The organism is Lacisediminihabitans sp., from assembly GCF_043726815.1.
Taxonomy (GTDB): Bacteria; Actinomycetota; Actinomycetes; order Actinomycetales; family Microbacteriaceae; genus Lacisediminihabitans.
In genome coordinates this window covers 1-55,648 of sequence record NZ_JAYSJZ010000060.1, presented here as the reverse complement: position 1 = coordinate 55,648, position 55,648 = coordinate 1, and the positions used below count along the sequence as shown (strand labels likewise).

The 55,648-nt window shown below is 68.7% G+C and carries 58 protein-coding genes (1 of these 58 cut by a window edge); 27 read left to right on the top strand and 31 right to left on the bottom strand.

The window, feature by feature from the left end:
* Positions 1–1,057, top strand: the 3' portion of a protein-coding gene (gene rmuC / locus ACHZD8_RS08570) for a DNA recombination protein RmuC (RefSeq protein ID WP_394769824.1). The gene continues 278 nt to the left of window position 1, outside the view; 1,057 of the gene's 1,335 nt are visible here — the last part of the coding sequence; the start codon falls outside the window, past its left edge; it ends in the stop codon at positions 1,055–1,057.
* A 394-nt stretch (positions 1,058–1,451) separates the two neighbouring features.
* Here rmuC and glpX read toward each other — a convergent pair whose 3' ends face one another.
* On the bottom strand, positions 1,452–2,384 hold the full coding sequence (glpX, locus tag ACHZD8_RS08565) for a class II fructose-bisphosphatase (RefSeq protein WP_394769874.1): 933 nt from the start codon (positions 2,382–2,384) through the stop codon (positions 1,452–1,454).
* 203 nt (positions 2,385–2,587) lie between these two features.
* Here glpX and fbaA point away from each other — a divergent pair, with 203 nt between their 5' ends.
* On the top strand, positions 2,588–3,613 hold the full coding sequence (gene fbaA / locus ACHZD8_RS08560; RefSeq protein WP_331898610.1) for a class II fructose-bisphosphate aldolase: 1,026 nt from the start codon (positions 2,588–2,590) through the stop codon (positions 3,611–3,613).
* Positions 3,614–3,641: 28 nt separating this feature from the next.
* Here the strand turns inward: fbaA and ACHZD8_RS08555 are convergent, their stop codons facing one another.
* From ACHZD8_RS08555 to ACHZD8_RS08545, 3 genes are read right to left on the bottom strand one after another with little or no spacing between them, the layout of a single operon-like run.
* Positions 3,642–4,502, bottom strand: coding sequence for a type II CAAX prenyl endopeptidase Rce1 family protein (locus tag ACHZD8_RS08555; protein WP_394769823.1), 861 nt, complete (start codon positions 4,500–4,502; stop codon positions 3,642–3,644).
* Entirely contained in the window at positions 4,489–5,019 is a 531-nt protein-coding gene (locus tag ACHZD8_RS08550) for a DUF6264 family protein (protein WP_394769822.1), read from the bottom strand. The genes ACHZD8_RS08555 and ACHZD8_RS08550 overlap by 14 nt, the downstream gene beginning before the upstream one ends.
* Entirely contained in the window at positions 5,016–6,068 is a 1,053-nt protein-coding gene (locus tag ACHZD8_RS08545) for a 4-hydroxy-3-methylbut-2-enyl diphosphate reductase (protein WP_394769873.1), read from the bottom strand. The genes ACHZD8_RS08550 and ACHZD8_RS08545 overlap by 4 nt, the downstream gene beginning before the upstream one ends.
* An 87-nt stretch (positions 6,069–6,155) precedes the next feature.
* On the opposite strand from ACHZD8_RS08545, the gene ACHZD8_RS08540 reads away from it, so the two are divergent.
* From ACHZD8_RS08540 to ACHZD8_RS08515, 6 genes are all read left to right on the top strand, one after another.
* Complete coding sequence (locus ACHZD8_RS08540; protein ID WP_394769821.1) at positions 6,156–6,473, top strand: hypothetical protein; 318 nt, start codon at positions 6,156–6,158, stop codon at positions 6,471–6,473.
* A gap of 19 nt (positions 6,474–6,492) precedes the next feature.
* Positions 6,493–7,731: an exodeoxyribonuclease VII large subunit gene (gene xseA / locus ACHZD8_RS08535; protein WP_394769820.1), complete on the top strand. Its 1,239-nt coding sequence runs from the start codon at positions 6,493–6,495 to the stop codon at positions 7,729–7,731.
* Between the two features lie 18 nt (positions 7,732–7,749).
* Entirely contained in the window at positions 7,750–7,965 is a 216-nt protein-coding gene (locus ACHZD8_RS08530; RefSeq protein ID WP_147783193.1) for an exodeoxyribonuclease VII small subunit, read from the top strand.
* A gap of 5 nt (positions 7,966–7,970) precedes the next feature.
* Positions 7,971–8,624 (top strand): DUF4245 domain-containing protein, encoded by a 654-nt coding sequence (locus ACHZD8_RS08525; protein WP_394769819.1) that lies wholly within the window; start codon positions 7,971–7,973, stop codon positions 8,622–8,624.
* 38 nt (positions 8,625–8,662) lie between these two features.
* Positions 8,663–9,247, top strand: coding sequence for a carbonic anhydrase (locus ACHZD8_RS08520; protein ID WP_394769872.1), 585 nt, complete (start codon positions 8,663–8,665; stop codon positions 9,245–9,247).
* A 64-nt stretch (positions 9,248–9,311) separates the two neighbouring features.
* Positions 9,312–10,736, top strand: a complete 1,425-nt coding sequence (locus ACHZD8_RS08515) for a class II fumarate hydratase (protein ID WP_394769818.1) — start codon at positions 9,312–9,314, stop codon at positions 10,734–10,736.
* A 5-nt stretch (positions 10,737–10,741) separates the two neighbouring features.
* Here ACHZD8_RS08515 and ACHZD8_RS08510 read toward each other — a convergent pair whose 3' ends face one another.
* The 4 genes from ACHZD8_RS08510 to ACHZD8_RS08495 form a co-directional block, all read right to left on the bottom strand.
* Positions 10,742–11,527 (bottom strand): hypothetical protein, encoded by a 786-nt coding sequence (locus ACHZD8_RS08510; protein ID WP_394769816.1) that lies wholly within the window; start codon positions 11,525–11,527, stop codon positions 10,742–10,744.
* A 62-nt stretch (positions 11,528–11,589) separates the two neighbouring features.
* Complete coding sequence (locus ACHZD8_RS08505) at positions 11,590–12,927, bottom strand: PhoH family protein (protein ID WP_394769871.1); 1,338 nt, start codon at positions 12,925–12,927, stop codon at positions 11,590–11,592.
* A gap of 388 nt (positions 12,928–13,315) precedes the next feature.
* Positions 13,316–14,440, bottom strand: coding sequence for an aminotransferase class V-fold PLP-dependent enzyme (locus ACHZD8_RS08500; RefSeq protein WP_394769815.1), 1,125 nt, complete (start codon positions 14,438–14,440; stop codon positions 13,316–13,318).
* A gap of 3 nt (positions 14,441–14,443) precedes the next feature.
* The gene (locus ACHZD8_RS08495; protein WP_394769813.1) at positions 14,444–15,229 is read right to left on the bottom strand and encodes an isoprenyl transferase; all 786 of its coding nucleotides are present in this window, start codon (positions 15,227–15,229) and stop codon (positions 14,444–14,446) included.
* Between the two features lie 71 nt (positions 15,230–15,300).
* Between ACHZD8_RS08495 and ACHZD8_RS08490 the strand changes: the two genes are divergently transcribed.
* Positions 15,301–16,047, top strand: a complete 747-nt coding sequence (locus ACHZD8_RS08490) for a hemolysin III family protein (RefSeq protein WP_394769812.1) — start codon at positions 15,301–15,303, stop codon at positions 16,045–16,047.
* A gap of 10 nt (positions 16,048–16,057) precedes the next feature.
* Here ACHZD8_RS08490 and ACHZD8_RS08485 read toward each other — a convergent pair whose 3' ends face one another.
* Together ACHZD8_RS08485 and mca are read right to left on the bottom strand one after the other, a co-directional pair.
* On the bottom strand, positions 16,058–16,297 hold the full coding sequence (locus tag ACHZD8_RS08485) for a hypothetical protein (protein ID WP_394769810.1): 240 nt from the start codon (positions 16,295–16,297) through the stop codon (positions 16,058–16,060).
* Positions 16,294–17,187: a mycothiol conjugate amidase Mca gene (gene mca, locus ACHZD8_RS08480; RefSeq protein WP_394769809.1), complete on the bottom strand. Its 894-nt coding sequence runs from the start codon at positions 17,185–17,187 to the stop codon at positions 16,294–16,296. The genes ACHZD8_RS08485 and mca overlap by 4 nt, the downstream gene beginning before the upstream one ends.
* 61 nt (positions 17,188–17,248) lie before the next feature.
* On the opposite strand from mca, the gene ACHZD8_RS08475 reads away from it, so the two are divergent.
* A complete protein-coding gene (locus ACHZD8_RS08475; protein WP_394769807.1) occupies positions 17,249–17,674 on the top strand; it encodes a DUF4307 domain-containing protein in 426 nt (141 codons plus the stop codon).
* Positions 17,675–17,791: 117 nt separating this feature from the next.
* Positions 17,792–18,283, top strand: a complete 492-nt coding sequence (gene greA, locus ACHZD8_RS08470; RefSeq protein WP_394769806.1) for a transcription elongation factor GreA — start codon at positions 17,792–17,794, stop codon at positions 18,281–18,283.
* A 19-nt stretch (positions 18,284–18,302) separates the two neighbouring features.
* On the opposite strand, the gene ilvA is transcribed toward greA, so the two are convergent.
* The 7 genes from ilvA to ACHZD8_RS08435 all read right to left on the bottom strand — a co-directional run bounded on the left by ilvA (position 18,303) and on the right by ACHZD8_RS08435 (position 26,137).
* Entirely contained in the window at positions 18,303–19,541 is a 1,239-nt protein-coding gene (gene ilvA / locus ACHZD8_RS08465) for a threonine ammonia-lyase (protein WP_394769805.1), read from the bottom strand.
* Positions 19,534–20,670 (bottom strand): AI-2E family transporter, encoded by a 1,137-nt coding sequence (locus ACHZD8_RS08460; protein WP_394769803.1) that lies wholly within the window; start codon positions 20,668–20,670, stop codon positions 19,534–19,536. Before ACHZD8_RS08460 ends, ilvA begins: the two co-directional genes overlap by 8 nt.
* A 56-nt stretch (positions 20,671–20,726) precedes the next feature.
* The gene (locus ACHZD8_RS08455) at positions 20,727–21,839 is read right to left on the bottom strand and encodes an ABC transporter ATP-binding protein (RefSeq protein WP_394769801.1); all 1,113 of its coding nucleotides are present in this window, start codon (positions 21,837–21,839) and stop codon (positions 20,727–20,729) included.
* The gene (locus ACHZD8_RS08450) at positions 21,836–22,753 is read right to left on the bottom strand and encodes an ABC transporter permease (RefSeq protein ID WP_394769800.1); all 918 of its coding nucleotides are present in this window, start codon (positions 22,751–22,753) and stop codon (positions 21,836–21,838) included. Before ACHZD8_RS08450 ends, ACHZD8_RS08455 begins: the two co-directional genes overlap by 4 nt.
* Positions 22,750–23,673 (bottom strand): ABC transporter permease, encoded by a 924-nt coding sequence (locus ACHZD8_RS08445; RefSeq protein WP_394769799.1) that lies wholly within the window; start codon positions 23,671–23,673, stop codon positions 22,750–22,752. The genes ACHZD8_RS08450 and ACHZD8_RS08445 overlap by 4 nt, the downstream gene beginning before the upstream one ends.
* 10 nt (positions 23,674–23,683) lie before the next feature.
* On the bottom strand, positions 23,684–24,835 hold the full coding sequence (locus ACHZD8_RS08440) for an ABC transporter substrate-binding protein (RefSeq protein WP_394769797.1): 1,152 nt from the start codon (positions 24,833–24,835) through the stop codon (positions 23,684–23,686).
* 156 nt (positions 24,836–24,991) lie between these two features.
* Complete coding sequence (locus ACHZD8_RS08435) at positions 24,992–26,137, bottom strand: TIGR03364 family FAD-dependent oxidoreductase (RefSeq protein ID WP_394769794.1); 1,146 nt, start codon at positions 26,135–26,137, stop codon at positions 24,992–24,994.
* Positions 26,138–26,275: 138 nt separating this feature from the next.
* Between ACHZD8_RS08435 and ACHZD8_RS08430 the strand changes: the two genes are divergently transcribed.
* Positions 26,276–26,977 carry a phosphonatase-like hydrolase gene (locus ACHZD8_RS08430; RefSeq protein WP_394769793.1) on the top strand — a complete coding sequence of 234 codons (702 nt, stop codon included), beginning with the start codon at positions 26,276–26,278 and terminating at the stop codon, positions 26,975–26,977.
* Between the two features lie 37 nt (positions 26,978–27,014).
* Positions 27,015–28,238, top strand: a complete 1,224-nt coding sequence (locus ACHZD8_RS08425; protein WP_394769792.1) for a winged helix-turn-helix domain-containing protein — start codon at positions 27,015–27,017, stop codon at positions 28,236–28,238.
* A gap of 112 nt (positions 28,239–28,350) precedes the next feature.
* On the opposite strand, the gene ACHZD8_RS08420 is transcribed toward ACHZD8_RS08425, so the two are convergent.
* Together ACHZD8_RS08420 and ACHZD8_RS08415 are read right to left on the bottom strand one after the other, a co-directional pair.
* On the bottom strand, positions 28,351–29,241 hold the full coding sequence (locus ACHZD8_RS08420) for a M48 family metallopeptidase (RefSeq protein ID WP_394769790.1): 891 nt from the start codon (positions 29,239–29,241) through the stop codon (positions 28,351–28,353).
* A 75-nt stretch (positions 29,242–29,316) separates the two neighbouring features.
* Positions 29,317–29,883: a LemA family protein gene (locus ACHZD8_RS08415; protein ID WP_394769789.1), complete on the bottom strand. Its 567-nt coding sequence runs from the start codon at positions 29,881–29,883 to the stop codon at positions 29,317–29,319.
* A 200-nt stretch (positions 29,884–30,083) separates the two neighbouring features.
* Between ACHZD8_RS08415 and ACHZD8_RS08410 the strand changes: the two genes are divergently transcribed.
* From ACHZD8_RS08410 to ACHZD8_RS08395, 4 genes are all read left to right on the top strand, one after another.
* Complete coding sequence (locus tag ACHZD8_RS08410) at positions 30,084–30,830, top strand: ABC transporter ATP-binding protein (RefSeq protein ID WP_394769787.1); 747 nt, start codon at positions 30,084–30,086, stop codon at positions 30,828–30,830.
* Positions 30,827–31,561 (top strand): ABC transporter permease, encoded by a 735-nt coding sequence (locus ACHZD8_RS08405; RefSeq protein WP_394769785.1) that lies wholly within the window; start codon positions 30,827–30,829, stop codon positions 31,559–31,561. Before ACHZD8_RS08410 ends, ACHZD8_RS08405 begins: the two co-directional genes overlap by 4 nt.
* A 71-nt stretch (positions 31,562–31,632) precedes the next feature.
* Positions 31,633–32,163: an adenine phosphoribosyltransferase gene (locus ACHZD8_RS08400; protein ID WP_394769784.1), complete on the top strand. Its 531-nt coding sequence runs from the start codon at positions 31,633–31,635 to the stop codon at positions 32,161–32,163.
* Between the two features lie 43 nt (positions 32,164–32,206).
* Positions 32,207–34,138 (top strand): amino acid transporter, encoded by a 1,932-nt coding sequence (locus ACHZD8_RS08395; protein ID WP_394769783.1) that lies wholly within the window; start codon positions 32,207–32,209, stop codon positions 34,136–34,138.
* A gap of 27 nt (positions 34,139–34,165) precedes the next feature.
* On the opposite strand, the gene ACHZD8_RS08390 is transcribed toward ACHZD8_RS08395, so the two are convergent.
* From ACHZD8_RS08390 to ACHZD8_RS08375, 4 genes are read right to left on the bottom strand one after another with little or no spacing between them, the layout of a single operon-like run.
* Positions 34,166–35,503 carry a D-arabinono-1,4-lactone oxidase gene (locus ACHZD8_RS08390; RefSeq protein WP_394769782.1) on the bottom strand — a complete coding sequence of 446 codons (1,338 nt, stop codon included), beginning with the start codon at positions 35,501–35,503 and terminating at the stop codon, positions 34,166–34,168.
* On the bottom strand, positions 35,500–36,762 hold the full coding sequence (locus ACHZD8_RS08385; protein WP_394769780.1) for an amino acid deaminase/aldolase: 1,263 nt from the start codon (positions 36,760–36,762) through the stop codon (positions 35,500–35,502). The genes ACHZD8_RS08390 and ACHZD8_RS08385 overlap by 4 nt, the downstream gene beginning before the upstream one ends.
* Positions 36,762–38,030 carry an MFS transporter gene (locus ACHZD8_RS08380; RefSeq protein ID WP_394769779.1) on the bottom strand — a complete coding sequence of 423 codons (1,269 nt, stop codon included), beginning with the start codon at positions 38,028–38,030 and terminating at the stop codon, positions 36,762–36,764. Before ACHZD8_RS08380 ends, ACHZD8_RS08385 begins: the two co-directional genes overlap by 1 nt.
* Positions 38,027–38,668, bottom strand: a complete 642-nt coding sequence (locus ACHZD8_RS08375) for a TetR/AcrR family transcriptional regulator (RefSeq protein WP_394769777.1) — start codon at positions 38,666–38,668, stop codon at positions 38,027–38,029. Before ACHZD8_RS08375 ends, ACHZD8_RS08380 begins: the two co-directional genes overlap by 4 nt.
* Positions 38,669–38,840: 172 nt before the next feature.
* Between ACHZD8_RS08375 and ACHZD8_RS08370 the strand changes: the two genes are divergently transcribed.
* From ACHZD8_RS08370 to ACHZD8_RS08360, 3 genes are all read left to right on the top strand, one after another.
* Entirely contained in the window at positions 38,841–40,925 is a 2,085-nt protein-coding gene (locus tag ACHZD8_RS08370; RefSeq protein ID WP_394769776.1) for a hypothetical protein, read from the top strand.
* Positions 40,926–41,048: 123 nt separating this feature from the next.
* A complete protein-coding gene (locus ACHZD8_RS08365; protein WP_394769775.1) occupies positions 41,049–41,219 on the top strand; it encodes a hypothetical protein in 171 nt (56 codons plus the stop codon).
* A 170-nt stretch (positions 41,220–41,389) separates the two neighbouring features.
* Complete coding sequence (locus ACHZD8_RS08360; protein ID WP_394769773.1) at positions 41,390–42,334, top strand: undecaprenyl-diphosphate phosphatase; 945 nt, start codon at positions 41,390–41,392, stop codon at positions 42,332–42,334.
* Between the two features lies 1 nt (position 42,335).
* On the opposite strand, the gene ACHZD8_RS08355 is transcribed toward ACHZD8_RS08360, so the two are convergent.
* A complete protein-coding gene (locus ACHZD8_RS08355; RefSeq protein WP_394769770.1) occupies positions 42,336–43,025 on the bottom strand; it encodes a GAP family protein in 690 nt (229 codons plus the stop codon).
* A 207-nt stretch (positions 43,026–43,232) separates the two neighbouring features.
* On the opposite strand from ACHZD8_RS08355, the gene ACHZD8_RS08350 reads away from it, so the two are divergent.
* Positions 43,233–44,024, top strand: coding sequence for an aminoglycoside phosphotransferase family protein (locus ACHZD8_RS08350; protein ID WP_394769768.1), 792 nt, complete (start codon positions 43,233–43,235; stop codon positions 44,022–44,024).
* A gap of 52 nt (positions 44,025–44,076) precedes the next feature.
* A complete protein-coding gene (locus tag ACHZD8_RS08345; RefSeq protein ID WP_394769766.1) occupies positions 44,077–44,778 on the top strand; it encodes an alpha/beta fold hydrolase in 702 nt (233 codons plus the stop codon).
* Between the two features lie 22 nt (positions 44,779–44,800).
* Here the strand turns inward: ACHZD8_RS08345 and ACHZD8_RS08340 are convergent, their stop codons facing one another.
* Genes ACHZD8_RS08340 through ACHZD8_RS08325 form a run of 4 tightly spaced genes read right to left on the bottom strand, consistent with a single transcriptional unit; the run spans position 44,801 to position 48,561 of the window.
* On the bottom strand, positions 44,801–45,892 hold the full coding sequence (locus ACHZD8_RS08340; protein WP_394769765.1) for a PP2C family protein-serine/threonine phosphatase: 1,092 nt from the start codon (positions 45,890–45,892) through the stop codon (positions 44,801–44,803).
* Positions 45,889–46,305, bottom strand: coding sequence for an ATP-binding protein (locus ACHZD8_RS08335; RefSeq protein ID WP_394769764.1), 417 nt, complete (start codon positions 46,303–46,305; stop codon positions 45,889–45,891). The genes ACHZD8_RS08340 and ACHZD8_RS08335 overlap by 4 nt, the downstream gene beginning before the upstream one ends.
* A complete protein-coding gene (locus ACHZD8_RS08330) occupies positions 46,298–46,633 on the bottom strand; it encodes an STAS domain-containing protein (RefSeq protein ID WP_394769763.1) in 336 nt (111 codons plus the stop codon). The genes ACHZD8_RS08335 and ACHZD8_RS08330 overlap by 8 nt, the downstream gene beginning before the upstream one ends.
* Positions 46,633–48,561 (bottom strand): glycosyltransferase family 2 protein, encoded by a 1,929-nt coding sequence (locus ACHZD8_RS08325; RefSeq protein WP_394769761.1) that lies wholly within the window; start codon positions 48,559–48,561, stop codon positions 46,633–46,635. Before ACHZD8_RS08325 ends, ACHZD8_RS08330 begins: the two co-directional genes overlap by 1 nt.
* A 264-nt stretch (positions 48,562–48,825) precedes the next feature.
* On the opposite strand from ACHZD8_RS08325, the gene ACHZD8_RS08320 reads away from it, so the two are divergent.
* From ACHZD8_RS08320 to ACHZD8_RS08305, 4 genes are all read left to right on the top strand, one after another.
* Positions 48,826–49,335: a protein tyrosine phosphatase gene (locus ACHZD8_RS08320; protein WP_394769760.1), complete on the top strand. Its 510-nt coding sequence runs from the start codon at positions 48,826–48,828 to the stop codon at positions 49,333–49,335.
* A gap of 88 nt (positions 49,336–49,423) precedes the next feature.
* Positions 49,424–49,975 (top strand): RNA polymerase sigma factor, encoded by a 552-nt coding sequence (locus ACHZD8_RS08315; protein WP_394769758.1) that lies wholly within the window; start codon positions 49,424–49,426, stop codon positions 49,973–49,975.
* On the top strand, positions 49,972–50,547 hold the full coding sequence (locus ACHZD8_RS08310; protein WP_394769757.1) for a hypothetical protein: 576 nt from the start codon (positions 49,972–49,974) through the stop codon (positions 50,545–50,547). The genes ACHZD8_RS08315 and ACHZD8_RS08310 overlap by 4 nt, the downstream gene beginning before the upstream one ends.
* A 403-nt stretch (positions 50,548–50,950) precedes the next feature.
* Positions 50,951–52,123, top strand: a complete 1,173-nt coding sequence (locus ACHZD8_RS08305) for a glycoside hydrolase family 26 protein (RefSeq protein WP_394769756.1) — start codon at positions 50,951–50,953, stop codon at positions 52,121–52,123.
* Between the two features lie 37 nt (positions 52,124–52,160).
* On the opposite strand, the gene ACHZD8_RS08300 is transcribed toward ACHZD8_RS08305, so the two are convergent.
* The 3 genes from ACHZD8_RS08300 to ACHZD8_RS08290 are packed head-to-tail and all read right to left on the bottom strand — an operon-like array spanning position 52,161 to position 54,815.
* Positions 52,161–52,805, bottom strand: a complete 645-nt coding sequence (locus ACHZD8_RS08300) for a DedA family protein (protein WP_394769754.1) — start codon at positions 52,803–52,805, stop codon at positions 52,161–52,163.
* Positions 52,798–53,670 carry an SGNH/GDSL hydrolase family protein gene (locus ACHZD8_RS08295; protein WP_394769753.1) on the bottom strand — a complete coding sequence of 291 codons (873 nt, stop codon included), beginning with the start codon at positions 53,668–53,670 and terminating at the stop codon, positions 52,798–52,800. The genes ACHZD8_RS08300 and ACHZD8_RS08295 overlap by 8 nt, the downstream gene beginning before the upstream one ends.
* Positions 53,671–53,681: 11 nt before the next feature.
* Complete coding sequence (locus tag ACHZD8_RS08290; RefSeq protein WP_394769751.1) at positions 53,682–54,815, bottom strand: glycosyltransferase family 4 protein; 1,134 nt, start codon at positions 54,813–54,815, stop codon at positions 53,682–53,684.
* Positions 54,816–55,081: 266 nt separating this feature from the next.
* Between ACHZD8_RS08290 and ACHZD8_RS08285 the strand changes: the two genes are divergently transcribed.
* Positions 55,082–55,384 (top strand): hypothetical protein, encoded by a 303-nt coding sequence (locus ACHZD8_RS08285; RefSeq protein ID WP_394769749.1) that lies wholly within the window; start codon positions 55,082–55,084, stop codon positions 55,382–55,384.
* The last annotated feature ends 264 nt before the right edge of the window (positions 55,385–55,648 follow it).

The window sequence follows — 55,648 nt, the reverse complement described above, 5'->3', positions numbered from 1 at the left end:
GGAGCGCCACCGCCTCGAGCAGGTCGCCGAGGCGGAGCGCCAGCAGAAGGAGAGCCGCGTGCTGCAGGCCCTCAGCCCCGTGCAGGAGTCGCTGCGCACCATGCAGCTCAAGGTGACCGAGCTCGAGGCCCAGCGCAGCCAACAGCACGGCGAGTTGAGCCAGCAGTTGCGCACCGCCACCGAGTCGGAGGAGCGCCTCCGCAGCACGGCGGAGTCGCTCGCCTCCGCGCTGCGCAACAACGCCACCCGCGGGGTGTGGGGCGAGACGCAGCTGCGCAACGTCGTGCAGGCCGCCGGACTGATCGAACGCGTCGACTTCGATGTGCAGTCGAGCATCTCCTCGGACGCCGGGGCCGGTCGACCGGACATGGTCATCCACCTCCCGGGCGGCAAGAACATCGCCGTGGACGCCAAGGTACCGTTCAACGCCTACCTCGAGGCGAGCCAGATCGCCGTCACCGCCACCGGCGAGGAGGGCGCGCGACGCGAGCAGTTCATCCGCCAGCACGTCAAGGCCGTGCGGGCGCACATCGACACCCTCGGCAGCAAGGCCTACTGGGCCGGACTCGACGCCTCCCCCGAACTCGTGATCGCCTTCATCCCGAGCGAGTCGCTCGTCTCGAGCGCCCTCGAGGCCGACCCGGGCATCATGGACTACGCGTTCTCCAAGCGCGTCGCCCTCTCGTCCCCGGTCACCCTCTGGTCGGTGCTCAAGACCGTCGCCTTCAGCTGGCAGCAGGATGTCGTGACCCAGGAGGCGAAGATGCTCTTCGACCTCAGCCGCGAGCTCTACGGCCGCCTCTCCACCCTCGCGAGCCACGTCGACAAGCTCGGCCGGTCGATCGAGAGCACGGTGAAGAACTACAACGGATTCGTGGGGTCACTCGAGCGCCAGGTGCTTCCCTCGGCGCGCAAGCTCAACGTGCTCGACGAGTCGAAGGTGCTCGGCAGCCACGACGAACTCGAGGACTTCCCCCGCGACCTGAGCGCTTACGAGCTCGTGGCGGAACTCGAGGCCGTCGCCGCCCTCGAGGTGGAACCGGACCGCACGGCCTAGGTGTACTGCCCAGGCAGGTTGGTATCTCCTGGGTTGTCGACCTGGCCCCCCTCGCGGCCGCCCCGGACGCCCTCTGGCGGTGCCGCCCGCGTCGGTCGGGCCGTGTTCTGCAGGACGGCCCGCGGAGGCGCGGGCGCCTGCCCCACAGACTCTGGTTCTGCACGACTGCGTGTGCAGGACACGGTAGGGGTGTGGCGACGCGAACGGTCCCGGTCTGCAGGACGCTCCCGTCGGTTCTGCACCTCTCGTCCTCGCTATCCGCCCAAGCCGTCCTGCACAACCCGTCCTGGCGTCCTGCACAACCCGTCCTGCACAACGGGAGTCTGCGGGGTGGGCACTCGTGGACCGGAGCCGTCCTGCACAACGTCTGCCCGGGCAGTACACCCAGCCCGCGCTACAGCCACTTCTCGGCGAGGTGGTCCGCCACGACGCGGCGGATGGTGCCGGAACGACCGCGAAGCACGATGCTCTCGGTGCGGATGATCGGGCCCTTCTTGCGCACGCCGCCCACCAGCTGGCCGTCCGTGACGCCGGTGGCGACGAAGTAGGTGTTGTCGCTCGTGACGAGGTCGTCGATCTCGAGGATGCGGTCGAGGTCGTGTCCGGCGTCGATCGCCTTCTGGCGCTCGTCGTCGTCCCGCGGGGCGAGCTTGGCCTGGATGAAGCCGCCGAGCCCCTTGAGCGCGCAGGCCGTGATGATGCCCTCCGGGGTGCCGCCGCGTCCCACACACATGTCGATTCGCGCGTCGTAGCGCGCGGCGTTGATGCCGCCGGCCACGTCGCCGTCGAGAAGCAGTCGCGTGCCGGCTCCCGCCGCCCGGATCTCGTCGATGAGCTCGACGTGCCGCGGGCGGTCGAGCACGGCCACGACGATGTCGGCGATGTCCTTCTTCATCGCCTTCGCGAGCGCGCGGATGTTCTCGCCGATCGGCTGGCGGAGGTCTACCACGCCGTGGCCCTCCGGCCCCGTGACGATCTTGTCCATGTAGAACACGGCGGACGGGTCGTACATGCTGCCCCGGTCGGCGACCGCGATCATCGAGAGCGCGTTCTGGCGACCGGCCGCGGTGAGGGAGGTGCCGTCGATGGGATCGACGGCGATGTCGCAGGCGGGGCCCAGTCCGGTGCCGACGTGCTCGCCGTTGAACAGCATCGGCGCGTGGTCCTTCTCGCCCTCCCCGATCACGACGAGGCCGTCGAAGCCCACCGTGCCCAGAAACTTGCGCATCGCGTCGACGGCCGCTCCGTCCGCGGCATTCTTGTCACCCCGCCCGATGAAGGGCACGGCTCGAATCGCCGCCGCCTCCGTCGCTCGCACGAGCTCCATCCCGAGGTTGCGGTCGGGATGCTGAAAAAGGTTCGCGGTGTCAGTGTTCACTCGTCAAGGCTAACGAGCCTGCCTCCCCGCGCGCGCGCCTCGTTCGCGAAACAATCGGCATTCTTTCGCGGGTACCGGGAGTCAATAGACTCGTACCGTAAATTCGGCGCTGGCCCGATGCGCCAGTCCGAGTAGCCTCAGAAGGAGACGCAATGCCCATCGCAACCCCCGAGCAGTACGCCGACATGCTCGACAAGGCCAAGGCGAGGGGCTTCGCCTACCCCGCGTTCAACGTGTCGTCGTCGCAGACGATCAACGCCGTGCTCCAGGGCCTCACCGAGGCGGGTTCCGACGGAATCATCCAGGTGACCACGGGCGGTGCGGACTACTTCGCCGGGCACACCGTCAAGAATCGCGCCGCCGGAGCGCTGGCGTTCGCCGCGTTCGCGCACGAGGTGGCCAAGAACTACCCGATCACGGTCGCGCTGCACACCGACCACTGCCCGAAGGATGCCCTGGACGGCTTCGTCCTGCCCCTCATCGAGGCCTCGGAGTCCGAGGTGCGCGCGGGTCGCAACCCCATCTTCCAGTCGCACATGTGGGACGGCTCGGCCGTGCCGCTCGCCGAGAACCTCGAGATCGCCCAGTCGCTCCTGCCGCGCATGAAGGCGATCAACGCGATCCTCGAGGTGGAGATCGGTGTGGTCGGCGGCGAGGAAGACGGCGTCAGCCACGACATCAACGAGCACCTCTACACGACCATCGACGACGCGGTCGCGACCGTCGAGGCGCTCGGCTTCGGCGAGAACGGCCGCTACATGGCCGCGCTCACCTTCGGCAACGTGCACGGCGTCTACAAGCCCGGAAACGTGAAGCTGCGCCCGGAACTGCTGCACGAGATCCAGGTCGGCATCGCCCAGCGCTACGGCACCGGCGACAAGCCGCTCGACCTCGTCTTCCACGGCGGATCGGGCTCCACCGACGAGGAGATCGCGACCGCCGTCGCGAACGGTGTGATCAAGATGAACATCGACACCGACACGCAGTACGCGTTCACGCGGTCGATCGCCGACACGATGTTCAAGAACTACGACGGCGTGCTCAAGGTGGACGGCGAGGTCGGTAACAAGAAGGTCTACGACCCGCGCTCCTGGGGCAAGCTCGCCGAGACCGCGATGGCGAAGCGCGTGGTGCAGGCGACCCAGCAGCTCGGATCGGCCGGCCACTCGGGCAACTAGTCCCTCGGGCCGGTCAACGGGTCGCCGCTCAGTAGAGGAAGATCCGCAGCCAGCCCGGATTGTGTGCGTGCACCAGCACCAGGAAGACCACCAGGTCGAACAGCAGGTGCACGCACACCACGTAGGTGAGCGACCGCGTGCGGGTGAAGATGTACCCCTGCAGCAGCGCGAACGGGAAGGTCATCAGCGGACCCCAGCCGCGATAGCCGAGTTCCCAGAGGAACGAGACGAAGATCACGGCCTGCAGCAGGTTGGCCTGCCAGACCACGAAGTGCCGCCTGAGCAGCGCGAACACGACGCAGATGAAGAACATCTCGTCCCAGATCCCGACGAAGTTCACGCCCACGAACAGGCGCGCGAGCTCGTCCGGCGCGTGGATGGCCGGCCAGTTGAGGTACGCCCCCGAGCCGATGAAATAGAACGGCAGGATGAAGTAGCCGAGCACCAGCACGATCGGCAGGTACGAGCGTTCGAGCCTGGTCCAGCGGTGGCCGGTGTTGATGGGGAACCGGATCGCCCGGTCGGCGCCGCGTCCGACCCCCAGGCGGGGAAGGCCCCACCGCTCGACGGCATAGGGCACAGCGATCGCGAGGCTGAGCACGGTGCCCATGAGCGCGATGTTGGCGTAGCTGATGTCGGCCGCGACCGAGATGGTGCTCACGATTCCGAGGCCGGCGCCCACGAGCGTGAGGCTGCGGAACAGGTCGCGATCGAGGGCGAACGCCGCGATCAGGCTGGCGGCGAGGGTCGCGTATCCGGCCGGCATTTCCTGCACGCCGAAGAGCAGAACGGCGGAGGCCGAGACTCCGGCCGCGGGAAGCAGGTTCCAGGAGAGCGCCGGTGGCGCGGTGCGGGGTGACTCCAGGGCGCGAGGGTCAGCGACCGACATAGGCGGTGAACGCCGGGTCGCCCAGCATGAGCGTGGCGAGGCAGACGAAGGAGACCAGATAGGCCACCGCCCCACCGATGATCGGCAGGTAGAAGGCGACGCGGCCCTTGCGAAGCGCCCTCGTCGTCACAACGACGGTGACCAGGAACAGCACGACGTTGGACACGTTGATGACGATTCCGAGAGTGCCGGCGAGGGCCGTGGGGGTGTAGGTGCCGATGTTCATCATCGTGTACACCTGCTGGATCACGGCGTTCAGGTCGGTGAACTGGAAGAAGCCGGCGATCACGGTCACCGCGCCATAGGCGAGCAGGGCGTAGCTGAGAAAGGCGTCCCAGCGGCGCGGCGCGGCCGTTCCGATGGCCGAGGGCGCGGCACCCGGCACGACGGCAGCACGCTCCGCGGCGGGCGGCACCACGGGCGGCGCGAACGACGGGGCGGGCAGCCCGGCCGCCGCGGCCTGGTCCTTCGGGCTCGCGTACTCGCCGTACTGCGGGCGCGGTCGGGGGTCGGTCATTTCTTCTGCCAATCGAGTTGTCGGGTCCGGCCGCCGAGTCCGCGGGAATCGGCCTGGCCGCTCGCGTCCTTGCGCAGCTCCTTGGGCAGCGAGAACATCAGGTCCTCCTCGGCCGTCACGACCTGGCGCACGTCGGTATAGCCGGCGTCGGCGAGGTCGTCGAGCACCTCCTGCACGAGAACCTCCGGCACCGAGGCGCCGGACGTCACCCCGACCGTGGAGACACCGTCGAGCCACTCCTGGCGGATCTCGCTCGCGTAGTCCACCCGGTAGGCGGCCCGCGCGCCGTTCTCGAGGGCGACATCCACCAGGCGCACGGTGTTCGAGCTGTTGGCCGAGCCGACGACGATAACGAGCTCGGCCTCTTCGGCGACCTTCTTGATGGCCACCTGACGGTTCTGGGTGGCGTAGCAGATGTCGTCGCTCGGCGGGTTGCGCAGGTTGGGGAATCGTTCGCGCAGCAGGCGCACCGTCTCCATGGTCTCGTCGACGCTCAGGGTGGTCTGGCTCAGCCACACGAGGTTGTCGGGATCCTTCACCTGCAACCGGGCGACATCCGCCGGGCTGTTGACGAGGGTGGTGCGCTCCGGGGCGTGCCCCATCGTGCCCTCGACCTCCTCGTGGCCGGCGTGGCCGATCAGCAGGATCTCGAAGTCGTCCCGGGCGAAGCGCACCGCCTCACGATGAACCTTGGTGACGAGCGGGCAGGTGGCGTCGATCGCCTCGAGGTTGCGGTCGGCCGCGCCCTGGACCACGGCCGGCGAGACCCCGTGGGCGGAGAACACGATGTGCGAGCCCTCCGGCACCTCGTCGACCTCATCGACGAAGATCGCGCCCTTCTTCTCGAGGGTGGACACGACGTGGATGTTGTGCACGATCTGTTTGCGCACGTAGACCGGCGAACCGAAGTGCTCCAGAGCCTTCTCGACCGCGATCACCGCCCGGTCCACTCCCGCACAATAGCCTCGGGGCGCCGCGAGCAGCACCCTCTTGGGATGGGTGACGGGGTTGTCCCTTAGCCTGTTACGTACCGCGGGAATCCGCGGCATGTTCAGGCTGGCGGCAGCGCCGTTGGTTATCGTGCTCACGAACCCGATTGTAGTTCGCGCGCACTCCGAGACGCTGGGAGGCAACAGATGGCCGGCAGAGCGGCGCGAGACGCGTACGAGACACTGGAGATCTCCCTGCGTGACGAGGACGGCGTGGAGGCCACCCCGGAGGGCCTGCTCGTACACGGAAGGCGCTTCGCGTTTCTCGAGGGCGACGACCTCGTCGTGGACGTCACTCCCGCCCGGGCGCGCGACCTGGTGCACCGTGGTGTCGCCGAGCGATTCGTGGTCGACGGACATCCCGCGCGCGAGTGGGTTCGGGTGAGCGACCTGCAGCTGTGGCCGGAGCTGGCCGGCGAGGCGCACGAATACGTGGGCGAGCCGCCCGTGGGCGGCCAGTCGTGACGGCAGGATCGATTCCCGCATGACCATAGATCCCGGGCCTTCCACCGTCGACGCCCCGTGGCCGGTCGCGCTGCTCTCCAACAAGATCAAGGGCTGGATCGATCGGCTCGGCTCGGTCTGGGTGGAGGGCGAGATCACCCAGTGGGGGCTCTCCGGCGGAAACGTCTACGGAAAGCTCAAGGACCTCGACGTCGATGCGACGGTCGGCTTCACCGTCTGGTCGTCGGTGAAGGCCAAGCTCCCCGACGACCTGAAACAGGGCGACCGGGTGATCGCCCTCGTCAAACCCAACTACTGGGTCAAGGGCGGCACCCTCACCATGCAGGTGTTCGAGATGCGCCACGTGGGCCTCGGCGACCTGCTGGAGAGGCTCGAACGCCTTCGCCAGAAGCTCAGGGCGGAGGGCCTCTTCGACCCGGCCCGCCGCAAGCCGCTCCCCTTCTTGCCCGGCTGTGTCGGACTCATCACCGGCAAGGATTCGGATGCCGAGAAGGACGTTCTGCGCAATGCCCAGTTGCGCTGGCCCGCCGTGGCATTCCGCGTCGTGCACACCGCGGTGCAGGGCGATCGTGCCTCGGGCGAGGTCACCGCGGCGCTCAAGCTCCTCGACGCGGACCCCGAGGTCGACGTGATCATCGTCGCGCGCGGAGGCGGCGACTTCCAGAACCTCCTCGTCTTCAGTGACGAGACGCTCGTGCGCACCGCCGCCGCCTGCGTCACCCCCATCGTGAGCGCCATCGGGCACGAGGCGGACCGGCCGTTGCTCGACGAGGTAGCCTCGCTGCGGGCATCCACTCCCACCGACGCGGCGAAGCGCGTGGTGCCGGACGTGGCCGAGGAACTCAGCCGGGTGCAGCAGGCGCGGTCTCGCATCCTGAGCCGGGTGACGAGCTTCGTCGTGACCGAGATCGACCGGCTCGAGCAACTGCGGTCACGCCCGGTGCTCGCGAGCTCGTCCTGGCTCGTCGACTCCCGCGCCGAGGAGCTGGGCCGTTACATCGGACGCAGCACCGAGCTCATCGACCTCATGATCGAACGCTCCCTCACCCGGGTGGGCGAGTTGCGGTCCCAGTTACGGGCGCTGTCGCCGCAACGCACCCTCGACCGCGGATACGCGATCGCCCAGATGCCGGGAGGCGCGGTGCTGCGCAGCGAGCGGGAGGCGCCGGTGGGCACTCCGCTCCTCCTCACTCTCGCCGACGGCACCGTGACCACCACCGTCACCCCGCCGCCGACCACCCCCGCCAAGGCTCGGTAGAGTTAAGACGTGGCAGAGATCTCATCCCCCGTTCCGGCGGTCGCCGACCTGAGCTACGAGCAGGCGCGCGACGAACTCGTGCGTGTCGTCAACGAGCTCGAGCAGGGTTCGACCACGCTCGAACAGTCGCTGGCCCTGTGGGAGCGCGGCGAGGCCCTCGCGAAGCGGTGCGAGGAATGGCTCATCGGCGCGAAGGCGCGACTGGACGCGGCTCGCAACGCCGTCGCGGGCTGAGAACGGTGACCCTTCCCCCCGACCGGCCGGCGCGCGTCGTCGCCGAGCTCGGCCGTCCCGAGACTCCGGAGGAGACGGCCGCACGCAAGGCGGAGGCCTCGCGCAAGCACCGCTCCAACCAGTCCCTGATCAATCTCGTGCTTGCCCTGCTCGCGTCGCTTGCCGTGGTGCTGGTGCTCGTGCTCGTCGTCGTGCGCCCCGACCAGCCGGCCCGCCAACCCGTCGACTTCGTCGGCGATGCCGCCAAGTCGCAATCGCTCGTGGGTGCGCCCCTCGCGGCGCCCCGGCTGCCGGCCGGCTGGAGCGCGAACGACGACGGTGTCACCACGTCGGCCGACGGAATCACGGCGTGGACCATCGGCTTCATCACGCCCAAGACCCAGTTCATCGGGCTCAAGCAGGGCATCGACGCCAACCGCACCTGGGTGTCGAACGCGCTCGAGCGGGCCAGGGCCACCGGCATGGAATCCTTCGGTGGCCTCGAGTGGACCGTCTACGACCGACGCGCCCAGAGCGACACCGGAAACATCGCCTACGCCCTCACCACGACGGTGGGGCGCAGCAGCATCGTGCTCTACGGCACGGCCGAGACGGCGGAGTTCCGCGTGCTCGCCACCGCCATCGCCGAGCAGCTCCAAGCGGAAGGAAAGACCAAGTGAGCGAAGAGATCCGCAGCCCGTCCGTCGCCTGGCAGGAGATGTCGCGCGGCAACCAGCGCTTTGTGAACGGCGTGCCGAGCCATCCCCGCCAGGACGTCGAGCGACGCGAGCAACTCGCCACCCGGCAGGATCCCCAGGCGGCGCTCTTCGGCTGCAGCGACTCCCGTCTCGCCGCCGAGATCATCTTCGACAAGGGGCTCGGCGACCTCTTCGTGGTGCGCAACGCCGGGCAGGTCATCTCCGACTCGGTGATCGGCTCGCTCGAGTACGCGGTAGCGGTGCTGAACGTGCCGCTCATCGTCGTGCTCGGCCACGACGAGTGCGGAGCGGTGAGGGCGGCCATCGACTCGCAGGCGCCGGACGCCGTTCCGTTGCCGCCGCACATCCACGGCCTGATCGAGAAGATCATTCCCGCGGTGAAGCGCGTCACCGCCCCGGACGGAGAGCGCCCGGACGCGACCGAGGTGGGCCGCGAACACCTGCGCGACACCGTCGCCGAACTGCTCGAAAGCTCCGAGCTCATCAGCGACGCGATCGCCGCGGGTACGCTGGCTATCGTCGGTGCGAACTACCGTTTGCTCCAGGGTGCGGCCGTGCCCGACATCATTGTCGGCGAGGTCTGAAAACACCATCCCCGTTCGCCCCATCCCGGATACCCCGGATAAACGAGAAGGACAACACAGCGCCGTGAACACTCTGCACCAGGTCGCCGACGACCAGTACCGCATCGAACACGACACGATGGGCGAGGTGCGGGTGCCGGTCGCCGCCCTCTACGGGGCGCAGACGCAGCGGGCGGTCGACAACTTCCCGATCTCCGGATCCGGGCTCGAGCCCGCCCAGATCGTGGCCCTCGCCCGCATCAAGCGTGCGGCGGCCATCGTCAACCGCGATCTCGGCATCCTCGACGCGGAGATCGCGGAGGCGATCGTGCTCGCCGCCGACGAACTGATCGCCGGACGGCATCACAACCAGTTCCCGGTCGACACGTACCAGACCGGCAGTGGCACCTCCTCCAACATGAACACCAACGAGGTTCTCGCCACGCTCGCCACCCGCTTCGCCGGCCGGCCGGTGCACCCCAACGACCATGTGAACGCCTCCCAGTCGTCGAACGACGTGTTCCCCACCTCGGTGCACGTCGCCGTGACGGGCGCGCTTCTCGGCAGCCTGGTACCCGCGCTCGACCACCTCGCCGTGGCGCTGGAGAGCAAGGCCGAGCTGTGGAAGTCGGTCGTGAAGTCCGGTCGCACGCACCTCATGGATGCGACCCCGGTCACGCTCGGACAGGAATTCGCCGGGTACGCGGCCCAGATTCGCTACGGCATCGACCGCATCCAGTCCACGATCTCGCGGGTTGCCGAGGTGCCGCTCGGGGGAACCGCCGTCGGCACCGGCATCAACACGCCGGCCGGCTTCTCCCAGCGGGTAATCGAACTCCTCGCCGCCGACTCCGGCCTGCCCCTCACCGAGGCTCGCGACCACTTCGAGGCGCAGGGTGCGCGGGATGCCCTGGTCGAGGCATCCGGAGCCCTCCGGGTGATCGCGGTCAGCCTCACGAAGATCTGCAACGACCTGCGCTGGATGGGCTCCGGCCCCAACACGGGCCTCGGCGAACTGAACATCCCCGACCTGCAGCCCGGCTCTTCGATCATGCCGGGAAAGGTGAACCCGGTGATCCCGGAGGCCGTGCTCATGGTCGCCGCCCGGGTGATCGGCAACGATTCCACGATCGCCTGGGCCGGCGCCTCCGGCTCATTCGAGCTCAACGTGGCGATCCCGGTCATGGGCACCGCCCTGCTCGAGTCGATTCGCCTCCTGGCGAACTCCACCATCGCGCTCGCCGACAAGACGGTCGACGGGCTGCAGGCCAACGTGGAACGTGCCCGCGCCCTCGCCGAGTCCTCCCCCGCGATCGTCACGCCACTCAACCGGGTGATCGGCTACGAGGCGGCGGCAAAGGTCGCCAAGAATGCGGTGGCCAAGGCGATCACCATCCGCGAGTCGGTGATCGACCTCGGATTCGTCGAGCGCGGTGAGGTGACGGTCGAGCAGCTCGACTCGGCGCTCGACGTGCTCTCGATGACCCGACCGCCTCAGGCGAAGGCGTAGGCGGGCTACTTCGTCGGCACTCCGGCGCTCTCGATGGCCGAGCCGTCGAAGTTGCGCACGGTGCGGTCGGCCACGGCGGACGCGAGGTCGACCGGAACGAGCATTGACACCGACTTCGCCCCGCTCGCACTCGTGTCGCACTGGGTGACGTTGGCGTCGTTGCCGGAGCCGGCGGCGTTCGGCTGCCCGACATAGACCCCGACGGTGACCCTGTCATCCGTCTCGACCAGCGCCACGCTGTACGGAATGCAGCGTTTGTCCACCCGCACCTGCAGCACCAGGTCTGCCGAGTCGAGCGCCGTCAGGCCCACCTGCGGCGACGAGCCGATGTAGCCATCCCCCGGCTTGGCCCCGTGCCTCGTGTAGTTCTTCAGGCCGAAGAGGTAGCTCGGCGTGCGCTGCGCGCCAACCATGGCCTGATAGCGCAGCACCGGCTGAACGACGACGCCGGCGGGCGGCGCAGAGACGGTGGCGAACACCCGGTTGACCACGACGGGCGCCGGGGAACCCCAGAGGCGCTCCACCGTGCTCATTCGCGCGGGCACGTCCACGGCGCGCGGAAGCTCCTCGCGCACCGGATTCGCCAGGGAAATGCTGCCGACCACGACCACGACGAGGGCGACGGCCGACACGATCCGGTGGATGGCCACCGCCAGCGGACCGGGTTCGCCCCCGCCGGAATCACGTCGACTCCATCCGGCGAGAGCGCGCCATTGGCCCCGCGGGGCGATGAGGCCCCACACCGTGAGGATCACGAATGCGATCATCACGGTTGTCGTCAGGCTTGTCACCCTACGAGCTTAACTCTGCCCCTCGAGAGTGGGTCACCTCACCGGTCTACCCGGGCAAGTTGTCAGGCAAGCTCATTCGACTCCAGCATCTCGGTCACGAGCGCCGCGATCGCCGAGCGCTCGGACCTGGTCAGGGTGATGTGTCCGAAGAGCGCGTGGCCCTTGAGCGTCTCGATCACCGAGGCCACCCCGTCGTGCCGGCCGACGCGCAGGTTGTCGCGCTGGGCGACGTCGTGGGTGAGCACCACCCTCGAGTTCTGGCCGATGCGGCTGAGCACCGTGAGCAGCACGTTCCGCTCGAGCGACTGGGCCTCATCCACGATCACGAACGCGTCGTGCAGGGAGCGCCCGCGGATGTGGGTGAGCGGCAGCACCTCGAGAAGTCCGCGTTCCACGACCTCGTCGAGCACGTTCTGGGAGACGACCGAGCCCAGAGTGTCGAACACGGCCTGCGCCCAGGGGTTCATCTTCTCCGAGGCGTCGCCCGGCAGGAAGCCGAGTTCCTGGCCGCCGACCGCGTAGAGCGGGCGGAAGACCATGATCTTCTTGTGCTGCTGCTTCTCGAGAACGGCCTCGAGCCCCGCACAGAGGGCGAGGGCCGACTTGCCGGTGCCGGCTCGGCCGCCGAGCGACACGATGCCGATCTCCGGGTCGAGCAGCATGTCGATGGCGAGCCGCTGCTCGGCGGATCGCCCGTGCAGGCCGAAGATGTCGCGGTCCCCACGCACGAGCCGAAGCTGCCCGGGGGCGGTGACGCGGCCGAGGGCCGAACCCCGGTCAGAGTGGATGACCAGCCCGGTGTTCACCGGGGTGTCGCCGACGACGCGGGTGTGCAGCGACTCGGTCTCGTAGAGCCTGGCCATCTGCTCGGACGGCAGGGTGACATCCTCCATGCCGGTCCAGCCGGAGTCCACCGCGAGTTCCGCCCGGTACTCCTCCGCCGCCAGCCCGATCGACGCGGCTTTCACGCGCAGGGGCAGGTCCTTGGAGACGACCGTGACATCCAGACCGTCGTTGGAGAGGTTGAGCGCCACCGCGAGGATGCGCGAATCGTTGTCGTTGAGCTGCAGGCCGGAGGGCAGCACCGACATGTTCGAATGGTTGAGTTCGACCCGCAGGGAGCCGCCGTCGCCCACCGCGATCGGAAAGTCGAGACGCTCGTGCTGGATCCTCAGTTCGTCGAGATTGCGCAGAGCCTGCCGGGCGAAGTAGCCGATCTCTGGGTCGTGGCGCTTGGCCTCGAGCTCCGAGATGATCACCACGGGCAGAACGACGGCGTGTTCCGAGAAGCGGAAGATCGCCTTCGGGTCAGACAGGAGCACAGACGTGTCGAGCACATACGTGCGCTCGGTTTGCCTGACCTTCGAGGCTGACGGCGAGGCTGGGCTGGTCTTGTCCAATGCGGCCACGTGAACTCCATCCCCGAGTGTTCGACACTCGGATCCAGTCGCGTGACGGCCGGTCAGTTCCTTTAGGCACTGTCTTTTCCCGAAACGAACTTACGTGGCCGTCTCGATCGGGTGCCATACCCGATGGATCCGACGCTACGTCGCTCGCTCGGCAACACCATCATCGACACGCCCTGTGCGGTGTTACATCGCGGTAAATTCGCGGCGTCGAACTCGTGCCTCCCCGTTCTTAGCTCCCGTTGCTCCATCTGCTCCCGTTGCTCTTCCGAAATCCATGCAATCTGTGCACCGCAGCGGCGTGTTGGCGCTGCCGGGCGGCGTGTCGCCTCCGAATGCATGGATTTCGGAAAGGGGGCGGGCGGGAGTGGCGGCGGCGGGGTCAGACGGTGATGGCGGAGGCGTAGCTGGTGAAGGCCGCGCGGAGCATGTCGAACGACTCCTCATCGGTGCTCACGTGCGGACTCAGCCGCACGGTGTTCTGGCGGGTCGTGACGCTGACGCCGTGGTTGTGGAGCGACGCGGAGAGCACCGTGAGCTGGTCGATCGCCGGCGAGAGCACGACGATTCCGGCGCGTTCGTGCTCGGCGCGCGATGACGACACCGGCACGGCGTATTCGTCCGCGAGCTCGATCACCCGCGACACCTTCTCGGCGAGCCGTTCGCCGATCACGGCGACGCCCACCCGGGCGATGTCTTCGAGCGCCGCCGCCAGGCGGGCCTGGGCGATCGGATCGGGGTTGCTGATGCTGAACGCCGCGACGCCGCGGGCAGGAGGCAGAACGGCGTCGAGCGGCAAGTCGTCCTCGTCCGTCGCGTTGAAGCCCGAGAAGACCGGGGTGAGCGACTCGGCGGCCCGATCGCTGAGCGCGAGGAAGCCGGTGCCCCACCCGGCGCGCACCCACTTCTGGCCGCCGGAGACGACGACGTCGGCGACGCGATACGGCGCATCCACGACCCCGAAGCCCTGGATCGCATCCACGATGAGAAGGCGATCACCGATCACCTGGCGGATCCCCTCCAGGTCGGCGAGATAGCCGGTGCGGAAGTCGACGAGGCTCACGGCGACGGCGGCCGTGTTCTTGGTGAGCTGGTCGCGGATGCTGCCCGGCGTCACCGGTCCCCCGGCGGTGTCGAGCCAGACCGGGTTGAGCACGCCGAGCGAGTCCGCGGCGCGCGCCGCAGCGAAGGTGACGCTCGGGAATTCGGCCGGTGACAGCAGCACTCCCCCGGTGAGCCCGAACATCACGTGCATGAGCCCCGAGCTGGTGTTGGGCTGGAAGCAGACCTGCCCGGGGGCGAACCCGGTGATGGCGGCGACGGCGGCGCGCACCCGCTCGTCCTGCCGCTCGAGGCTGCCCAGGCTCCCGAAGCGCGCGCGCCGCAACAGCTCGAGCTGGGCCTGCTCCTCCTCGATAACCGCCCGGCCGAGCGGGCCGATGCTGGCGAAGTTGAGGTAGCCGGGCTCCTCGCTGAAACCGGCGACGAAGTCGTCGATGGTGGTCACGGTTCAGCTCCCGTAGCGCCGCTGGCGCCGGGCATAGTCGCGCAGGGCGCGGAGGAAGTCCACCTCGCGCAGGTCAGGGCCGAGCGCCTCCACGAAGTAGAACTCGCTGTGTGCGCTCTGCCAGAGCATGAAGTCGCTGAGGCGCTGCTCGCCGGAGGTGCGGATGACGAGGTCGGGGTCGGGCTGGCCGCCGGTGTAGAGGTGGTCCCCGATGAGCTCCGGGGTGAGGATCTCGGCGAGCGCATCGAGAGTCCCGCCCTCGTCGCCGTGCTTCTTCACGATGCTGCGCATCGCATCCGCGATCTCCCGGCGCCCGCCGTAGCCGACGGCGAGGTTGATGTGCAGGCCGGTGTTGCGCTCGGTGCGCTTCTCGGCCGCGGCGAGCTTCGCCACGAGGTCGGCCGGCAGTCCGTCGTCGGAGCCGACGTGCTGCACCCGCCAGTTGCGGAAGTGCGAGAGGTCTTCCGCGAGATCCCCGATGATCTGGAACAGCTCGTCGAGCTCCTCCGGGTCGCGACCCGTGAGGTTGTCCGTGGAGAGCAGGTAGAGGGTGGCCACCGAGATGCCGAGGTCGTCACACCAGATGAGGAACTCGCGGAACTTGGCCGCGCCCGCCCGGTGCCCGTGGGCGGCGGTCTCGAGCAACCGCTGCTTCGCCCATCGCCGGTTGCCGTCGAGGATCATCGCCACGTGTTTCGGCAGCTCCTGATGGCTCAGCCACCGGCGGATCCGGTTCTGGTAGAGGCCATAGAGCACCCCTTCACCGAGCGGTATCTCCCTCTTTGCCACGACCTAACGCTAGTGCAATCGCCCGGATTCGCTCCCAGTCGCGGCCGCCGCCCTGCCGCTAGGCTTGGCGCATGACGCAGGATGCGGACGACGTCAGCGTCGATCAGGAGCCGGGCGCCGGGCTGCCCAACATTCCCCTTCTCGAGGATGCCATCGTGGAGGACCGGACGCCGGAGCAGAAGCCCACCTGGCGGGGCTGGATCCACGCCGGCACCTTCCCTCTCGCCATCGCGCTCGGGGTGATCCTCATCGTGCTGGCCGACGGCACGGCGGCCAAGATCTCCAGTTCGGTCTTCGTGCTGTCGTCGCTCCTGCTCTTCGGCATTTCGGCCCTGTACCACCGGTTCACCTGGAGCGAGAAGACGAGGCGTCTGCTCAAGCGGCTGGACCACGCCAACATCTTCCTGCTCATCGCCGGCTCGTACACCCCGATCACCGTTCTCGCCCTGCCGCACGACAAGGCGGTGCTGCTGCTCTGGCTGGTCTGGGGCGGGGCGGCCCTCGGCATCGGCTTCCGCGTGTTCTGGCTCGGGGCCCCGCGCTGGCTCTACGTGCCGCTCTACCTCCTGCTCGGCTACGCGGCCCTCGCCTTCATCGTCGACTTCTTCCACGCCAACGCCGTGATGATGACCCTCATTCTGGTCGGCGGTCTCTTCTACACGATCGGCGCGGTCGCCTACGGGTTTAAGCGACCCAACCCGTTCCCCGGCGTGTTCGGGTTCCACGAGATCTTCCACACGCTCACGCTGCTGGCGTTCCTCTGCCACTGGACGGCGATCTTCCTGGTGGCGACCAACCCGCCCGTGCTCGGCGCCTGACCGGCCGAGGTCAGTCGTCCTTGTTCTCGGGACCCGAGCCGGCCGCGAGGCGCTCCGCCTCGAGCTGTTCGCGGATCTCGCCGCGGTAGCGCACCCGGCGGATCCGGCGCACGAGATCGATGCACAGCAGCACGACGGCGGCCGCGATGAGGAAGGTGATCAGGAACCCGACCCAGCCTGGCGTGACGGACTCTTCGTCGAACTTGGCGGCCGGCACCTGGGCGGCGAGGGTGAGGATGCGGGAGATCATGGCGTTCCTTGGTGGTGGTTGACGATTCCGGCGAAGAGGTCGGTCTCGGGGATGTCGGTGTCGACGAGCGACACGGCCAGCTGGAAGTCCTCGAACGGCCAGGCCTGGCGCTGCATGTCGTTGGGCCAGAAGAAGAAGAAACTGTCCGGGGCCACCTGGCTGGCGTGCGAGCGCAGCGCCTCGTCCCTGGCCTCGAGGAAGTCGCCGATCCGCACCTGCGTGGTGGCGAGGTTGGGACGGTCCTTCATCCAGCCGCGCACCTCGGTGAGGCGCTCGAGCTGGGGCGAACCCGGGTCGTTGGCGAGCACGAACTGGTACATCGCCTCGATCCGCGGCGCATTGAAGATGCGGTCGTAGTAGACCTTGGAGATCTGCCACGGCTCCCCGGCGCCCGGGTATCGCGCCGGGTCGGCGGCGGCCTCGAACGCGTACATCGAGATCTCGTGGGTGCGAATGTGGTCGGGGTGCGGATAGCCGCCGGTCTCGTCGTACGTGATGAGCACCTGCGGTCGCAGTTCGCGGATGATGCGCACGAGCGGCTCGGCGGAGATCTCGAGCGGGATCACCGCGAAGCAGTTCGCGGGGAGCGGCTCGCCGGCCTCAACGGACTCGGGGTCCGGCAGCCCGGAGTCCAGGTAGCCGAGCCAGCGGTGGTCGAACCCGATCGCCTGCTGGGCGCGCGCCATCTCGATGCGGCGGAGCCCCGCCATGTCCCGGTTCGCGGCCGCGCGTTCGGCCAGACCCTCGTTCTGGATGTCGCCGCGTTCGCCTCCCGTGCAGCTCACGACCGTGACCTCGACCCCGATGCTGCGGTAATACGCGTACGTCGCAGCGCCCTTGCTCGACTCGTCGTCGGGATGGGCGTGCACGGCCAGCAGTCGCAGTGTCACCGAACTCCTCAGGGATAGCGGATAGCCTTGGAATCCAAGACTAATCGCTGAGGGATGTTGAATGACTGCCATCGGTCGCACCGGCCACGCGGACGACAACGACCTCGCCGAGCGCTACGGACGCACGCCGTCGATCAAGCGTCGCAACCGCCGGCTGTACACCGCCCTCGCCGTGCTGGTGGGCATCGTCGTGGTGGCCTGGGTGATCTGGGCCGGCCTCGACCAGGCAGGCGGCTCGATCGAGTCGCAGGACACCAGCCACCGGATCCTCGACGACAAGACGGTGAGCATCAGCTTCCTGGTGTCGATGCCGATCGGCAGCACGGCCAGTTGTGCGCTGCAGGTGCAGAACGACGCCCACGGCATCGTCGGCTGGAAGATCGTGAAGATTCCGGCCTCGAAGCTCTACACCACGGGGCACACCGAGACCGTGCGCACCGCGGAGCAGGCGGTCACCGGCTTGATCTACCGCTGTTGGCTGACCTAAACTGAGTAATTCGTTGGAGACCGGCCGTTTGGCCGGTCTCATTTGTTTATCCCGATCGCACGGCGCGCCCCCTCGGGTGGCGGCCGGGCGATCAGTCGTCCATCCGAGGAGTTCACCGTGTCCCACGAGACAACCGAAACCTGGCTCACCCAGGAAGCTTTCGACCGCCGCAGCGCGGAGCTCGAACAGCTGGCGGGAGCCGGAAGAACCGAGATTGCCAAGAAGATCGAGGCCGCCCGCGAAGAGGGAGACCTCAAGGAGAACGGGGGCTACCACGCCGCCAAGGAGGAGCAGGGCAAGATCGAGGCGCGCATCCGTGTGCTGACCGAGCTTCTGCGCCACGCCAAGGTCGGCGAGGCGCCGCAGAGCACCGGCATCGTGCAGTCGGGAACGGTCGTGACCGCCACGATCCTCGGCGACGAGAGCGTCTTCCTGCTCGGCAGCCGCGAGATCGTCGGCGAGGACAGCGACCTCGACGTCTACAGCGAGGGCAGCCCCCTCGGCACGGCGATCCTCGGCCACAAGGTCGGCGACACCACGAGCTATGTGGCGCCGAACGGCAAGGAGATCACCGTGCACATCGTGAAGGTGGAAACCTACATTCCCTGACCCGCAGTGGGCGCGTCGATCAGAAGTCGATGCGCGGCTCGTAGCCCGCCTCGATGAGGTGGCCGAGCACCCGCTGAACGTGTTCCGGTCCCCTCGTCTCCACGCTGAGCTCCAGCTCGACCTCACTGATGAGCGAATTGCGGCCGTGACGGGTGTGCAGCACCTCCACGACGTTCGCGTTCGCCTCGGAGATCAGCTCGGCGACCCGCGCGAGCTGACCCGGGCGGTCGGGAAGCATGAGCCGGATCTTGAGATAACGGTCGGATGCCGCGAGCCCGCGGGAGAGCACCCGCTCCATGACGAGCGGGTCGATGTTGCCGCCGCTGAGGATGGCCACGGTCGTGCCCGAGTTGACCACCTGGCCGGTGAGGATCGCCGCGACCGACACCGCTCCGGCCGGCTCGACAACGAGCTTCGCCCGCTCGATGAGCACGAGCATGGCCCGTGCGATGTCGTCGTCAGTGACGGTGATCACCTCGTCGACGGCGTTCTTGATGATCTCGAAGTTGAGCACTCCCGGCTTGCTCACGGCGATGCCGTCGGCGATCGTCGGGCTGATGGTGATCGCGGTGGACACGCCGTTGCGCAGCGACAGCGGGTAGGGCGCCGCGTTCGCCGCCTGCACGCCGATGATGCGCACCGTGCGGCCCTGGGTCGCGAACTTCTGCTTGAGCGCGCTGGCCACGCCTGAGATGAGGCCTCCGCCGCCGATCGGCACGATGACGGTGTCGAGGTCGGGCACCTGGTCGAGGATCTCCAGGCCCAGGGTGCCCTGGCCGGCCACGACATCCGGGTGGTCGAACGGCGGAATGAGCACCGCGCCGGTCGACGCGGCGAACTCCGCCGCGGCGCGCAGCGGCTCGTCGACGGAGTGTCCGCGAAGAACCACCTCGGCCCCGTAGTTGCGGGTCGCCTGGAGCTTGGGCAGGGCGACCCCGACGGGCATGAAGATCGTCGCCGCAATGCCGAGCTCGCGGGCCGCGAAGGCGACCCCCTGGGCATGGTTGCCGGCCGAGGCGGCCACGACTCCGCGCGCCTTCTCCTCGTCGGTGAGCTTGGCGAGCCGGTTGTACGCCCCGCGGATCTTGTACGAGCCCGTGCGCTGCAGGTTCTCGCACTTGAGGTAGACGGGTGAACCCAGCACCTCGGAGAGGAACCGCGAGCTCTCCATCGGCGTGACCTCCGCGACCCGCGCGACCACCGCTCGCGCGGCCTCGAACTCGGCGAGGGTCGGCCCGGCAAGGATGCTGTCAGGCACGGAGGGCGTCCTTCGGGGTCGGAACTTCTCCGCCGCGCCAGTCCCCGCGCGCGATGTAGTTGATCATCACGTTGAGGGTCGCCACGACCGGAACCGCGAAGAGCGCCCCGGGGATGCCGGCGAGGAAGCCCCCGGCCGCGACGGCGAACACCACGGCCACGGGGTGCACCTTCACGGCGTTTCCCATGATGAACGGCTGCAGCACGTGGCCCTCGATCTGCTGCACCGCGATCACGCCGATGAGCATGATGAGCGCCGCGAGCGGACCGTTGTAGACGAGGGCGATGAAGACCGCGATGATTCCGGTGAGCACCGCGCCGACCACCGGGATGAACGACCCGAGGAACACGGCGATCGCGATCGGGATCACGAGCGGGAGCTGCAGGGCGAAGGCGACGAGGCCGATGCCCACCGCATCCACGGCAGCGACGAAGATCTGCACCCGTACGAAGTTGGTGAGCGTGACCCAGCCGGCCCGGCCGGAGCCGGCGACCGCCGGGCGCGCCTTGCGCGGGAAGAGCCGCACGAACCAGCCGAAGATGCCCTTGCCGTCGATGAGGAAGAAGAGGGTGGCGAACAGGGTGAGCAACAGGCCGGCGAGGAATCGCCCGGCCGACGAACCGACACTGAGCGCTCCAGAGACGAGCTGCTGGCTGTCGCTCTGGATACTCGCCCAGGCGTTGCCGAGATAGGTGTTGATCTGCGACTCCGTGAGATGCAGCGGGGAGTCGAGCAGGAACGTCTTGAAGTCGTTGTAGGCGGTGATGGTCTGCGCCTGCAGATCGGGGAATCCGCCCCGGATCTGGAACACCACCAGCACGATGAGGCCCGCGACGATCGCGATGAGCCCCACCTCGGCGAGGGCGACGGCCAGCCATTTGGGCCAGCGATGCCGCTGCAGGAATTGCACGAACGGCACGAGCAGGGCCGCCAGCAGAATCGCCACCATGAACGGCACGACGATCTCGCGAAGCTGGATCACGAGGAAGATGAACAGCGCGATTACGCCGGCGAGCGCGAGAATCCGCCACGACCAGGCGCCGGCCACCTTCATTCCGGCCGGGACGGCATCGTCCGGCTGCCAACGCTCGAGGGGATCCTGCGGCCTGTTCCGTCGTCCGAAAGTCACCCGGTCAGTCTACGTCCGGGCGTATGCGCCGCGCGGTATGCGACGGCGCACCCGTGTCATTCCGCACGCTCACTCACCGCCACGGGGTGGCCGGCGAACTCGATGAAGACGGGCTCCCCGGATGCGGGCCGTTCGCGCACGTCATGCTGCACGAAGAGCAGCGAGCCGTCGGCCATGCGCACCTGGGTGCGACGGAGCGAACCGAGGAAGCTCGACGCCACGACGGTGGCCGGGATGCCACGCGCGGCGAGCGCGATGTCCTCCGGCCGCACATAGGCGGTCACCGGACCGTCCGCCGGGGCCGTTCCGAGCACCGGGAGGGTCGCGCCATAGGCGGTGACCACTCCCCCGGCGAGAACGGCCGCCACCGGGTTGCTGAGCCCCACGAAGGTGGCGACGAACGAGGTTGCCGGCTGGGTGTACAGCTGTTCCGGGGAGCCGATCTGCTCGATGTTGCCGTCCCGCATCACCGCGACCCGGTCGGCCACGGCGAGGGCCTCCTCCTGGTCGTGCGTCACGAACACCGTCGTGATGCCGAGGTCGGTCTGGATGCGCCGGATCTCGTCGCGCAACTGCACGCGCACCTTCGCGTCGAGGGCGGAAAGCGGCTCGTCGAGCAGCAGCACGCGGGGGCGGGTGACCAGCGCCCGGGCCAGCGCAACGCGCTGCTGCTGGCCGCCGGAGAGCTGGTGCGCGTAGCGGCCGCCGAGGTGACCGAGGCCCACCATCTCCAGGGCGTCCACGGCCCGGGCGCGACGACTCGCGGCATCCACTCGGCGCATCTGCAGGCCGAACTCGACGTTCTGCATCACCGTCATGTGCGGGAACAGCGAATACGACTGGAAGACCATGCCGATGTCGCGCTTGTTCACCGGCAGCCCGGCGACATCCGCGCCGTCGATGCTGATCTGGCCGTCGGAGATCGCCTCGAGGCCGGACAGGGCGCGCAGCACCGTCGTCTTTCCGCACCCGGACGGCCCGAGCAGCGCCACGAACTCGCCGGGAGCGATGGAGAGATTGACGCCCGTCAGCGCCCGGTGACCCGCGTAGTCCTTGACGACGTTGCGCAGTTCGACGGCGGCGCCCTCCCGGGGCGGGATGGGCTGGCTCGCCGTGACCGCGGTCGTCGCGCGGGCGACATTGCGTGCTGAGCTATGGGTGTTTGTCATTCTGGCCTCCGGGTGAGCCGTCGCGGGCCGCCGCGGCGCGGTCGCGGTGACCCCGACCCGAGGCGTCCGATCAATAGGAGAAGCACGAAGGCGAAGATCAACGCGAAGAGCGCGAAGATCACGGCGACGTATGGGTCAGTGTGCTGTACGAGGATGAGTGCCGTCTGAAAGGTGTTTTGGCTGAGGAACGACGCAATCGTGTACTCCCCGAGAACCACGGCGATCGTGATGAACACCGAGGAGAGGATGCCCCGCCGCAGGTTCGGCAGGATCACGCGAGTGAGCACGCTCGTCCAGCCCGCTCCGAGCGAGCGGCTCGCCTCGCTGAGAACCACGACCTCGATCGCCCTGAGGTTCGCGGCGATGGGACGGTAGGCGTACGGGAGCACGATGATTCCCACGGCGAACGAGAGCGTCCAGGGGTGGCTGCCGAAGATGCCGGCCACGACGGAGTAGACCGGCACGAAGCCGACGACGAGCACTATGGACGGAATGGTGATCGGGATGATGCAGACGAACTCGAGCGCCCGGCGGAGGCCGGGGAACTTGAGCTCGACGAAGATCATGGTCGGCAGCAGCAGCACCAGCACGATGAGCACCGTGATCGCGCAGATTCCGATCGAGTTGACGATGCCCTGGAACAGCACACCGTATGACCCGGAGTTCACCGGGTCGAAGACGGCGACGAAGTGCTGGAAGCCGTACGCCTGCCGTCCGTCCACCGGCTGGCCGACCCTCAGCGAGAACTCGATCATCGCCACGATGGGCACGAGGAAGACCACCCCCACAATGCCGAGGATGATGCTGCGGGTGACCCGGCCGGGCTCCGCGGCGAAGCTGCGAGGTCCGACGCGGCGGCCCCTCACCGCCTTCGGCGCGATCAGGTCGCTGGTCGTTGCGTTGGCGACCGTCATCGCTGCCACCTCGATGCCCGACGCTGGAGCGCCGCGTACGCGGTCATGAGCACGATCATGACGACCACCATTCCGAGGGCGAGCACACCGGAGACGTTGGCAACGCCGACCACGGTCTCGCTCGATGACTGTTGCTTGATGGCGAGCGGGATGATCCCGCCCTGGGACAGCAGCGCCGCCGCCGTGGCATAGGACGAGAACGAGTTGGCGAAGAGCAGGATCAGGCTGCCGAAGAACGCCGGAGCGAGGATCGGCATGCCGATGCGTGTCCAGTAGGTGAACCGCGTTCCGCCGAGCGTGGCGCTCGCCTCCGCCCACGTGCTCTTCAGGCCCTCCATCGCCGGCATGAAGGTGAGCACCATGAGCGGAACCTGGAAGTAGAGGTAGACGATGTTCAGGCCCGAAATCTGATAGAGCAGGGGACCCTGGTCATTGAAGTTGAGAAAGACGTTGTCGGCCAGGCCGGACGAGATCAGCCACTTGGTGATCAGCCCCTGCTGGCCGATCGTCGCGATGAAGGCGAACGCGAGCATGACCCCGCCGAATTGGGCGAGCACGCTCGACGCCGAGTCGACAGCGGTGCGCAGGAAGCCGTCAGAACGGGTGCCGAGAAGAGCGAAACACACGACGGCACCGATCACCGCGCCCGCCACCGCGGTGAGCGCCGAGATGCCGATCGACGCGAGGAAGGCCTTCTGGATGTTCGGGTCGGCGAATGCCGCGAGGTTTGCCACGGTGAATGCCCCGGCGCGGGTGAAGAACCCGCTGCCCACCGCCAGCACCGCTGGTACCGCGAGGAAGAGCAGCACGTAACCCGCGAACGGCACAAGTCCGAGCCAGGCCACGCTGCGGCGCCGGGGAGTCGAGACCCCGGCGCCGCTCGTCGTGGTGGCTGGCGCGATGGCGGCGGCAGACATCATCGGGTGGTTGTTAGCCGATTGCGGCGGCCCACTTGGCGGCGAGCAGGGTGCCCGCCGTCGTGGCCTGGTCGGCGGTGAGCTGCACGAAGTCCTTCGGAGCAGCCCCGACGGTCTCGAGCACCTTCGCGTCCACGGTCTTCGCGGACTCCATCGCGGCCAGCGTCGCCGGGTACGACCCGGAGGCGAGGAAGAGGTTCTGCACGGCGGGCGTGTAGAGGTACTCCTCCCAGAGCCGCGCGGCCGCGGGGTGCGGTGCGTCGATGCTGATGGCCTGGTTGTAGTAGCTGCCGAGCGCGGTGCCTGGCAGCACGACGGTCTTGAAGTTCGGGTTTCCGGCAGCGCCGCCCGCCGCGCCCCACGCGAGGTTGTTGAAGCTCCACTGGATCACGACCGGGGTCTCGCCGGAGACGACGGTGGCCTGGGTGGGCGTGACGGCGAGGAAATTGCCCGCCTTCTTGAGCTTGGCGAAGAAGTCGACGCCGGCCTGGATGTTACTCGCGCTCCCCTTGTTCTGCAGGGCCGCGAGGTACACCGCGCTTGCCGCCTCGTTCGCCTGGGTCGGGTCGCCCTTGATGGCCACCTTGCCCTTGAAGTCGGAGCCGAGAAGATCGGAGATGGACTTGGGCGCCGTCTTGATGACCTTCGAGTCGTAACCGACCGACATCAGGCCGGTGTAGTCGTAGTACCACTTTCCGTCGGCGGCCTTGAAGTCCGCGGGGATGTCCGCCCAGTTGGCCACCTTGTACGGGGCGACCATGTCGAGGTTCTGCTGCAGCACGGCGGTGCCGAGGTCGAAGACGTCCGGAGCGGTCGACTGGCCCTTCTGCGCCTTCGCGGCGGAGATCTCGTCCGCGCTCGAACCGTCGGGGTTCGCCGAGTTGATCGTGATCTTCGGGTACTTCTTCTCGAAACCGGCGATGATCTTGCCGTAGTTGGCCCACGACGGCGGGAGGGTGATGAGGTTGAGCTGGCCCTCCGCGTTGGCGGCCTTCACGAGGGCGGGCAGACCGCCGAGCGCGGCCGCGCTCGTCGCGGTCTTGGCATCCACCGTTGCACCACTCGACGTGGCGCTCGACGGTGCGGCGGTCCCCGCGCACGCGGTGAGCGAGACGGCAACGGCCACCAGGATGGCGGCGCCTGCGACATAACGCTTGCTGATCACGATTCTTCCTCCAGGCGATCTCCCCTGGGCGCTCGCGCTGTGGGGCGAACATTTCGGATACCAGGGAGGACCTCTGACGATGCTCACCACCGATCGTGACCGGAATGGGGCGCGAGGGTTAACGTCGAACCAACGACTGGCGACGATCAGTGACAATCAGTACAGAGCGCCCATGACCTTGCGCGCGAGCCCGAGCGAAATCGTCATTCCGACGCCCGAGGTGACCGTCACCACCGTGACGCCGGGTCGGAGCTCGTGCACGAGGTAGGGATGCTGCGGGCTCGAGGCGTAGACCCCCTGCCACCTCTCCAGCACCCTGAGGGACTCGACACCGAGCACTGCCGCGGCCCGATCGAGGAGGAGGCCGCTGGTCTGTTCGGCGAGGAACGGCGGCATCGAAACGTCGTAGCGGTGGCTGTCCCCGACGATGAGAGTGCCATCCGGTCGCTGGGTGAACATGAGGTTCGCGTCGATCTCGAGCAGGGCAGGTTCCGCCGAGCCGAGGTGGGTGCGAAGGGCGCCGGCGGCGGCGGTCTCGGTGAACGCCGGGTAGCGCAGCATCGAGGTGCCGGTCAACACGGCCTCGCCGATGCGGAGGCCGGGCGGTGCCTCGACCCGCGCCATCTGCAGCCCGCAGCGCCGGATCTCGTGCCGCAGCGCCAGGCCCGGGTAGAGGTAGTCGAGGTCGTGGCCGACGCAGACGATCGTCTGTTCCGCCCGGATCGTGCCGCGGGACGTGTCGGCCACGCCATCCGTCGCGCCGAAGAACGAGGTCTGCCAGAGAAAGGTGACTCCGGGCTGGTCGGCCAGCCAGGCGGCCAGGCTCGACACGGCCTCGCGCGGATCCACGCGCAGATCGTCTCGCAAGACCGCACCGCCCACGATGGCCGACCCGTTGCCCGAGGTCGCGGCGGCGACGGAGAGCCTGTCGCGCGTGCCCTGCGCGTCGAGCAGGCGCACCTGGCCCGGTTCACGGGACTCCGCCAGCTCGATGAGCACATCGAGCTCACGATCGTTGACCGCCACGGCGATGGCCCCTGACTCGATCGAGAAGAACCCGGCAAGGCCGCTGTAGTGGAGCCAGCGTTCGCGGGAGACCTGAGCGAGCTCGAGTAGCTCCCCCGACTGCGCGGTGACGCAGCAGTGGCCGAAGTTTCGCACCGAGGCGCCGACTGCCCAGGCGTCCCTGTCGATCACGACCACCGAGAGCCCGCGGGACACGGCGTCCACCGCGTGCGCGAGACCGACGATTCCCGCACCGACCACCAGAACGTCGCACGCGGCAATGGGGGTGGTGGTCATGGTTGTCGACTGTGCGCGACGTCGCGTTCCGAGTCAAGGGACGCCGAGCGGAGTTCCGGCCGAGTTTTCCCACCGTTCACCTGGCACTGGTTGGTTGGTCGGTATCGGTCGCTCGACCGCGAACCTGGGGAGCCCCGGATGATCGAACTCGTCGCCTTCGACATGGCCGGCACCACGGTCGACGACCACGGCCTCGTCTACGTGGCGCTCGAGCGCTGCGTCACCGATGCCGGCGCCACCGTCCGCCCACGAGACCTGCAGCTCTGGATGGGCACCGACAAGGTCACCGCGATCGGCGCCCTGCTGCGTCTTGGCGGGGTGGAACCGACCGAGTCGACTGTCGCCTCGGCATTCGACGGATTCCGCCGGATCCTCGCCGAGAGCTACCGGGATGTGCCGCCCGTCGCCCTTCCCGGTGTCGAAGCGGCCTTGCGCGAGCTGCGGTCACGCGGCATCCGCGTGGCACTGACCACCGGTTTCACGAGCGAGGTCGCTGAGGCCATCCTGCACTCCATCGGCTGGACCATCGGGCCGGCCGTCGACGGCGCAGCGCCGACCGATGTGCTCGATGCCGTCGTGACGACGTCGGACGTGCCATCCGGGCGCCCGGCGCCCTACCTGATCCACCGGGCGATGGAGCGCACCGGAATCGTCGATGTGCGCAGGGTGCTGGCGGCCGGCGACACCATCGTCGACCTTCTCGCGGCCCGCAACGCGGGGGTGATCGGCGTCGGTGTCCTCACCGGCAGTCTCGGCAGGGCCGAGCTCGAAGCGCAGCCGCACGACTACATCCTCGCCTCCGTGGCCGAGGTGCCCGGCCTCGCGGAGGCAAGGGCCTGAGCCGCCAACGTCGGCGGCCCGCGCTAGGGTCGAGGCGATGGTCACGACACTCTCCGCGGCGCAGGCACGGCGCATCGCCCTCGCCGCCCAGGGCATCGGACGCCCCCGCCCGGCGAGAGTGGGCACCCGACAGCTGAATTCGACAATCGACCGGCTCGCACTCCTGCAGCTCGACTCGGTGAACGTCTTCGAACGCAGCCACTACCTGCCCCTCTTCGCCCGCCTCGGGGCCTACGACAAGGCGCAACTCGACGCCCTCACCTTCGCGCGCAAGGGACGGTACATCGAGTACTGGGCCCACGAGGCGGCGATCATCCCGGTGGAGAGCTGGCCCCTGTTCCGCTGGAAGATGGCCGCCCTGCGGGCGCGCTATTCGTCGGCCGGTGGCTGGGTGCACTCCAACCCGGCGATGCTCGACTGGCTGCGCGCGGAACTCGCCGAGAAGGGGCCCCTCGCCGCGAGCCAGATCGAGCACGACGCCGGGGCGCGCAAGGGGCCGTGGTGGGGCTGGTCGGAGGTGAAGACCGGACTCGAGTACCTGTTCATGTTCGGTGAGGTCGTGACGGCCGGGCGCACCCGATTCGAGCGCACCTATGCCCTCGCCGACGCGGTGCTGCCCGGCCACATCCTCGACGCCGAGGTGCCGAAGGACGAGGCGATCCGGCGGCTGATGAGCGTCTCCGCGGCGGCCCACGGCATCGGGACCCTGAGCGACCTTGCCGACTACTTTCGGCTGAAGCAGGAACCGGCGAAGGCGGCCGTGCACGACCTCGTCGACGCCGGAGAGCTCATCCCGGTGACCGTCGCCGGCTGGAACCGGCCGGCCTGGCTGCACCGGGACGCGCGCATTCGCCGCCGAATCGAGGCGACGGCGCTGCTCTCACCGTTCGACCCGGTCGTCTGGCAGCGGGGCAGGGCCGAGCGCATGTTCGGCTTCCACTACCGCATCGAGATCTACACCCCACCGGCCAAGCGCGTCTTCGGCTATTACACGCTGCCGCTGCTCGTCGACGACCGGCTGGTCGGACGGGTGGACCTCAAGAGCGACCGCCAGAACCGGGTGCTGCGCGTGCAGGCCGCGTGGACCGAGGCGGGAGCCCCGCCGGAGACCGCCGCGCGCCTGGCCCCGGTGCTGCGCGAGACGGCCGCCTGGCAGGGACTCGACGGCATCGAGGTGATGGGCCGGGGCGACCTGGCGGCCGCGGTCGCCGCCGAGCTGGGCGTGCCCGTGGTCGAGCCGGACAGCGCGCCGCGCGGGTAGCGCCGGCGCTGCGCGCCGCGACCGACGGCTGTTCCCGTTTGTCGGTTTTGGTCGCGGTCGAGCGGGCACATTCCTGTCGAACGGGAACATTCGCGGGAGGGAGCGAGAGAGCCTAGAACTCCCCGCCGATCTTGTGCAGCCGCGCGATGCGGTCCGGGAGCGGCGGGTGGGTGCTGAAGAGGCGGCTCATGAACCCGGGCCTCGACGGGTCGGAGATCCACAGGTGCGAGGTGCTCGAGTTCTGCCTGCGCATGGGTCGACCGAACTCGCCGAGCTTTTGCAGCGCGCTGGCGAGCGCATCCGGGTTCCTCGTCGTCATGGCGCTCGTCGCGTCGGCGAGGTACTCCCGCTGGCGGGAGATCGCGGCCTGCACGCCGGCGGCGACGAGCGGAGCGACGATCATCGCCGCGATGCCGAAGATGAGTACGACCGGGTTGCCGCCGCCGTTGTTGCGGTCGTTGCCGCGGCCGCCGAAGAACGAGAGGCGCAGGAAGATGTCGGCGATGAAACCGATCGCCACGACGAGACCGAAGACGATCATCGAGACCCGGATGTCGTAGTTCTGCACGTGGCCCATCTCGTGGGCCATCACGCCCTCGAGCTCGGAATCGTCCATGATGTCGAGCAGCCCGGTGGTCGCCGCGACGTACGCGTGCGCCGGGTCCCGGCCGGTCGCGAAGGCGTTCGGGGCCGGGTCGTTGACGATGTAGACCTTGGGCATCGGCAGGCCGTTCGTGATGGCGATGTTCTCCACGATGCGGTACAGCCGGGGGTTGTCGGCCTTCTGGATCTCCTGGCCGCCCGAGATCGAGATCGCGAGCCGGGACGCGGCGAAGTACTGGATCACCGCGTACACCGTGGCGATCACCAGAGTCCAGATCGTGATCGACCAGTTGTTTCCGTAGATGGCGCCGGCCAACCAGCCGAGCCCGCCGATGATCGCGATGAACAGCAGGATGATGAAGACGGTGTTGCGTTTGTTTGACGCTATGGCGCGATACATGGGGTTCTCAGCCTGGGGTGATCAGCACAACGAATCGAGGCGCGAGTGCGCTCGAGGGTTTTCCACCGACCGTGCCTAGAACTGAACGCGGGGCGGTTCGGCGATGGCCGCCGCATCCGCCACCTCGAAGAATTCGCGCTCGTGGAAGCCGAGGCTGCGCACGTACAGCGTGTTCGGGAAGGTCTTGATCTTGGTGTTCAGTTCGCGCACGCCGCCGTTATAGAAGCGACGCGAGGCCTGGATCTTGTCCTCGGTGTCGACGAGTTCGCCCTGAAGCTGCAGGAAGTTCTGGCTGGCCTGCAGCTGCGGGTAGGCCTCGGCGACCGCGAAGATGCTCTTCAGCGCCGCCTGCATGTGGTTCTCGGCGACGGCCGCGTCGGCGGGGGTGCTTGCGCTGATCGACTCGGCCCTGGCCTGCGCCACGGCCTCGAAGACGCCCTTCTCGTGGGCCGCGTAGCCCTTGACCGTCTCGATGAGGTTCGGGATGAGGTCGGCACGACGCTTGAGCTGCACCGTGATGTCGCTCCACGCCTCGTCGACGCGCACGTTGAGGCGCACGAGTCCGTTGTAGGTCGACCACAGGTAGATGCCGATGATGACGACCAGCAGGACGATGATGCCTACGACGATCAGAGTTTCCATTGCTACTCCCTCGAGGAAGTGCGATTCTCGCCCCGGACAGGAATGGCAGGACGGGCGGCGCACATTCGAGATAACTATAGCTAAGGTCATCTGCGCTCTCACCTCGTTCGCGGCAAGCTCCGAGACAACTCGTAGCCTGCCGTTCGCCCGGGCCGCACGACCCTTGACAGCGACTCCCCCGCACGCGGAGAGTTCGAGCTGTGACCAACTTCCATGGACCGGCCATCATCGTCGACAGGCTGCACGTCTCGCGCGGACGGCGGAAGGTGCTGCACGGGGTCACGGTCTCCGTGGAGCCCGGCCAGGTGGTGGGTCTCCTGGGTCCGAGCGGATGCGGCAAGACCACCCTCATGCGATCGATCGTGGGGGTGCAGAGGATCGACTCCGGTACGGTCACCGTGCTCGGCGCCCCCGCGGGCACGGCGAACCTGCGCAGGCGGGTGGGTTACGTCACGCAGTCCGCGAGCGTCTACGACGACCTCACGGTTACCCAGAACCTCTCCTACTTTCGGCGGGTTCTCGGTGCGGAGCGCGGCGAGGTCGACCGGGTGATCGAGGCGACGGATCTCGGTGCCCACGCGTCCCAGCTCGTCGACTCCCTGTCCGGCGGCCAGCGTGCGCGGGTCTCCCTCGCCGCGGCCCTCATCGGATCGCCGGAGCTCCTCGTTCTCGACGAGCCGACCGTCGGCCTGGACCCCGTTCTGCGGGTGGAGCTCTGGCGACTCTTCCACGCGCTGGCGGACGAGGGAACCAGCCTTCTCGTCTCCAGCCACGTGATGGACGAGGCGACGAGGTGCGACCGCCTGCTGCTGATGCGCGGCGGGGTGCTGCTCGCCGACGAGACCCCGCACGGGCTCCTCGAGTCGACCGGGGCCGCGGACACCGAGGACGCCTTCCTCACCCTCATCGCCCGAACACCGCGCAAACGGGCGGAGGACGACTCGTGAACGTGTCCCGCACCCTCGCGACCGCCCGGCGCGTGCTCCAGCAGATCCGGCACGATCCTCGAACCATCGCGCTGCTCCTGCTGGTGCCGAGCCTCCTGATCGGCCTCGTCTCCTGGCTGTTCTCGGACACGAAGGTGTTCGAGCGGGTCGGCCCGGCGATGATCGCGCTGTTCCCCTTCATCGTCATGTTCCTCGTGACGAGCATCACCACGCTCCGCGAGCGCCGAACCGGCACTCTCGAGCGACTGCTCACCATGCCGCTCGGCAAGCTGGAGTTCATTCTCGGCTACACGCTCGCGTTCGGTCTCCTCGCCATCCTTCAGGCCCTCGTGGCGGTGGGCTTCGCCGTGTGGGTGTGCGGGCTCACGATCAATGGCTCGATCTGGCTGTTGCTGGCCGTGGCCCTCGCCGACGCCATCCTCGGCACGACGCTCGGCCTGCTCGCGAGCGCCTTCGCCCGCACCGAGTTCCAGGTCGTGCAGTTCATGCCCGCCCTCGTGTTCCCGCAGATCCTGCTCGGCGGAATCTTCATCCCCCGCGACCAGCTCCCCGACGCCCTGCACGCGATCTCGGACTGGCTGCCCCTCTCGCACGCCATCGACGCCCTCAACGCCGTGGCCGCCGATTCCGAGTCGGCGGCGTGGGTCGGCGGCAGGCTGCTCATCATCGGCGCCTTCGCGGTCGGGGCCATCGTGCTCGGCTCGATCACCCTTCGCCGCCGGACTCCCTAACGGTTTGCACACGCCGACAGTGCGACAATTATCGTCGCGCCGCATCATGCGGTGCGTGGGAAGGACATCGGATGCCCTCGGCAACAGCACAGGAGGCGATCCAGCGTCTCAGCCGGGTGGTGCCCGACTTCCCGACTCCCGGGATCACCTTCCGGGATCTCACCCCGGTCTTCGCGGACGGCCCGGCCCTGCAGGCCGTGACCGATGCCCTCGTGGCGCAGTTCGCCGGCCGATTCGATGTGATCGCCGGAGTCGAGGCACGGGGTTTCGTGCTCGCGGCGAGCGCCGCGTACGCGACCGGGCACGGGGTGGTCATGATCCGCAAACCGGGCAAGCTCCCTCGCGCGGTGCTCACCGAGGACTACGACCTCGAGTACGGCAGCACCACCCTCGAGGTGCACCCCGACGAACTCGCCCGCGGCGCCAGGGTGCTGCTCATCGATGATGTGCTCGCGACCGGCGGCACCCTCGCCGCGAGCTGCTCCCTGATCGAGAGATCCGGCTGGGTCGTGGCCGGAATCAGCGTCGTGCTCGAGCTCTCCGATCTCGCGGGTTCGACGAGACTCCCGGGTCGCACCGTGCACTCGCTGGTGACGCTGTGAACGCCGCGCAGCCGAGCTACCCTGTTGCTGGAGGAGAGTCCTGATGGCCGTCACCACCGCCGGTTTTCGCACCTGGATGCTCAAGGGTCTCGTCGATCCCCGCGGCACGCACCAGGGGCCGCACGCCGAGACGCCGGAGAAGACCCACTCGTGGTGGCGTGTCATGTGCCTCACCGGCGTCGACTACTTCTCCACCCTCGGCTACCAGCCGGCCATCGCCGCCCTCGCCGCCGGGCTCGTCTCCCCCTTCGCGACGATCGTGCTGGTGGCACTCACCCTGCTCGGCGCCCTGCCGGTGTACCGCCGGGTCGCCCGCGAGAGCTTCAAGGGCTCCGGTTCCATCCAGATGCTCGAAAGGCTGCTCCCCTGGTGGGCCGGCAAGCTCTTCGTGCTGGTGCTGCTCGGCTTCGCGGCCACCGACTTCATGATCACCATCACCCTCTCCGCCGCCGACGCCTCCGCCCACGCGATCGAGAACCCGTTCGCCCCGGCCTGGTTCCACGGCAACGAGGTCGGCCTCACCCTCGTGCTGGTGGCCCTGCTCGGGGCGGTCTTCCTGCGCGGATTCCGCGAGGCGATCGGCATCGCGGTGGTGCTCGTTGCCGTGTACCTCGCCCTCAACGTCGTGGTGATCCTCGTCTCGATCGGCCAGGTGTTCACTCACCCCGTGGTCGTCTCCGACTGGTGGTCGGCGCTCAACACGCAGCACGGCAACCCGCTCATCGTGGTGGGCATCGCCCTCATCGTCTTTCCGAAGCTCGCCCTCGGCCTCTCCGGATTCGAGACCGGCGTCGCAGTCATGCCGCAGATCAGCGGCGACGCCACGGACACTCCGCAGAAGCCGACCGGGCGCATCCGCGGGGCGCATCGGCTGCTCACCACGGCCGCCCTCATCATGAGCGCCTTCCTCATCACCTCGAGCCTCGTGACGACCTTCCTCATCCCGCAGAAGCAGTTCCAGCCGGGCGGATCCGCCAACGGCCGCGCCCTCGCCTACCTCGCGCACGAGTACCTCGGCCCGGCGTTCGGCACGGTCTACGACATCAGCACCATCTGCATCCTCTGGTTCGCGGGGGCCTCGGCGATGGCCGGCCTGCTCAACCTCGTGCCGCGCTACCTTCCCCGCTACGGGATGGCGCCCAACTGGGCGCGCGCGGTGCGCCCGCTCGTGCTCGTCTTCACCGCCATCGCCTTCCTCATCACCATCGTGTTCCGGGCGAACGTGGATGCCCAGGGTGGCGCGTACGCCACCGGCGTGCTCGTGCTCATCACCTCGGCGTCCGTGGCGGTCACGCTCTCGGCGCTCCACAAGAAGCAGCGCAAGCGCACCGTGGGATTCGCGGTCGTCTCCGTCGTCTTCCTCTACACGACGGTCGCCAACGTCATCGAGCGGCCGGACGGCCTGCGCATCGCGACGCTGTTCATCATCGGCATCCTCGTGATCTCGATCGTGTCCCGCGTGCAGCGGTCCCTGCAGTTGAGAGCCACCTCGGTCGAGCTCGACGAGACGGCCCTCTCCTTCGTGATGGCCGACGCCGAGCACGACAAGATCCGCATCATCGCCAACGAGCCTGACGACGGCACGGCCAGGGAATACCGTGAGAAGAACACGGACGAGCGCCGGTTCAGCCACATCCCGCAGCGTGCCCGCACCATCTTCCTCGAGGTGCACCCGTCTGACTCCTCCGACTTCGAGGAGGACCTCGTGGTGCGCGGGGTGGAGATGCACGGCTACCGGGTGCTCAAGGTGGAGAGCGGCAACGTGCCGAACACCCTCGCCGCCGTGCTGCTCGAGATCCGCAACGTCACCGGCGTCGTTCCGGACATCTACTTCGAGTGGACGGAGGGCAACCCGATCTCGAACATGTTCAAGTTCCTGGTGACCGGCACGGGCGAGGTCGCCCCGGTCACCCGCGAGGTTCTGCGCGAGTGCGAGAAGGATGCCAAGCGCCGACCGTCGGTGCACGTCAGCTAGACCGCGCGACCGTCGACCGGCGAGCGATCAGGGGCCGAGGACCCTGTCGAGGTAGGGGTTGGTGAAGACGCGATCGGGGTCGAGCCGGTGCCGCACCGCCACGAAGTCGGCGTGCCGCGGATACACCGCGGCGAGCGCCTCGGCGTCGAGGTAGTGAATCTTGCCCCAGTGCGGGCGGCCCTGGTAGCCGCGCATGATCCGCTCGACGGCGGTGAAGTAGTCGACGTGGTCGTCGCGCATGTGGCGGTGCACGGCGATGTAGCCCGTCGGCCTCCCGTGTGCGGTCGAGAGCCAGATGTCGTCGGCGGCGGCGACCCGCACCTCCACGGGGAAGGAGATGCGCCAGCCGCGATCGTCGATGAGCCGTCGGATCTCGCGCAAGGCGGAGGGGACCGCGTCGAGCGGGATCGCGTACTCCATCTCGGCGAACCGGGTCGTGCGCGGGCTCACGAAGACGTCGTGGGAGCGGTCGGTGAACGTGCGGTTTCCGTACACCCTCGTCGCCAGCCGATTGATCGGCGGGGTGAGCGCGGGGGCCAACCGCCCGAGAGTGCAGATGAGGGCGAGCACGCCATTGCTGAGCACCCGATCCTCCAGCCACTCGGAGACGGCGCCGAGCGGCTCCCGGGGGGCGTCGCCGGGCAGACGCGTGTTAGTCTTGGTCATCACGCCGTCGGTGTGCGGCCACCAGTAGAACTCGAAGTGGTCGGCGGCCGTGGAACGCGCCTCGAAGTCGTCGAGCACCTCGTCGAACCCCGCCGGACGTTCCACCGCGCGCAGCAGGAAGGCCGGAACGCACTGCAGGGTGACCTCCACGATCACGCCGAGGGCGCCGAGACCGAGCCGGGCCGCCAGCAGCAGCTCCGCGTTGCTCGTGTCGCTGATTCGCATGATCGACCCCTCGGCCGTGACGAGGGTCAGCGCGACCACCTGGGTGGCGAGTCCCCCGAACCGCGCCCCGGTGCCGTGAGTCCCCGTGGACGTCGCCCCCGCGATGGTCTGGCGATCGATGTCGCCCATGTTCTGCAGCCCGAGGCCGAGGGGCTCGAGAAGGGCGGGCAGCTGGTGCAGGTGAGTGCCCGCCCCGATGGTGACCCGCGCGTTCGGCAGGTCGACGTCGAGCAGCCCGTCGAGTCCGGAGATGTCGAGCTGCACGCCGGGGGCGACCGCGATGCCCGAGAAGCTGTGCCCGGCGCCGACGGTCTTCACCGTGAGGCCGTGCTGCCGGGCGAAACGCACAACCCCCACGACCTCGTCGATCGTCGACGCGCGCGCGGCGAACAGGGGCAGTACCGCCTCGGTGCGCCCCCAGTTGCGCCAGGTCTCGCCCGGCCGGATCCGCGCCGTCGCACTGTCGATGCTCACAGGAACGCCTTGCCCTCTCCCCGATAGGTCGGCACAGTGCCGACCACCGTGAACCCGGACTGATCGCCGTCCAGGAGCGCAAAGGAGTCGAGGTGCTCGCTCAGCTCGCCGGCCTTCGTGTGCCGAAGCCAGACCCTGTCGCCGACCCGCAACCGGGCGGCCGCCTCTCCCGTGAGCGGCGTCTGCACCTCGCCGGCCGCCTCCCGCGCGACCATTCTCGTGCCCTCCGGCCAGGCGACGAGGGGCAGCCGGTCCGGCCCGGGCGGCCCGGAGGCGATCCAGCCGCCGCCGAGCAGGGTCGCCATCTGCGGCGTCGGTTTGCGCACCACCGAGAGGGCGAAGGCCGCGGCGGGTGCCGGGCTGAAGCGACGGTAGTGGTCGAAGAGGTGGGGCCCGAAGAGGCCGCTGCCCGCCGCGATCTCGGTCACCGCTGGCTCGGCGCTCGTGGTCTCGAGCGAACCGGTGCCGCCTCCGTTCACGAACTCGAGGTCCGCGAGCACGCGCACGGCGGCAACGACCTCGGCCCGCCGCTCGGCGAGTTCGGCCACCGACTGGCGCTGAACCCAGCGCACGACGGCGCCCCGCGCGGGGTTGCCGGCCGGCTCGTCGACCAGCCCGGCGATCTGTCCCTCATAGGCCATGAGCCCGACGAGGGAGAACCCGCGGCGGCGAACGATCTCGCCAGCGAGCTCGCGGGCCGACTCGACGGTGAAGACCGGCGATCGCCAGGTGCCGAGGTGGCCGAGCATCTTCGAGTTCCACGACGCATCCAGTTCGAGGCAGACCCGGATCATGCCGCGACGATCGGGGGGAAGCACCGCGTCGATCAGGTCGAGCTGGGCGACCGAGTCCACCATGAGGGTGACCCGCGAGGCGAGCAGCTCGTCGGTGGCGAGCCGGCGGATCGCGGCCCGGTCGGCCGTGGGGTAGCCGACCACGACATCCGCGATCCCGTCGTTGTCGTCATCCCCCGCCGCGAGCCAGAGCGCCTCCGGCAGGGTGTAGGCGAGCACCCCGGCGAACCCGGGAAGCGCGAGCACCGCGTCGATCACGGAGCGCACGCGCACCGACTTGCTGGCGACCCTGATCGGAGTGCCGTTCGCACGCCGCAGCATCTCGAAGGCGTTGTGGGCGAGCGCGGGCAGCGAGATCACCCCGAACGGCGGATCGAGTTGCGCCGTGGCGGCGTCGAGCTCCGGCCAGTAGTGTGCCGGCGTGGTCCACGGCGTCGTCGACGGGTGCCTGAGTGAGATCGTCATCAGCGCACCGACCTGATCGGCAGCACTGCCGCGGCCCCGAGCAGGGCCGCGAGAGCGGACAGCACGAAGAGGCTCTGGAAGCCGGCGAAGGCGGCCACGACGAACGCCCCGATCAGCGGCGCGATCGCCTGCGGAACGGCGGTCGCGATGTTCATGATGCCGAGGTCCTTGCCCCGAGTGTGCGCGTCGGGCAGCACCTGGGTGGCGAGCGCCTGGTCGACGGAGAGGAAGCAGCCGTAGCCGAGACCGAGGATGCCGGCGGCGACGATAGCGACCGCGAACTCCGGCACGAAGGCGAGCAGGAGGGCCGCGACGCCCTGCAGCGCGGCGGCGGCGAAGACGAAGACCTTGCGTCGGCCGAGCCGGTCCGAGAGCCGTCCGGAGACGAGGGAGGCGATCACGACGAAGACGAGGTAGACGGCGACCAGCATGAGCAGGTCGTCGCTCGCGTGTGGGCGGTGCAGCCCGTACTGCAGAAACTGCAGCAGCAGCGCGGTGCCGAAGGCGTTGCCGAAGTTGACCAGGATGCGGCTGAGCAGGGTCCAGCCGAAGTCCGGATGCTCGCGCGGGCTGATCCAGAAGCCGGCGATCAGACCACGCCCGGTGAGGCGCGGGCGGTCCGCGGGCGAGAGCACGGCATCCGGAACCCCCAGCACGAACGGGAGCACCAGCAAAACGACCAGCGCGGCGACGAGCGAATAGCCCGCGAAGATGCCGAGCCCGAGGATCACGACGAGGAGCAGGCCGAGGATGGTGCCGATCGCCTGTGGCGCCGAGATCCAGCCGGAGACGTAGCCGCGCTGGTTCACCGGCACCTGGTCGGAGATCATCGCCGTGAGGGCGGCGGAGAGCACGCAGAAGCCGACCAGGGCTACCGACCAGAACACGCCGATCCCTGGGATGGTGGTCTGCGCGCCGAGGGCGACCAGGCCGGCAGCGAAGACGAGAGCGCCGCCGAGAATCCAGGGTCGGCGTCGGCCGAAGCGCGAGGTCGTGCGGTCGGACAGCGCCCCGGTGAGGGGGAAGGCGACGAGGGCGAAGACGCCGGCGATGCCGGACACGACGCCGAACGCCACCACGCTGTCCACCCAGTCCGCCGAGCGCACGCGCTCCTCGATCTGCAGGGGAAGCAGCAGCTGGATGGGGGTGAGCTGCGCCATCCACACCCCGAGCCAGGCCGTCGCGAACAGGGCGATCCATTTGCCACCCACCCGGATGCGTGGTTCGGCGAACGGGGCCGGCGCGTGGGCGGTCTCGGGTGTCGTCATTGCTGGGGCTCCTGCGGGGTGGCTGGGCTGGCTGAGGTGGGGCGGCCGGGCCGCGCGAGCGCGGCGATCGTGTCTGCGGCGAAGTCCATGAGGCGCCCGGCGGCGACGGCATCCCGGTCGGCGAGCCAGGCGAGGGTGTAGCCGTCGTTGATGGCGATGAGGATGCGGGCCACCTCGGGCACCGGAAGCGACCAGGCGACTCCGGTGGCCTCCGCGCCGTACTCGAGAAGTTCGCCCGCCGCGGCGAAGTAGCTGGCGTACTGGGCGGCGGGCACCGCGTCGAGCTCCGGGGTGCGCAGGGAGTAGTTCATGAGTTCGAAGAGGGCCTGCTCCCGCTGCGGATTCTCCACGAGAAGGTCGAAGTAGGCCTGCAGGCCCGCTCTCACAGCGCTGCGGATGTCCGTGCCGGGGGCGACGGCCGCGAGCGTCACCCGCTTCTCGTTCGCCACGAGGAAGGCGATGAGCTCCCGCATCATCTCGTCGCGGGAGCGGAAGGCGTAGTGGAAACTGGCGAGCGACATGCCCGCCTCGGCCACGATCGCGCGGGTGGTGGCCGCGGACACCCCGTCCCGGTCGATCACCGCGAGGGCGGCCTGGATCAGCGCGGCTCGTCGTTCATCGGAGGGGACGCGGGTCATGCCTGTGCCCTCCATCGGGTCCGTCTGCGATCGGCCCAACTGGGTCGATTGTCCCAGTCACCTGACTAAGAATCATGGCGGCGAATCGCGGCGCCGTCAATCACCCAAACGGGGCGTAACACTCGGTTCGCGGTTTGACAGGGCAGCGAATGCCTAGCTAAATGGAGGTACGGTGCAGCCCTCCCCCACGAACGTCCCCCGACGTTCGTTTCGCAAACGCGGAGCGAGCGCCAACCGGCGATTCCTGCGGCTGGCCGCGATTCTCGCCTTTGCCGGTGTCGCCGGGATCCTCACCGCGGCCTCCCCCACGCCCACCCCCACGCCCAGCAACGGCGTCGGCCAGAGGCCGAACTTCTCCCTGACGGCCCCGAACTTCTCCCCCACCAACGCCGTCGCGCTGACGGGGACGAAGGACGCGAACTCCGGGGTGAGCGTGCTCCCCCTCACGCCGGGCGACCAGCCGGTGTGCACCATCCCCGAGGACGCGAAGACCACCTGGGGCTGCACCATCGCCCTGCCGAACGGCAAGGCCCTCTCCCTCACCGCCCAGCAGCGCACGAGCGGCGCGATCACCGGCGAGGACACCGAGACCCTCGATGTGCTCGGAGCGCCCAGCATCGACGGTGCGCCGGGCTACGTCACCAGCGGCCTCGTGTCCGGAGTCGGCTACGCCGGCGCCACCGTGGTGGCGGGCGTCACGGGAGCACCGGTCGGCGGGTGCAGCGCGGTCGCCAGCACCACCGGCTACTGGTCGTGCGCGCTCACCGTGGGCTCCGGATCCTGGGTCGTCGTCGCCCGCCAGTCACAGGCCGGTCTCGGTGGAGGCGCGTCCTCCTCCCCGTCGGGTTCCCTCACCGTGACCGTGGACCGTGATGCCCCGGCGAGCCCGATCATCACCTCGCCCCGTGCGGGAAGCCGGGCGCCCGACAGCACCGTCACCTTCCGAGGCACCGGCGAGGAGGCCGGCGCCGTCGATGTGTACGTACACAACGTGCCGGTCTGCAGCGCCCGCGTGAGCGGCACGGCCTGGGCCTGCACCGCGGCCGCCCCGCCGGGCGAACACCCCGTCGTCGCGATCCAGCGGGATCAGGCCGGCAACTTCAGCGCCCCCTCCGCGCCGGTCTTCGTCTTCTTCGGCCCGAAGCCGGACGCGGTGGTGCCGCCGGTCGCGCCGCCGGTCGCCCCGCCCGCCACCACCGACCCGCCGGCCGGGACTCCGCCTCCGTCTGCCGCGCCAACCGTGCCAGCGCCGGAACCCAGCCAGCCGCCGACGCCGACGGCGAGCGGGTCGAGCAACTGGGGCACCCCCACGTCGTTCGGCTCCGCGCTGCCGACTCTCGCCGAGACCATCGGTCGCGGCAACTGGCTCCTCGCTCCGCTTCTCGCTCTCGCCTTCATCCTGCTCGTCGCCCTGCCGCTCCGGATGCTCGCGACGGCCCTCCGCGGACGGATCAGACGACCGAGCATCCGCCTCACCGGGCGCAACCGTCCCGGACTCGTCGATCGCGACGACACCCCACCGCTGAACCCGATTCTCGTCGGCGTGATCCCCCTCGCGGTGGCGGCGGCCTTCGTCGTCTTCTCCGGCGGGGTCAACGACGAGGTGCGCTACCTCCGGCTCACCGTGGCGGTGTGCCTGGGGCTCGGCCTGCTCAATGTGATCGGGGTGGCCGTCACGACCCGGCTCGCGAGCCGCTGGCAGGGTGTCGCGGGACGGTTGCGCACCCGGCCGATGCTCGTTCTGGTCGCCGCGCTGGCCGCCGTGCTCTCGAGGGCCACGGGCATCGAGCCGGCGGTCGTCACCGGGGTGGTGATCGGCATCGGATTCGCACGGGGACTGCCCGCGCGACCCCGAGCCATCGTCAACCTCGTGGAGGTGGGCGGGGTGACCGTGCTCGCGATCGCGGCGTGGCTGGCGAACGGCGCCCTCGGTGCGGTTCAGGGCTTCTGGCCGTCGCTCCTGCACGAGACCCTCGCGACGATCGCGCTCGCCGGGCTCGGATCGGCGATGACCCTGGTGCTCCCGGTCGCGACGCTGCCCGGTCGCGTGATCCTCGAGTGGTCGCCGCCGGTCTGGCTGGCGAGCGTCGCCGTGGTCACCACCGTCGCCGCCGCAGTGTTCCTGGGCGGCCGGACCGCAGAATTCCCGGTGCTCGGATCGATCGTCGTGGCCGTGGCCTTCGCCGCCCTGAGCCTCGCGGTGTGGGGGTGGCTTCGTTTCGTCGAGCCGGTGGCGTTGCGTCAGCCCAGTGCCTGAGCAGGGAAACGTCGCCGCGCGCGCCCGGCCGCACTCAGCAAACGTTATACCCCTAGGGGTATATTTTCCCTCACCGGAGATCCGGGAGAACCAGTTCGAAAGAACCAGCAGAGGGAGCAAGTCATGTGCCAGGCGGTTACCTGCGGTGTGTGCGGCAAGGTCACCTGGGCGGGGTGCGGCCAGCACGTCGACGAGGTGATGCGCGACGTTCCCGTCGCCGAGCAGTGCCCAGGCCACCAGGCAGCGGCGCCGGCCACACAGAGTCTCTTCTCGCGCATCTTCCCCGGCCGCTAGACGCGCGTTCGCCGGTCGGTAGCCGAGAGCTACGGAGCGAGCTGAGGGGTGGAACGGCCCGGCAGTGCGTCCTGCGGAATCTCTACGAAATCTTAGGGTCTCGTTGTTTGGCTGGACTGACCTCGCTCCCTTGACATCCGATGCCCAGCGCCCCCGGAGGACCCGACCCCATGAACTACCTCGAAGCCATTGTGATGGGGGCGATCCAGGGCATCACGGAGCTGTTCCCCGTGTCCAGCCTGGGGCACGCGGTGCTCATCCCCGCCCTGCTCGGCGGCCAATGGAGTCGGGACCTGTCGGTCTCCGCCCCCGAGTCGCCCTACCTCGCCTTCATCGTCGGTCTTCACGTGGCGACCGCCCTCGCGCTTCTCGTGTTCTTCCGTCGCGACTGGGCGCGGATCATCCGGGGCTTCTTCTCCTCGGTGCGGTACCGCCGCATCCGCACCGCGCCCGAGCGTCTCGCCTGGCTGCTCATCCTGGCCACCATCCCGGTGGGGGTCACCGGCCTGCTGCTCGAGCACACCTTCCGCACGGTGCTGGGAAAGCCGGTGCCCGCCGCGATCTTCCTGATGGTGAACGGGGTGATCCTCGGCGGGGGCGAGCTCCTGCGACGGCGGCGCGACCCCGCGGTCAACCGATCCGCCGCGCTGAACGGACCGGGCCTCGACGCCGCGGACCTGCGCGCGCCGTCCGCTCAGGACCCGGATGCGCTGGGCGACGACGCCGCCCTGGCCGAAGTGCCCCGCTGGCGCGCCGTGGCGATCGGCGCCGTGCAGACGCTCGCCCTGCTGCCCGGCATCAGCCGGTCCGGAGTGTCGATGGTCGCCGGGATGGCGGTGGGTCTCAGCCACCGGGAGGCCGCCCGGTTCTCCTTCCTGCTCGCGACCCCGGTGATCCTGGCCGCCGGGCTGCTCAAGCTGCCCGATCTCTTCGGCCCGCTCGGCGCCTCCATCCACGGCCAGGTGCTCGCCGGAAGCGCCACCGCGTTCGTCGCGGCGCTCCTCGCGGTGGCCTTCCTCGACCGCTACTTCCGCACCAGGACCCTCGTCCCCTTCGCCGTCTACTCGCTCGTCGCCGGCGCGGCATCCCTCGGCTGGCTCCTGCTGCACGGGTGAGTCACCGAAGCCCGGACAGTCCTCCGCCGATGAGGAGCGCGCCGATCACGAGGAGCAGCACGCTCATGATCGCCGCGCTGTTTCTCACCAGCATTGTGCGCAACGACTCGAGGCGTGACCGCATGCGCTCGGGCGCCGCGATGAACGCGATCACCGGCGCGGCCACGGTCACGCAGGCGAGCACCGTGTAGGCGGCGGCCACCCCGAGGGTGGGGCCGAGGGGAAGGCCGGCGCCGCCGATCGTGATTCCCGCCCCCACGCCCAGGAGCAGCTCCTTGGGGTTCGCCACCGACAGCACGAAGGCGAGCACGGCGGCCCGGCCGGGCGAGCTCCGCTCGATCGAGCCCATCCACGCGGGGAGCGTCGCCTCGTCGTCGTCCGGCCGGCCGCGCCACTTCCACAGCGCCAGCACCAGGAGAGCGACTCCGACGAGGATTCGCACGACCGACGCCAACGGCGAGGCGTCGCCGGATTTCTGCACGACATCCGAGACCGCGGCGAACACGCCGACCACGACGGCCACTCCGACCACTCGGCCGGCCAGGAAGGCCAGCCCCACAGACCCGCCGGGCGGCGAAAGCAGCACCAGCACGACGGCGATGATCGGGAAGGGGCTCAGGGCGACCGCGACCGCCACCGGGAGCACTGCCCCGAAGGCGTCGAGCACGGCGTGCCGCCCTTCTTCGGTCAATTGCCCTTACCTCAATTGCCCCCATCGTGCCACGCCAACACGGGCAAGAGAAGGGGCCGTCGTTCACGGGCCCGTACGCTGGGAGCCTCGACCGCTCCCCCGGAGGTTCACCTGACCGCGACCATTCCCCCGCGCATCGATGTTCAACTCGTTCGACGCCTCATCGCCACGCAGTTCCCCCGCTGGGCCGGTCTCGAGGTGCGGCCAGTGGATCACGACGGGTGGGACAACCGCACGTTCCGGGTCGGTGACACCCTCGCGGCCCGTCTGCCGAGCGCGGCAGGCTACGTGCCGCAGGTGCGCAAGGAGGTCGCCTGGCTGCCGTTGCTGGCGGCCGGTGTCACTCTGCCCATCCCCGAAGTCGTTGCGCTCGGCGAGCCCGGGCACGGCTATCCATTCGAGTGGACGATGCGTCGCTGGATAGACGGCACGCCCGCGGCCGTGGCGAGTGGCCTCGACCTCGCCACCTTCGCCCGGGACCTGGCCGCGTTCCTCGTCGAGCTGCGAGGCGTCGATCCGTCGGCGGGTCCGCGCCCCGGCGCGCACTCGGCCGGGCGCGGCGCCGGCCTCGACCAGTGGGATGCCGAGACGCGGGCCGCCATCCGCGCCCTCGGCGACGACATCGACGGCGGTGCCGCCCTCGAGGAGTGGGAGAGGGCACTCGGCTCCCCCGGCGGCGAGCCGGGCGTCTGGTTTCACGGGGATGTCGCGGCCGGAAACCTGTTGGTGGCCGACGGTCGGCTGTCCGCCGTGATCGACTTCGGGTGCGCCGGGGTGGGAGACCCGGCCTGCGATCTCGCCATCGCCTGGACCCTTCTCGATGAGAGTTCGAGACTGGTGCTGCGGCACGGTCTCGACGCCGACGACGCCCTCTGGGAACGCGCCCGGGGCTGGGCCCTCTGGAAGGCACTCATCACCGCCGACGATCCGCTTCGCGCCGACGAAGCCGCGCGCGTGCTCTCGGCCCTCGGAATCGCGACCCGGCCGCGCGCTCGCTGATTCGTCGGCAGCCATCGCCTCGTGTCGGTCGTCGGGCGTATCGTCGCTCGGCATGGACATCATTCTGGTTCCCGGATTCTGGTTGGATGCGTCGTCGTGGTCACCGGTGACCCCGGCCCTCGTGGCTGCGGGGCACCGGGTGCATCCGCTCACCCTTCCCGGTCTCGAGTCGGTCGACGCGTCGCGCGCGGGAATCGGCCTGCGTGACCACATCGATGCGGTGGTGGCGGTGATCGACTCCCTGCCCGATCGGGTGGTGCTGGTCGGTCATTCGGGCGGTGGCGCCATCATCCACGGGGCGGTGGACGCCCGGCCGGATCGGGTGCTGCGTGCCATCTACGTGGACAGTGGTCCGCTCGCCGAGGGTGGCGTCATCAACGATGCGCTGCCAGCGATCGGGGACGACGTGCCCCTGCCGAGCTGGGACGTCTTCGAGGACGAGTCCCTCGTCGACCTGACCGACGACCTCCGCGCCGCCTTCCGCGCCCGGGCGATTCCGGAGCCGCGCGGGGTGGCCCAGGATGCGCAGCACCTCCACGACGAACGTCGCTACGACGTGCCGGCCACCGTGATCACCTGCGAGGTCCCGCTCTCCCAGCTGCAGACCTGGATCGCGAGTGGTCACCCGTACGTGTCGGAGCTCGCCCGCATTCACGACGTCGACTACGTGGAGCTGCCCACCGGGCACTGGCCCCAGTTCACCAGGCCCACCGAGCTGGGCGCCGCCATCCTCACCGCCGTGCAGTCCCACTGAGGCGAAATCGCCACCAGCCCGGTCAGAGGTCCCGTCGCAGCACCACGACGGTCACGTCGTCGGGCGCGCCGTCTGACGCCTTCTCCAGGAGGGCATCGACGACGCCTCGTGCGCTCGACGCCGAGCGTGCGATTCGTTCCACCTCGTCCAGGCTCGCGAGTGTGCCGTCGAACAGGTCGAGAACGCCGTCGCTCACGGACACGAGCGAGTCGCCGGGCAGCAGAGTCAGGATGTGCTCGCGCCAGCCTCCCCCGAGTCCCGACCCCAGCGGGAAACTCGTCGTCGCCAGCCGCTTCACGCCGCCGGCCGCGCGAACGACCAGCGACAGGCCGTGCCCGGCGTCGACGTAGCGCACCTCGCCGAGCGCGACATTGAGCCTCGCATGGAAGAGCGTGACGAACGCGCCGGCCCGTTCGAGATCCGGCTCGAGCGAGCAATCGGCGAGGGACATCACCTGTCCCAGATCGGCCTCGCCGGCCCGGGAACGCAACACGGATCGAACGGTGGCCGCGATGATGGCGGCCCCGATACCCTTTCCCATCACGTCGGCGACGGTGAATGCCGCGCCATCGCTGACCGGATACCAGTCGAAGAAGTCGCCCCCGACCGCACGAGCCGGAGTGCAGCCGCCATCGAGTTGGTACCCGGCCAGGGCGACCAACTGTCGAGGAAGCAGCCCACGCTGCACCTCGGTGGCGCGATCCAGCTCCAGGTCGGCCTCCCTCCGGCTGCGCCACTGCGCGGCAAGGCGGCGAACCGTCGAAATCAGTTCCGGGTGGGAGATCGGCTTGGTGAGGAATTCGTCGGCCTGGCTCCGAAGAGCGCGCACGGCGTAGTCGATCGAGACGTGCGCGGTCATGACGATGACGGGAAGGCCCGGCTGGGCCTCCCGCATCAGGGCCAGAACCTCCAGGCCGCTCATGCCCGGCATCTCGATGTCGGTCACCACCACATCCGGGTGAAATTCCTCGAGGGCGGCCACGGCCAGCCGCGGGTCGTTCAGGGCACGCACCTGGCAATCGCCCCTCCGCTCGAGCACGGTCCTGGTGTATTCGGCGATGTCCGGGTCGTCGTCGAGCACGAGCACCCGATACGAGTCCTCAGTCGTCGTCATGCGTTGCCGAGCCTTCGGCTGATCCGCCAGAGGTTGAGGGAACCCGAGCGGTCGTAGTGCAACTCGTCCACCAGCGCCTCGATGAGGGGGATGCCCCGCCCGGACTCCGCCAGCTCGTCTGGCATGCCTCCGGGCACCAGGTGAAACTGTCCCGGTTCGCCGGTGTCGCTCAACCTCGCCTCGATCCGATCGGCGAACACCTCCACGGTGAGCGTGCAGGACACCCCGGTTCCCGCGTCGGCGTGCTGGATCACGTTGCCGGCGAGCTCGATCAGGGCCGTCTCAAAACACACGCGGTCGGTCGCCGACACCGCCGGCGAACTGGACCAGACCGTCCCCAACAGGGCGTGCACCGTGTCGACGTCGTCCGGCGGTGCGGACATCGCCAGGGTGAACCGTGTGCCGCTATCCATTGCCGTAGGCCGTCTCGGCGGTGGCGTAGACCGGGAGCACCCGATCCATGTTGGTGAGCCGCAACACCAGAGAGACCTGTTCGTTCGGCGCGGCGATCCTGAGATCTCCGCCGGCCTGCCGGGCGGTCTTGAGCCCGCTGATCAGGGCGCCGAGTCCCGACGAGTCGATGAATTCGACCCCCGACATGTCCACGACCACGCGGGACCGCCCCCCTGCCACTGTCGAGGTGACCAGCTCCCGCAGGCGCCCCGCCGACACCATATTGAGTCGGCCCGTGGGCCGCACCACGGCGATGCCGTCTGCAAGCTCTCCGCTCGTGAACTCCATTAGCCGGACACCTCTTTCGGTCGAAAGCCGCGGTACAAGACCGCAGGCACGAGAACGCTGAGCACGATCAAGTCGAACACCACCCAGCCGAGATTGACGGCAGTGCCGATCGGTTCGCCGATGCCGAGAACAAGTCGCGTCGTGCCGATGACCGCCGCGATCACCAGGGCCGCTGCCACGCAGGCCTGGGGGGCGATGAGCCGCCAATTCGGGCCGCCGTCCTGGCGCGTCTTGGGCGTCACCACGAAGCCGAGCGGTCGCTTGAAGTAGACGTTCGCCACGGCGCTCGTGGTCGCCCGAATCCAGACGGGAAAGAGCGCGAGGCTGTACTGCTGGCCCCGCCAGGTGGGGATCCCCCGGCCCGCGACCACGAAGAGCAGCTGGTTGATCACGATGAAGGGCACGAACCGAAGGAAGAACTCCCAGGCGGTCGTGTTGACCGGCAGGATGCCGAAGCAGAGGAAGATGATCGGCGCCGCGAAATAGATCAGGGCCGCGAATCCGCTGAGGTAGCTCCACATCGTGGAGAAGTACATCAGACGCTGGGCGATGGTCATGCCACGCTGTCGGAGCGGATTCTCTTTCAGGAACACCTGCATGGTGCCCTGAGCCCAGCGAAGGCGTTGTTTGAGCATCGTCCCGAGATCCTCCGGGGCGAGTCCGACCGCGAGAAGGCCGGAGTGATAGACGCTGCGCCAGCCCATGTCGTGCAGCCGCATGGAAGTCGCCATGTCTTCCGTGACCGAAATTGTCGCGAGCGGCATCAGCGGCTGGGCCTCCTCGGCGCGGTCGACGTCGATCGAGCGCAACAGGGTCTGCACCGACTCGAAGGCTCCGAGCGGGGAGAGCTCACGCGAGGCGAGGGTCTCCACCGTGCCCTCCATGTCCATCAGGACATCCCATTCGACCTCGTCGTCGCCGCCCATTTCCCGCAGCGCGTCAAGGTCCCGGGCGAGCAGGTGGATGTCGATCGCCACCATGCCCCGGGAGATCTCCTCGATCCGTCGCTGCAGCGAGTAGGTGACCGACGACAGCGGCTTGAGAGCCGCCACGTCCAGCCGCGCGGTCTCCACGGCGGAGGCGACCTCGGCGAGGGCACCGAGCACCACCGCATTGTCCCGGGGGGCGCTGCGGGCCGCCTTCGCGAGCACGCGCCGAGCGCCCCGCAGTGCGGTGAGGACCGCGCGCTCCACCTCCGCGACGTAGCCGGCTATCCCGAGCTGCATGAGGGCCTCGCGCCGGAGCAGAGCGTTCGAACCGCAGAAGAATGCCGCGTTCCAGCCGTCCTTCCCCTGCTGAATCGGTCCGTAAAACAGGCCGGCCTGGCTCCCCAACGGATCCCCCGGGGCGACGTTGCCGAAGATCTGCGGGGTCTGCACGAGGGCGACGGATTCGTCCAGAAAGTACCCGAGGGTCTCGTCCAGAATCTGGGGATGCGGAACCTGGTCGGCATCGAGGATGAGCAGGAATTCGCCATCCGTGGCAAGCAGGGCGTTGTTGAGGTTTCCGGCCTTCGCGTGCAAGGGCCGGTCGAGCCAGTCGGCCCCGCGAGTGATGTAGCCGACGCCGAGCGACGTTGCCGCCTCGCTCATCTCCGCACGATCACCGTCGTCAAGAATCCAGGTGCGATGCGGATAGCGAATGGCTTGAGCCGCGGTGGCCGTTTCGATCACCAGGTCGACGGACTCGTTATAGGTCGTGATGAAGACGTCGACGGTCAGTCCGGCCGGTGCCACCGGCGGGCGGGGCCGCGAGCGGGCCCGCCACATAGTGAGGCCGAACAGGCTCACATCGATGAGGCTGTAGGTCTCCGCGGCCACGAGGGGCAGCGCGATCCACCACGCTCCCCAGTTGAGCGAAAAGAACCAACGCCAGACTATGTAGTTGAGGCCGAGCACCACGGTCGCCACGACGATCAACCGCAGCACCGCAAGCCGACCGGTAGTTTCCCGGTCAGCCCGGTGTACCGACACGCGCCCCTGAACCACGTCGACCCCCGAAAGTCCCGTTGCCGCCGAAACCCCCTCGGCGTGCTCCCTCGATAATATCGCGGCAGGCACGATACTCCCCGAACGACCTGAAGCTTTTAATACCGAGCGTAACTTTTCGGGTGCCGCCGTCGATTACGTCCACGTGAGCCCCGGCTCCGCAGAAATGAACCGACGGGTCTCAGACCCACTTGGAGGACTTAGATGTCATTCTTTACCGTACTTGTCACGAGCAAGATCGCCATCGGCGCCCTGGCACTCGGCACCGTCGCCGCCGGCGGCACCGCCGTCGCCGCCTACACCGGGACCCTTCCGGCCCCGCTGCAGCAGAGCGCCCACAGCCTGATCGGCGCCCCTGCTCCCGCCGACGGCAAAGAGGTTGATGCCACGGCCACGGCGGACCCGACCGAGACGCCTGACCCCACCGCAACGCCGAAATCCACTGCAACGCCGGTGGGTCCGGATGCCACGGGCCCCGCGGCCTTCGGTCTCTGCACGGCCTTCACGCACGGTGGACTGAGCACCTCGTCCACGGCGTACAAGTCCCTCGTCGTCGCGGCGAGCAGCTCGACCGACATCAAGGCGTACTGCGCCACGATCGTCCACCCCGGCAAGACCGCCGCACCGTCCGACGCCGCCACCGGCGCGCCGGCGCTCCCCGACCAGGCGTCGAAGGGCACCAGCCACAAGCCGACCACGCCCGGCCGCCCGTAGGTTTCTCACCGATCACCCTGCCGCGCCGCGCTACCCTAGGCAGCGTTGCGCGGCAGGGCTCTGGTGACGGAATGGGACGAGGTGGTCGATGGAGACATTGACCGACGAGATGCTCGCTCACGGGCGCAGCAACCCGGCGGAGGTGTTCACCCTCGTGTACCAGCGGCTTTCGCCTTCTGTACACGGCTACCTTGTGGCCCGGGGCGTGGATGACCCCGAGGCCGTCACCCACGATGTCTTCCTCGCCCTCTACCCCCGGCTCGCCACCGTCAGCGGAGGAGTGAAGGGGTTGAAGAGACTCATCTTTTCCATCGCACACGCCCGGTCTGTGGATCACCACCGACAGCGGGCCAGGAGTCCCATGATCACCGAATACCTGCCGGAGCTCGACTCCAGGTTCACCGCATCGGCGGAAGACCACGCGCTGAGCACGGGACTCGACACCGGTGCCCTCGAACTCCTCGGCCATCTCGGCGACGATCAGCGGGAGGTTCTGGTTCTGCGAATCGTCGCGGACCTCTCGCTCGAACAGACGGCAACGATCATGGACAAGACGCCCGGGGCCATCAAACAACTGCAGCGGCGGGCGCTGGGCAATCTCAAGCAGGGACTGGCGACGAAGGTCGGGGGCACACCATGACTCGTGAAGACCACGCTATCGACGACCTGCTCGCAGAGGCCGGAATCGACGATGCCGTCGATGTTCGCCCAGTGCTCCTCGAACTTCGCGCCCTCGGCGCCGGCAGCCCTCCCGCGCCCTCGGCGGAGCTTGCCGCGCTCATGACCCAGGGCCCGGTGGACATCGCCGTCCGCCGGCGCGCTCGGAACCGCCGACTCATCGTGGCTGCCATTGCCGTCGCGGCATCGGTGGGCGTCGGGGCCTCGGCCGCTGCGGCCAGCCCCGACTTCAGGCACACGGCGCAGACCGCCATCACGTTCCTCGTGCATACCCTTGTGCCGGGCGCTCAGCACGCGCCGGGGCAGCCCCCGGTTCCGGCGCCCGCGAGCAGTCGCGTGCCGGGCAGAGAGGGCACCTCGTCCGTCGCCCCCCAACGAGGCGCGAGCGACAAGTCCAGCGTGTCGCCATCGCCCCGGCACACGTCGCCCACCCGACCGGAGCCCACAAATCGCCCATCGACGGCGGTTCCCCCCGTGATCCCGCCGGGCTCAAGCGCGAAGGCGACCCCACCGCCGGCAGATCGCCACCACTAGCCCCGGGCAGAATCGATCGCCATTCGGTCAGTTCTTCGGCTACCCTCATCTCATGCGGTGAGGGGGGCCTCCGCCAAGGGAACATGTTTCTTGTGCACCCCGTTTCGTCTCAGACACGGAGTGAACCTTGACAAGAACCACAGACGGCACAGAGACGAAGTCAGCCCGTGTCCGACGGTCGGCCGGCGTACTGAGGGTCTTGTGCGGTGCTCTTGCCGTCGGAATCGTGGGCGGAGTGATGACCGCGAGCGTGTATTCCGCTGCCCCGGCCGGTCAGGCATCTCCGGCGGCAGGAATCGCGCCTCACTCCGGTGTCGCACAGAACGCGGCAGTCGAACTGAGCCCGTCATACGATGTCCGCAGCGGCCGCCAGACACCAGCACCGCCGACCTCGTTCAGCCGGATGACCGTCGCTGCCGCGTCGCTCACCACCCGGGTTTCCGCGACGGGAGTGGCGGCCCTCGTCCTCTCCCCGGCGTCCGGACCCGTCGGCACCTCCGTCACGGTCACCGCCAGCGGCTTCCAGAAGAACACGACGGGCACGCTCACGGCCGGGTCGTCCACCATTTCCATTCGAACCAACGGAGCGGGAGCGTTCACCGTCGCCTGGGTGGTGCCTGCCACGACCGCGGCAACGCTCACCCTCACAGCCACCGTCGCACGGGTCTCGGTCTCGCAGGCATTCACGGTGACCTACCCGGTGACGGTCCCGGTGATCAGCACTGCCCATCTCAGGTTCGGTGTCGCCACGGTCGGCGGTGCGCAGGCGAACACCGAACTCGATCAGGTCGCCACCCTGTCCGGTGAGGGCCCGTCCATCGTGCTCTCCTATTACGACTTCAACCAGGCAGCCCCGATAGCCGACCTGAACTCGGTCGCCGCCCGCGGCGCTCTCAGTCTCCTCACCTGGGAACCGTGGACATGGGGCGGCGGGCTCAACCAGACCGCGTACCAGTCGGCGACGATCGCCTCCGGAACCTACGACGCCTACATCACCTCGTGGGGGACGGCCCTGGCCGCGTGGGGGAAGCCGGTGATGCTGCGCTACGGGCACGAGATGAACGGTAACTGGTATCCGTGGGCCGACGGCGTGAATGGCAACGCCAGCGGCAGCTATGTCGCCGCTTTCCGGCACGTTCACGACCTGCTGACCGCGGCGGGCGCAACGAACGTGACCTGGGTGTGGTGCCCGAACGTGCCGTATTACGGTTCGACCCCGATCACCACCGAGTATCCGGGTGATGCCTACGTGGATGAGGTCGCCCTCGACGGGTACAACTGGGGTCTCGACCGGGTCGGAGGATCCTGGAAGTCCCCGAGCACGGTCTTCGGCGACGGCCTGTCGCAAATCCGCGCTCTCGCGCCGACGAAGCCGATCATCGTCGCAGAGACCGCTTCCTCAGAGAACGGCGGGTCGAAAGCACAATGGAACACCGACCTCGTCTCCTACCTCGCCGCTCAACCCGACATCACTGGCTTTGTCTGGTTCGACCTCAACAAACAGGTCGACTGGCGTATCGACACGTCAACCACCTCGGCCAGCGCCTTCAACGCGGCGTTGGCCGCACGAAGGTAGCCCGACGAGCGCCAGCGCGCTTCTTCTGGACCGGGTGTTACCGGGACTTCGAAGGGAACTCGCCGGACGCGGCGGTCCGCGCGCGCTCCGCCCGGCCCGTCACGATTCTGTGGATGCCGGCGATCACCGTCGCAGACAGGAGTCCGAACGCGATCGACGCGGCAAGCCCGACGAACGGGTTGGCGATGAACAGTCCTCCGGCCGTGACCGCGACGCCGACGTGGTACGCCGTGTAGACGGTCGCGGAGAGGAGGGAGAAGACCAGGTATCTCCACACCGGCAGGTCGCTCGCCCCGGCCGTCATCGTGACGGCCACGCGAACGAACGGGAGGAACTTCGCGCCGACGAGAATCGCGCCCGGATTGCGTTCGATTCGACCGGATGCCCACAGCAGCCCGGTCTGCGCCTTCGATCCGCGCATCCAGACCCAGCGCGCCGGGTGGATCGAACGCCCGATCAGGAAGGCGATCCCGTCCCCCACCATGGTCGCCGCGGTGGCCACCACCAGCACGGCGACGGGGTCGGGTCCATGACCGGATGCGCCGAGCGCCGCGAGCGTGACCACCATCGTCTCCCCCGGCACGAGCGGAAAGAACCCGTCGATGACCAGCAGGCCGACCAGTGCGCCCAGCGCCCACGGCGACTGGGCCACGGCGTAGATCAGGCCGGCGACGTCAGCCACGGAGCCCCTTGTCGCGGTCTCTCACCAGGCGGCGCAGGCCGCCCTTGGGAGGAACGTCCACCGGGTCGGGCCAGCGGGGCTTCAGCCAGTCGCCGAGCGTCACCCGCCTGATCTTGCGGTGGAGCAGCGGCACCACCCAGTCGCGCAGCCACAGGCTCTGGTCGGCCAACCATCGACCCGTCGACCGCGCCTCGAGCGGAGCGAACTTCGTGGCCTTGATCTTCTTGGCCCTGATCGAGTGATGCACGGCCAGCAGGTCGAGCACGCGGGCGGCGAGCGCCTTGTGGCCGGCCTTGGAGAGGTGCAGTCGATCTGCCGACCACATCCGCCTGTCCTCGTAGCCCTCGAACGTCCCGTAGTCCACGAGGGTCGCGCCGTACTTCTCCGCAATGCGGCGCACACCGTCGTTGTAGGCGTGGTTGCGGCGTCGGAAGAGCCAGACCACGGGATAGAGCGGAACGTCGTAGCCGGTGAACAGCAGAAGAGTCGCGCCCGTCTTCGCCAGAGCGGCCACGAGTCTCTCGTAGTCGTCGAGGAGGGATCCGATCTCCGTGCCGGGGTCCATCACGTCGTTGCCGCCGGCGTAGAGAGTGATGAGAGCGGGGTTCAGCCGCACCGCCGCGTCCAGCTGGTCTGCGACCACATCCCGCAGCCTCTTGCTGCGCACGGCCAGGTTCGCGTACCGCCAGCCGGGTTCTGCCTTCGCGAGTCTCTCGGCCACTCGATCGGCCCAGCCGCGCACCCCGTTCGGCAGGCGGGGGTCCGGATCCCCGACGCCCTCCGTGAACGAGTCCCCCAGCGCGACGTAGAGACGGGACGGCGTGGGGCCCTCCCCTTCGCTCTGGTTCGCGGCCGTTCTCGTCACCACCGCCCTCATCAGCGCCGGGCGAGAAGTGCGTGCTCGGCGATCGCGCGCTCGAAGTGGTGCAGAAGCAGTTCACAGACCACCGGCCAGGTGCGACCCTGCACGCTCTGGAAGGCGGCCTCGGCGAACGCTGCGCGCTTGGCGCCGTCGCCGACGAGGTCGACCACGTGTCGGCGCAGTTGCCCGAGGTCGCCCGGCGTGTACAACCAGCCGGTGCGCGACGAGTCGACGAGGTCGACCGGACCGCCCCGTCCGGTCGCCACCACCGGCACGCCGGAGGCCATCGCCTCCTGGATCGTCTGGCAGAAGGTCTCGAGCTCCCCCGGGTGCACAAAGAGATCGATGCTCGCCAGGGCGGTGGCGAGCTGTTCTCCGCCCAGGAATCCGGTGAAGGAGGCGTTCGGCAGCATGGCCTCGAGCGCCTCTCGCTCCGGACCGTCCCCGACGATCACCAGCCGGGTGCCCTCGATGTCGCCGAGGGCGGCCAGGTCTTCCACCTGCTTCTCCACGGCGAGACGCCCCACGTAGCCGATGAGGATCTCGCCGTTCGGCGCCACCTTCGCCCGGAATGCCGCGCTTCGTTTGCCGGGATGAAAGCGGATAGTGTCCACTCCGCGACCCCAGAGTTCGACCCTCGGAATGCCGTGCGCATCGAGTTGCCGTGCGGCGGAGAGCGAGGGGGCCAGGGTGCGGGTCGCGAGCTGGTGGATCGCGACGACCCGCTGCCACGCCCAGGCCTCGAGGAAGGGGACGCCGTATTTCCCGAGGTAGCCGGGCACATCCGTCTGGTACACGGCGACGGTGGGGATGCCCAGCTGCTCGGCCGCGCGCATCGCCCGGCGCCCGAGCTCGAACGGAGAGGCGAGGTGAACGACGTCCGGCGCAAAGCCCGCGAGCAGGCGGCGTACCCGCGAGACTCCGCCGACGGCGAGGCGCACATCGGAATACCCGGCCACAGAGACGGACGGCAGCCGCACGACGCGCACGCCATCGCCTTGGTCGACGTCGCTAGCCCCGACTGCGGCCGGGGCGATCACCAGCACGTCGTCGCCCCGGCGGACGAGATGTTCGAGCACGCGCTGCAACGAGTGCGTGACTCCGTTGACGAGGGGGAGGTAGGTCTCGGCGACTATCGCGATCCTCATGCCTCGACGGTGGCATCCGCCGCTTGTCAGGGCTCGACTTCTGAGTGTCTGTCAATTGAGGGGATGGTGAACTCTTGGGGGCGGACGACCAATGCGAGCCGGTGCGCAACCGCGATCGTCCGGTAGCGCAATGGCTCGTTGACGGGGCACCTGCCAGCCCCTGAGCAGAATGCTCAGCGATGGAACATGTGAGTTCTCTCACTTTTCCTGAGCCGAGGACCGACTTAGATTGTTGGTGATAAGCGGACAGATTCAGGGAGGCGGAAGTGAAAGCACTATGGGCGTCGATTCAGGGCGATCCGATCTTCATGAGGCGCGTAAACGGGTGGCTGACCCTGTTCTGGATTGCCATGATCCCGGTCTCTCTCATAACACATTGGGTGAACAGTGTCGTCTACGTATCCGCCCTGTCCCTGTGGGCTCTCGTCTCTGGCCACTGGTCGGCGTGGCAGGCTGCCCGAGTTGAGGTGAAGCAGGAAGAGGAGGCGAGGACTAGGGCCGCGGAGGACCTCCCCGGCGCGGTCGTCAAGGAAGTTCTCAAGAACACCACGCTGGAAGAAGCGCCCTAGACGCCTCGGCGGGGACCATCATCGGCGCCACGCTGGCGTTTCCCACGGCGATCCTCATCATGAACGTCGTGGCCAAGGGCATCACGACGACCGTCAGTGGCTGGAGCATCATCCGCACCTGCGGTCAGCCGGGCAACGGAATCCTCGTGCGGGCCGCGTGCGCCAGGTCAAGTCCCGGGGTGTGGTGTAACTGGTGATCCTTCGGTTTAGGCGCTGAGGGCCATGATCGTGTCGGTGTTCACCTCGCTTCCGGTGTCGGTGATG

Coding starts and splice junctions, on each gene's coding strand:
- ACHZD8_RS08380 (WP_394769779.1), bottom strand. CDS start 38,030: ATGACGACACCCGAGACCGCCCACGCGCCGGCCCCGTTCGCCGAACCA.
- ACHZD8_RS08455 (WP_394769801.1), bottom strand. CDS start 21,839: ATGACAAACACCCATAGCTCAGCACGCAATGTCGCCCGCGCGACGACC.
- ACHZD8_RS08375 (WP_394769777.1), bottom strand. CDS start 38,668: ATGACCCGCGTCCCCTCCGATGAACGACGAGCCGCGCTGATCCAGGCC.
- ACHZD8_RS08315 (WP_394769758.1), top strand. CDS start 49,424: ATGGAGACATTGACCGACGAGATGCTCGCTCACGGGCGCAGCAACCCG.
- ACHZD8_RS08485 (WP_394769810.1), bottom strand. CDS start 16,297: ATGATCTCCCGCATCCTCACCCTCGCCGCCCAGGTGCCGGCCGCCAAG.
- ACHZD8_RS08475 (WP_394769807.1), top strand. CDS start 17,249: ATGACTGCCATCGGTCGCACCGGCCACGCGGACGACAACGACCTCGCC.
- ACHZD8_RS08555 (WP_394769823.1), bottom strand. CDS start 4,502: ATGTCGGTCGCTGACCCTCGCGCCCTGGAGTCACCCCGCACCGCGCCA.
- ACHZD8_RS08345 (WP_394769766.1), top strand. CDS start 44,077: ATGGACATCATTCTGGTTCCCGGATTCTGGTTGGATGCGTCGTCGTGG.
- ACHZD8_RS08550 (WP_394769822.1), bottom strand. CDS start 5,019: ATGACCGACCCCCGACCGCGCCCGCAGTACGGCGAGTACGCGAGCCCG.
- ACHZD8_RS08365 (WP_394769775.1), top strand. CDS start 41,049: ATGTGCCAGGCGGTTACCTGCGGTGTGTGCGGCAAGGTCACCTGGGCG.
- fbaA (WP_331898610.1), top strand. CDS start 2,588: ATGCCCATCGCAACCCCCGAGCAGTACGCCGACATGCTCGACAAGGCC.
- ACHZD8_RS08385 (WP_394769780.1), bottom strand. CDS start 36,762: ATGACGATCTCACTCAGGCACCCGTCGACGACGCCGTGGACCACGCCG.
- ACHZD8_RS08430 (WP_394769793.1), top strand. CDS start 26,276: ATGATCGAACTCGTCGCCTTCGACATGGCCGGCACCACGGTCGACGAC.
- ACHZD8_RS08520 (WP_394769872.1), top strand. CDS start 8,663: ATGTCGCGCGGCAACCAGCGCTTTGTGAACGGCGTGCCGAGCCATCCC.
- ACHZD8_RS08290 (WP_394769751.1), bottom strand. CDS start 54,815: ATGAGGATCGCGATAGTCGCCGAGACCTACCTCCCCCTCGTCAACGGA.
- ACHZD8_RS08330 (WP_394769763.1), bottom strand. CDS start 46,633: ATGGAGTTCACGAGCGGAGAGCTTGCAGACGGCATCGCCGTGGTGCGG.
- glpX (WP_394769874.1), bottom strand. CDS start 2,384: ATGGAGCTCGTGCGAGCGACGGAGGCGGCGGCGATTCGAGCCGTGCCC.
- ACHZD8_RS08450 (WP_394769800.1), bottom strand. CDS start 22,753: ATGACGGTCGCCAACGCAACGACCAGCGACCTGATCGCGCCGAAGGCG.
- ACHZD8_RS08340 (WP_394769765.1), bottom strand. CDS start 45,892: ATGACGACGACTGAGGACTCGTATCGGGTGCTCGTGCTCGACGACGAC.
- ACHZD8_RS08305 (WP_394769756.1), top strand. CDS start 50,951: ATGACCGTCGCTGCCGCGTCGCTCACCACCCGGGTTTCCGCGACGGGA.
- ACHZD8_RS08310 (WP_394769757.1), top strand. CDS start 49,972: ATGACTCGTGAAGACCACGCTATCGACGACCTGCTCGCAGAGGCCGGA.
- ACHZD8_RS08435 (WP_394769794.1), bottom strand. CDS start 26,137: ATGACCACCACCCCCATTGCCGCGTGCGACGTTCTGGTGGTCGGTGCG.
- ACHZD8_RS08420 (WP_394769790.1), bottom strand. CDS start 29,241: ATGTATCGCGCCATAGCGTCAAACAAACGCAACACCGTCTTCATCATC.
- ACHZD8_RS08425 (WP_394769792.1), top strand. CDS start 27,015: ATGGTCACGACACTCTCCGCGGCGCAGGCACGGCGCATCGCCCTCGCC.
- ACHZD8_RS08490 (WP_394769812.1), top strand. CDS start 15,301: ATGACGCAGGATGCGGACGACGTCAGCGTCGATCAGGAGCCGGGCGCC.
- xseA (WP_394769820.1), top strand. CDS start 6,493: ATGACCATAGATCCCGGGCCTTCCACCGTCGACGCCCCGTGGCCGGTC.
- ACHZD8_RS08545 (WP_394769873.1), bottom strand. CDS start 6,068: ATGCCGCGGATTCCCGCGGTACGTAACAGGCTAAGGGACAACCCCGTC.
- ACHZD8_RS08415 (WP_394769789.1), bottom strand. CDS start 29,883: ATGGAAACTCTGATCGTCGTAGGCATCATCGTCCTGCTGGTCGTCATC.
- ACHZD8_RS08540 (WP_394769821.1), top strand. CDS start 6,156: ATGGCCGGCAGAGCGGCGCGAGACGCGTACGAGACACTGGAGATCTCC.
- ACHZD8_RS08400 (WP_394769784.1), top strand. CDS start 31,633: ATGCCCTCGGCAACAGCACAGGAGGCGATCCAGCGTCTCAGCCGGGTG.
- ACHZD8_RS08360 (WP_394769773.1), top strand. CDS start 41,390: ATGAACTACCTCGAAGCCATTGTGATGGGGGCGATCCAGGGCATCACG.
- ACHZD8_RS08335 (WP_394769764.1), bottom strand. CDS start 46,305: ATGGATAGCGGCACACGGTTCACCCTGGCGATGTCCGCACCGCCGGAC.
- ACHZD8_RS08320 (WP_394769760.1), top strand. CDS start 48,826: ATGTCATTCTTTACCGTACTTGTCACGAGCAAGATCGCCATCGGCGCC.
- ACHZD8_RS08395 (WP_394769783.1), top strand. CDS start 32,207: ATGGCCGTCACCACCGCCGGTTTTCGCACCTGGATGCTCAAGGGTCTC.
- ACHZD8_RS08445 (WP_394769799.1), bottom strand. CDS start 23,673: ATGATGTCTGCCGCCGCCATCGCGCCAGCCACCACGACGAGCGGCGCC.